Annotated in this window: 61 protein-coding genes (2 of these 61 running past the window's edge); 34 read left to right on the top strand and 27 right to left on the bottom strand. The window is 74.8% G+C overall.

What is annotated here, in order from left to right:
- Together RMN57_RS02240 and RMN57_RS02235 are read left to right on the top strand one after the other, a co-directional pair.
- A protein-coding gene (locus RMN57_RS02240; RefSeq protein WP_313761634.1) for a hypothetical protein crosses the window boundary here: on the top strand, positions 1-39 show its 3' portion. Its footprint begins 390 nt before the window's first position; 39 of the gene's 429 nt are visible here — the last part of the coding sequence; its start codon lies off the left edge, out of view; the stop codon is at positions 37-39.
- A complete protein-coding gene (locus tag RMN57_RS02235; RefSeq protein ID WP_313761633.1) occupies positions 36-242 on the top strand; it encodes a hypothetical protein in 207 nt (68 codons plus the stop codon). The genes RMN57_RS02240 and RMN57_RS02235 overlap by 4 nt, the downstream gene beginning before the upstream one ends.
- 253 nt (positions 243-495) lie before the next feature.
- Here the strand turns inward: RMN57_RS02235 and RMN57_RS02230 are convergent, their stop codons facing one another.
- Positions 496-1,344 carry an SDR family NAD(P)-dependent oxidoreductase gene (locus RMN57_RS02230; RefSeq protein WP_313761632.1) on the bottom strand — a complete coding sequence of 283 codons (849 nt, stop codon included), beginning with the start codon at positions 1,342-1,344 and terminating at the stop codon, positions 496-498.
- 104 nt (positions 1,345-1,448) lie between these two features.
- On the opposite strand from RMN57_RS02230, the gene RMN57_RS02225 reads away from it, so the two are divergent.
- A complete protein-coding gene (locus tag RMN57_RS02225) occupies positions 1,449-2,072 on the top strand; it encodes a CGNR zinc finger domain-containing protein (protein ID WP_313761631.1) in 624 nt (207 codons plus the stop codon).
- Between the two features lie 98 nt (positions 2,073-2,170).
- On the opposite strand, the gene RMN57_RS02220 is transcribed toward RMN57_RS02225, so the two are convergent.
- A complete protein-coding gene (locus RMN57_RS02220) occupies positions 2,171-2,992 on the bottom strand; it encodes a universal stress protein (protein WP_313761630.1) in 822 nt (273 codons plus the stop codon).
- A 226-nt stretch (positions 2,993-3,218) separates the two neighbouring features.
- On the opposite strand from RMN57_RS02220, the gene RMN57_RS02215 reads away from it, so the two are divergent.
- Together RMN57_RS02215 and RMN57_RS02210 are read left to right on the top strand one after the other, a co-directional pair.
- Positions 3,219-3,911, top strand: coding sequence for a response regulator transcription factor (locus RMN57_RS02215; RefSeq protein ID WP_313761629.1), 693 nt, complete (start codon positions 3,219-3,221; stop codon positions 3,909-3,911).
- A 264-nt stretch (positions 3,912-4,175) separates the two neighbouring features.
- On the top strand, positions 4,176-5,168 hold the full coding sequence (locus RMN57_RS02210; RefSeq protein WP_313761628.1) for an Acg family FMN-binding oxidoreductase: 993 nt from the start codon (positions 4,176-4,178) through the stop codon (positions 5,166-5,168).
- Between the two features lie 20 nt (positions 5,169-5,188).
- Here RMN57_RS02210 and RMN57_RS02205 read toward each other — a convergent pair whose 3' ends face one another.
- Positions 5,189-6,874, bottom strand: coding sequence for a GAF domain-containing protein (locus RMN57_RS02205; RefSeq protein ID WP_313761627.1), 1,686 nt, complete (start codon positions 6,872-6,874; stop codon positions 5,189-5,191).
- A 479-nt stretch (positions 6,875-7,353) separates the two neighbouring features.
- Here RMN57_RS02205 and RMN57_RS02200 point away from each other — a divergent pair, with 479 nt between their 5' ends.
- Entirely contained in the window at positions 7,354-8,397 is a 1,044-nt protein-coding gene (locus RMN57_RS02200; RefSeq protein WP_313761626.1) for a zinc-dependent alcohol dehydrogenase family protein, read from the top strand.
- Between the two features lie 195 nt (positions 8,398-8,592).
- Positions 8,593-9,264, top strand: coding sequence for a pyridoxamine 5'-phosphate oxidase family protein (locus RMN57_RS02195; protein ID WP_313761625.1), 672 nt, complete (start codon positions 8,593-8,595; stop codon positions 9,262-9,264).
- Between the two features lie 410 nt (positions 9,265-9,674).
- Here RMN57_RS02195 and RMN57_RS02190 read toward each other — a convergent pair whose 3' ends face one another.
- Complete coding sequence (locus tag RMN57_RS02190) at positions 9,675-10,037, bottom strand: DoxX family protein (protein WP_313761624.1); 363 nt, start codon at positions 10,035-10,037, stop codon at positions 9,675-9,677.
- Positions 10,034-10,543, bottom strand: a complete 510-nt coding sequence (locus RMN57_RS02185; RefSeq protein ID WP_313761623.1) for a cupin domain-containing protein — start codon at positions 10,541-10,543, stop codon at positions 10,034-10,036. Before RMN57_RS02185 ends, RMN57_RS02190 begins: the two co-directional genes overlap by 4 nt.
- A gap of 81 nt (positions 10,544-10,624) precedes the next feature.
- Between RMN57_RS02185 and RMN57_RS02180 the strand changes: the two genes are divergently transcribed.
- Entirely contained in the window at positions 10,625-11,476 is an 852-nt protein-coding gene (locus RMN57_RS02180; protein ID WP_313761622.1) for a LysR substrate-binding domain-containing protein, read from the top strand.
- A 93-nt stretch (positions 11,477-11,569) separates the two neighbouring features.
- Here the strand turns inward: RMN57_RS02180 and RMN57_RS02175 are convergent, their stop codons facing one another.
- Both RMN57_RS02175 and RMN57_RS02170 read right to left on the bottom strand, forming a co-directional pair.
- Complete coding sequence (locus RMN57_RS02175; protein ID WP_313761621.1) at positions 11,570-12,463, bottom strand: NmrA family NAD(P)-binding protein; 894 nt, start codon at positions 12,461-12,463, stop codon at positions 11,570-11,572.
- Positions 12,460-12,888 (bottom strand): nuclear transport factor 2 family protein, encoded by a 429-nt coding sequence (locus RMN57_RS02170; RefSeq protein ID WP_313761620.1) that lies wholly within the window; start codon positions 12,886-12,888, stop codon positions 12,460-12,462. The genes RMN57_RS02175 and RMN57_RS02170 overlap by 4 nt, the downstream gene beginning before the upstream one ends.
- 90 nt (positions 12,889-12,978) lie before the next feature.
- Between RMN57_RS02170 and RMN57_RS02165 the strand changes: the two genes are divergently transcribed.
- Positions 12,979-13,575, top strand: coding sequence for a TetR/AcrR family transcriptional regulator (locus RMN57_RS02165; protein ID WP_313761619.1), 597 nt, complete (start codon positions 12,979-12,981; stop codon positions 13,573-13,575).
- A gap of 62 nt (positions 13,576-13,637) precedes the next feature.
- Here RMN57_RS02165 and RMN57_RS02160 read toward each other — a convergent pair whose 3' ends face one another.
- Positions 13,638-14,264, bottom strand: coding sequence for a TetR/AcrR family transcriptional regulator (locus tag RMN57_RS02160; RefSeq protein ID WP_313761618.1), 627 nt, complete (start codon positions 14,262-14,264; stop codon positions 13,638-13,640).
- A gap of 108 nt (positions 14,265-14,372) precedes the next feature.
- Here RMN57_RS02160 and RMN57_RS02155 point away from each other — a divergent pair, with 108 nt between their 5' ends.
- The gene (locus RMN57_RS02155) at positions 14,373-16,013 is read left to right on the top strand and encodes an MFS transporter (RefSeq protein WP_313761617.1); all 1,641 of its coding nucleotides are present in this window, start codon (positions 14,373-14,375) and stop codon (positions 16,011-16,013) included.
- An 81-nt stretch (positions 16,014-16,094) separates the two neighbouring features.
- Here the strand turns inward: RMN57_RS02155 and RMN57_RS02150 are convergent, their stop codons facing one another.
- The 8 genes from RMN57_RS02150 to RMN57_RS02115 form a co-directional block, all read right to left on the bottom strand.
- The gene (locus RMN57_RS02150; protein WP_313761616.1) at positions 16,095-16,268 is read right to left on the bottom strand and encodes a CsbD family protein; all 174 of its coding nucleotides are present in this window, start codon (positions 16,266-16,268) and stop codon (positions 16,095-16,097) included.
- 81 nt (positions 16,269-16,349) lie between these two features.
- Positions 16,350-16,622, bottom strand: coding sequence for a gas vesicle protein K (locus RMN57_RS02145; RefSeq protein ID WP_313767693.1), 273 nt, complete (start codon positions 16,620-16,622; stop codon positions 16,350-16,352).
- A gap of 65 nt (positions 16,623-16,687) precedes the next feature.
- Positions 16,688-16,909, bottom strand: a complete 222-nt coding sequence (locus tag RMN57_RS02140) for a gas vesicle protein (RefSeq protein WP_313761615.1) — start codon at positions 16,907-16,909, stop codon at positions 16,688-16,690.
- Positions 16,906-17,697, bottom strand: coding sequence for a GvpL/GvpF family gas vesicle protein (locus tag RMN57_RS02135; protein WP_313761614.1), 792 nt, complete (start codon positions 17,695-17,697; stop codon positions 16,906-16,908). The genes RMN57_RS02140 and RMN57_RS02135 overlap by 4 nt, the downstream gene beginning before the upstream one ends.
- The gene (locus tag RMN57_RS02130) at positions 17,694-18,197 is read right to left on the bottom strand and encodes a gas vesicle protein (RefSeq protein ID WP_313761613.1); all 504 of its coding nucleotides are present in this window, start codon (positions 18,195-18,197) and stop codon (positions 17,694-17,696) included. Before RMN57_RS02130 ends, RMN57_RS02135 begins: the two co-directional genes overlap by 4 nt.
- Complete coding sequence (locus tag RMN57_RS02125) at positions 18,194-18,337, bottom strand: hypothetical protein (protein WP_313761612.1); 144 nt, start codon at positions 18,335-18,337, stop codon at positions 18,194-18,196. Before RMN57_RS02125 ends, RMN57_RS02130 begins: the two co-directional genes overlap by 4 nt.
- 5 nt (positions 18,338-18,342) lie before the next feature.
- Entirely contained in the window at positions 18,343-19,515 is a 1,173-nt protein-coding gene (locus RMN57_RS02120; RefSeq protein WP_313761611.1) for an SRPBCC family protein, read from the bottom strand.
- A gap of 5 nt (positions 19,516-19,520) precedes the next feature.
- A complete protein-coding gene (locus tag RMN57_RS02115) occupies positions 19,521-20,396 on the bottom strand; it encodes a histone protein (RefSeq protein ID WP_380237275.1) in 876 nt (291 codons plus the stop codon).
- Between the two features lie 357 nt (positions 20,397-20,753).
- Between RMN57_RS02115 and RMN57_RS02110 the strand changes: the two genes are divergently transcribed.
- Positions 20,754-21,785 (top strand): YihY/virulence factor BrkB family protein, encoded by a 1,032-nt coding sequence (locus tag RMN57_RS02110; protein WP_313761610.1) that lies wholly within the window; start codon positions 20,754-20,756, stop codon positions 21,783-21,785.
- 32 nt (positions 21,786-21,817) lie between these two features.
- On the opposite strand, the gene RMN57_RS02105 is transcribed toward RMN57_RS02110, so the two are convergent.
- The 3 genes from RMN57_RS02105 to RMN57_RS02095 form a co-directional block, all read right to left on the bottom strand.
- On the bottom strand, positions 21,818-22,324 hold the full coding sequence (locus tag RMN57_RS02105) for a flavin reductase family protein (RefSeq protein ID WP_313761609.1): 507 nt from the start codon (positions 22,322-22,324) through the stop codon (positions 21,818-21,820).
- 149 nt (positions 22,325-22,473) lie between these two features.
- Positions 22,474-23,091 (bottom strand): DNA polymerase ligase N-terminal domain-containing protein, encoded by a 618-nt coding sequence (locus RMN57_RS02100; protein ID WP_313761608.1) that lies wholly within the window; start codon positions 23,089-23,091, stop codon positions 22,474-22,476.
- A gap of 55 nt (positions 23,092-23,146) precedes the next feature.
- Positions 23,147-23,707 (bottom strand): DUF6328 family protein, encoded by a 561-nt coding sequence (locus RMN57_RS02095; protein ID WP_380237272.1) that lies wholly within the window; start codon positions 23,705-23,707, stop codon positions 23,147-23,149.
- Between the two features lie 196 nt (positions 23,708-23,903).
- Between RMN57_RS02095 and RMN57_RS02090 the strand changes: the two genes are divergently transcribed.
- The 5 genes from RMN57_RS02090 to RMN57_RS02070 all read left to right on the top strand — a co-directional run bounded on the left by RMN57_RS02090 (position 23,904) and on the right by RMN57_RS02070 (position 31,720).
- Positions 23,904-24,362, top strand: coding sequence for an STAS domain-containing protein (locus tag RMN57_RS02090; protein WP_313761607.1), 459 nt, complete (start codon positions 23,904-23,906; stop codon positions 24,360-24,362).
- 13 nt (positions 24,363-24,375) lie between these two features.
- Positions 24,376-24,846, top strand: a complete 471-nt coding sequence (locus RMN57_RS02085) for an ATP-binding protein (protein ID WP_313761606.1) — start codon at positions 24,376-24,378, stop codon at positions 24,844-24,846.
- Positions 24,847-25,392: 546 nt separating this feature from the next.
- Complete coding sequence (locus tag RMN57_RS02080) at positions 25,393-25,818, top strand: ATP-binding protein (protein ID WP_313761605.1); 426 nt, start codon at positions 25,393-25,395, stop codon at positions 25,816-25,818.
- A 107-nt stretch (positions 25,819-25,925) separates the two neighbouring features.
- Positions 25,926-27,083, top strand: coding sequence for a hypothetical protein (locus RMN57_RS02075; protein WP_313761604.1), 1,158 nt, complete (start codon positions 25,926-25,928; stop codon positions 27,081-27,083).
- 359 nt (positions 27,084-27,442) lie between these two features.
- Positions 27,443-31,720: a molybdopterin-dependent oxidoreductase gene (locus RMN57_RS02070; RefSeq protein WP_313761603.1), complete on the top strand. Its 4,278-nt coding sequence runs from the start codon at positions 27,443-27,445 to the stop codon at positions 31,718-31,720.
- 75 nt (positions 31,721-31,795) lie between these two features.
- Here RMN57_RS02070 and RMN57_RS02065 read toward each other — a convergent pair whose 3' ends face one another.
- Together RMN57_RS02065 and RMN57_RS02060 are read right to left on the bottom strand one after the other, a co-directional pair.
- Positions 31,796-32,920 (bottom strand): glutamate--cysteine ligase, encoded by a 1,125-nt coding sequence (locus tag RMN57_RS02065; RefSeq protein WP_313761602.1) that lies wholly within the window; start codon positions 32,918-32,920, stop codon positions 31,796-31,798.
- 6 nt (positions 32,921-32,926) lie between these two features.
- Entirely contained in the window at positions 32,927-33,103 is a 177-nt protein-coding gene (locus RMN57_RS02060) for a hypothetical protein (protein ID WP_313761601.1), read from the bottom strand.
- Between the two features lie 245 nt (positions 33,104-33,348).
- Here RMN57_RS02060 and RMN57_RS02055 point away from each other — a divergent pair, with 245 nt between their 5' ends.
- The 4 genes from RMN57_RS02055 to RMN57_RS02040 all read left to right on the top strand — a co-directional run bounded on the left by RMN57_RS02055 (position 33,349) and on the right by RMN57_RS02040 (position 36,684).
- Positions 33,349-33,855, top strand: coding sequence for an ATP-binding protein (locus RMN57_RS02055; RefSeq protein WP_313761600.1), 507 nt, complete (start codon positions 33,349-33,351; stop codon positions 33,853-33,855).
- Positions 33,856-34,170: 315 nt separating this feature from the next.
- The gene (locus tag RMN57_RS02050) at positions 34,171-35,133 is read left to right on the top strand and encodes a SigB/SigF/SigG family RNA polymerase sigma factor (protein ID WP_313761599.1); all 963 of its coding nucleotides are present in this window, start codon (positions 34,171-34,173) and stop codon (positions 35,131-35,133) included.
- A 324-nt stretch (positions 35,134-35,457) separates the two neighbouring features.
- Positions 35,458-36,132 (top strand): HAD family hydrolase, encoded by a 675-nt coding sequence (locus RMN57_RS02045; RefSeq protein ID WP_313761598.1) that lies wholly within the window; start codon positions 35,458-35,460, stop codon positions 36,130-36,132.
- A gap of 258 nt (positions 36,133-36,390) precedes the next feature.
- On the top strand, positions 36,391-36,684 hold the full coding sequence (locus tag RMN57_RS02040) for a carbohydrate-binding module family 14 protein (protein ID WP_313761597.1): 294 nt from the start codon (positions 36,391-36,393) through the stop codon (positions 36,682-36,684).
- 549 nt (positions 36,685-37,233) lie between these two features.
- On the opposite strand, the gene RMN57_RS02035 is transcribed toward RMN57_RS02040, so the two are convergent.
- Positions 37,234-38,187: a TIGR03557 family F420-dependent LLM class oxidoreductase gene (locus RMN57_RS02035; protein ID WP_313761596.1), complete on the bottom strand. Its 954-nt coding sequence runs from the start codon at positions 38,185-38,187 to the stop codon at positions 37,234-37,236.
- 189 nt (positions 38,188-38,376) lie between these two features.
- Here RMN57_RS02035 and RMN57_RS02030 point away from each other — a divergent pair, with 189 nt between their 5' ends.
- The 5 genes from RMN57_RS02030 to RMN57_RS02010 all read left to right on the top strand — a co-directional run bounded on the left by RMN57_RS02030 (position 38,377) and on the right by RMN57_RS02010 (position 43,023).
- Positions 38,377-38,535, top strand: coding sequence for a hypothetical protein (locus RMN57_RS02030; RefSeq protein WP_313761595.1), 159 nt, complete (start codon positions 38,377-38,379; stop codon positions 38,533-38,535).
- Positions 38,536-38,703: 168 nt separating this feature from the next.
- Complete coding sequence (locus RMN57_RS02025; RefSeq protein ID WP_313761594.1) at positions 38,704-38,898, top strand: hypothetical protein; 195 nt, start codon at positions 38,704-38,706, stop codon at positions 38,896-38,898.
- 138 nt (positions 38,899-39,036) lie between these two features.
- Positions 39,037-39,360, top strand: a complete 324-nt coding sequence (locus RMN57_RS02020; protein ID WP_313761593.1) for an STAS domain-containing protein — start codon at positions 39,037-39,039, stop codon at positions 39,358-39,360.
- 7 nt (positions 39,361-39,367) lie between these two features.
- A complete protein-coding gene (locus RMN57_RS02015) occupies positions 39,368-41,827 on the top strand; it encodes a SpoIIE family protein phosphatase (protein WP_313761592.1) in 2,460 nt (819 codons plus the stop codon).
- 200 nt (positions 41,828-42,027) lie between these two features.
- Positions 42,028-43,023 carry an iron-containing redox enzyme family protein gene (locus tag RMN57_RS02010; RefSeq protein ID WP_313761591.1) on the top strand — a complete coding sequence of 332 codons (996 nt, stop codon included), beginning with the start codon at positions 42,028-42,030 and terminating at the stop codon, positions 43,021-43,023.
- 57 nt (positions 43,024-43,080) lie between these two features.
- Here the strand turns inward: RMN57_RS02010 and RMN57_RS02005 are convergent, their stop codons facing one another.
- Together RMN57_RS02005 and RMN57_RS02000 are read right to left on the bottom strand one after the other, a co-directional pair.
- On the bottom strand, positions 43,081-43,260 hold the full coding sequence (locus RMN57_RS02005) for a CDGSH iron-sulfur domain-containing protein (RefSeq protein WP_380235417.1): 180 nt from the start codon (positions 43,258-43,260) through the stop codon (positions 43,081-43,083).
- 40 nt (positions 43,261-43,300) lie between these two features.
- Entirely contained in the window at positions 43,301-43,957 is a 657-nt protein-coding gene (locus RMN57_RS02000) for a HemK2/MTQ2 family protein methyltransferase (protein WP_313761589.1), read from the bottom strand.
- A 318-nt stretch (positions 43,958-44,275) separates the two neighbouring features.
- Between RMN57_RS02000 and RMN57_RS01995 the strand changes: the two genes are divergently transcribed.
- From RMN57_RS01995 to RMN57_RS01980, 4 genes are all read left to right on the top strand, one after another.
- Positions 44,276-45,004, top strand: coding sequence for an ANTAR domain-containing protein (locus RMN57_RS01995; RefSeq protein WP_313761588.1), 729 nt, complete (start codon positions 44,276-44,278; stop codon positions 45,002-45,004).
- The gene (locus RMN57_RS01990) at positions 45,001-45,786 is read left to right on the top strand and encodes a GAF and ANTAR domain-containing protein (RefSeq protein WP_313761587.1); all 786 of its coding nucleotides are present in this window, start codon (positions 45,001-45,003) and stop codon (positions 45,784-45,786) included. Before RMN57_RS01995 ends, RMN57_RS01990 begins: the two co-directional genes overlap by 4 nt.
- A 126-nt stretch (positions 45,787-45,912) precedes the next feature.
- Entirely contained in the window at positions 45,913-46,371 is a 459-nt protein-coding gene (locus tag RMN57_RS01985; protein WP_313761586.1) for an SRPBCC family protein, read from the top strand.
- Positions 46,372-46,562: 191 nt separating this feature from the next.
- Positions 46,563-46,775, top strand: coding sequence for a DUF6296 family protein (locus tag RMN57_RS01980; protein WP_313761585.1), 213 nt, complete (start codon positions 46,563-46,565; stop codon positions 46,773-46,775).
- Between the two features lie 101 nt (positions 46,776-46,876).
- Here RMN57_RS01980 and RMN57_RS01975 read toward each other — a convergent pair whose 3' ends face one another.
- From RMN57_RS01975 to RMN57_RS01965, 3 genes are all read right to left on the bottom strand, one after another.
- Positions 46,877-49,063, bottom strand: coding sequence for a catalase (locus RMN57_RS01975; protein WP_313761584.1), 2,187 nt, complete (start codon positions 49,061-49,063; stop codon positions 46,877-46,879).
- Between the two features lie 61 nt (positions 49,064-49,124).
- Positions 49,125-49,676 carry an HAD-IIIA family hydrolase gene (locus tag RMN57_RS01970; protein ID WP_313761583.1) on the bottom strand — a complete coding sequence of 184 codons (552 nt, stop codon included), beginning with the start codon at positions 49,674-49,676 and terminating at the stop codon, positions 49,125-49,127.
- 257 nt (positions 49,677-49,933) lie between these two features.
- Positions 49,934-50,494, bottom strand: a complete 561-nt coding sequence (locus RMN57_RS01965; protein WP_313761582.1) for a hemerythrin domain-containing protein — start codon at positions 50,492-50,494, stop codon at positions 49,934-49,936.
- 410 nt (positions 50,495-50,904) lie between these two features.
- Between RMN57_RS01965 and RMN57_RS01955 the strand changes: the two genes are divergently transcribed.
- The 5 genes from RMN57_RS01955 to RMN57_RS01935 all read left to right on the top strand — a co-directional run.
- On the top strand, positions 50,905-51,453 hold the full coding sequence (locus RMN57_RS01955; RefSeq protein WP_313761581.1) for a hemerythrin domain-containing protein: 549 nt from the start codon (positions 50,905-50,907) through the stop codon (positions 51,451-51,453).
- A gap of 172 nt (positions 51,454-51,625) precedes the next feature.
- Complete coding sequence (locus tag RMN57_RS01950) at positions 51,626-52,186, top strand: hemerythrin domain-containing protein (RefSeq protein WP_313761580.1); 561 nt, start codon at positions 51,626-51,628, stop codon at positions 52,184-52,186.
- A gap of 157 nt (positions 52,187-52,343) precedes the next feature.
- Entirely contained in the window at positions 52,344-52,637 is a 294-nt protein-coding gene (locus tag RMN57_RS01945; RefSeq protein ID WP_313767690.1) for a helix-turn-helix domain-containing protein, read from the top strand.
- A gap of 97 nt (positions 52,638-52,734) precedes the next feature.
- Positions 52,735-53,103, top strand: coding sequence for a hypothetical protein (locus RMN57_RS01940; protein WP_313761579.1), 369 nt, complete (start codon positions 52,735-52,737; stop codon positions 53,101-53,103).
- 167 nt (positions 53,104-53,270) lie between these two features.
- A protein-coding gene (locus RMN57_RS01935) for a Ku protein (RefSeq protein ID WP_313761578.1) crosses the window boundary here: on the top strand, positions 53,271-53,706 show its beginning. 614 nt of this gene lie beyond the right edge of the window; 436 of the gene's 1,050 nt are visible here — the first part of the coding sequence; it begins with the start codon at positions 53,271-53,273; its stop codon lies off the right edge, out of view.

The raw sequence follows: 53,706 nt of genomic DNA, 5'->3' as shown, positions 1-53,706 counted from the left end.
ACCTGGTGCGCCGCCCAGGGCGAAGGGTCCGGCAAGTGAGCCGCCGCCCCGCCGCGGCACTCGCCGCCGTCCTCCTCGCCGGGGCCGCCATGCTCACCGCCTGTGGTCCTGCCGGCGGCGACGGGGACGCCAAGTCCGGCCGGGCCGACAGCTCTCAGGTCGACGACATGCAGCAGAAGCTGGACGCCGCCGAGAGCGCCGCCGCCCAGGCGGACGCCGACGCCGCAGCCGACAACGGCTGACGCCCGGGCGCCTCTCGGCAGGACAGCCCGGCCGAGGGGGCCGGGCTGTCCTGCCGGCGCCCTCGGCCCGGGTGTTCCTGCGTCAGAACGGCCTACGGGCTCGTAGTCGCCGGCGCCGATCAGCCGCGCGGCGAACCCACCCGCCGGGCGTCGGTTGCCGAAGACGAAGGTGATCCCGCGCCTGCCCCGGACTTGGGAACTGGTAACCGGGGGCCCCGGCGGTCGGTGCCGAGGCCCCCTGCGGGAGTGGTGATCACCTGTCGACGGCGTCGGTCACGCGGTTCCAGGTGTCCAGGTCCGCGGTGCGGGCCTGGAGGGCGGCGCGCATGCCGGTGGCGCCGGAGGTGCCGAGGGCCAGGCGCAGCGGGGGGTTGGGGCTGTCGACCGCGGTCCGGATGCCTTCGGCGATCCGGGCCGCGGAGGAGAACGCGGACGCGGGCAGTTCCCCGATGCCCTTCTGGACCTCGCGGACGGTCCGGTCGTAGTCGTCGAGGCCGGCGGCGACGTCGAGGTTGGACAGGAAGGGGGTGGCGGTCATTCCGGGCTGGATGATCGTGACCTTGATGCCGAGTGGTGCGACCTCGGCCACCAGTGCGTCCGACAGTCCCTCGACCGCGTACTTGGTCGCGGCCAGCAGTCCCACGCCGGGGTGGGCGGACTGCCCGTAGACCGATGAACCCTGGAGGACGTGTCCGGACCGCTGGGAGCGGAGTACCGGCAGCGTCGCGCGGAGCACGTTGAGCACGCCGAAGACGTTGGTGTCGAACACGGCGCGGGCCTGCGTGTCGGAGGCTTCCTCGACTGCTCCGAAGAGTCCGTAGCCGGCGTTGTTGGCCACCACGTCGATGCGGCCGAACCGCGAGTGCGTGCGCTCCACCGCTTCCCGGACGGCCTGCTCGTCACGCACGTCGGCGGGGACGAGGAGCAGGCGGTCGCCGTGAATTTCGGTCAGTTCGTGCAGGGGAGCGGTGTCGCGGGCGATCGCCGCGACGGCCTCGCCGTTCTCCAGTGCCTGGCGGGTCAGTTCGCGGCCGATGCCGGAGGTCGCGCCGGTGATGAGCCAGGTGCGGGGGCCGGCCTGCTGGTGGGAAGTTCCATTCATGTTGCGACCGTAAGGCGTTAGCTCGTAACGCGTCAAGCGAGGTGGGGCGACCCGTTGCCTGTTACGCGGCTTAGTGCCTCTTCCGGCTGCTGTAGCATGGGGCGATGAGCAGCGCTGCAGCCGGACCTGCGGAACCCAGCCCGCGCACCGTCGTGCCGATGGTGGAGACCGTGCTCGCGTTCGTGAACACGCGCGCGGACGGAGGCGGCCGGCAGGAGCTGTTCGGGGACGGGCAGGCGTTCGCGGCGTGGCTCGCGGAGCGCGACGAGTTCGGCGGCGAGTTCGGCGGCGAGACGGTGGCGACCGACGCCGATGCCGCGGCCGCCCGCGAACTGCGGGACGCCCTGGTGACCCTGCTGCTGGCGCACTCGGGCGACGAGGGGAGCCTGGGCGAGTCGCTGCGGCACGCCGAGCAACACCTGCGGCGCGCAGGCACGCTCTACCCGCTGGCGACGGTGGTCACGGCCGGTGGTGTCGAGCTGGCGTCGCCGCAGGCAGGGGTGCCGCGTGTGTTCGGGACCGTCCTGGCCGCGGTGACGACCTTCGCGCAGACCGGCGACTGGGGGCGCATCAAGGCGTGCCGCAACCCCCCGTGCCATTTCGGCTTCTTCGACCGCACCCGCAACGGGTCGGGGCTCTACTGCAGTACCGGGTGCGGCTCCCAGGTGTCCATGCGCAACTACCGCCGGCGGCAGCGCCGCGGGAGTGACGCACCGCCGGAGGCGTGAGGCCGCGGGTGGCCGCTTCGTGGTCCTGGCCCCCGCGCCCGCCGGCTTCGGTCCGAGGACGGCAACCCGCCGAGAGTCCTACCTCCGGAGGCGTCGGCTCACGTGGTCGGGACGACGACGACGGGGCACTCGGCGTGCTGGACGACGGTCTGGCTGGTGGAGCCGAGTCGGCCGAAGGGGCCGCGGGGGCTGCCGTGGCGGCCGACGACGAGGAGCGTGCGGCCGGACGAGGCGGACACCAGCTCCTTCGCCGGGCTGGAGCGGGCGAGGGTCGTGGTCACGGAGACGTCCGGGAAGCGCTCGCGCCAGCCCACCAGCACCTCGGCGAGCATCCGCTTGTGCTCGCCCTCGATGTGCGACTCCTCGTACACCACCGGGACTTCGTGGCCGGGGCCCATCAGCATCGGATAGGTCCAGGCATGGACGACGTACAGCGGTAGCGCCAGCCGCCGGGCCGCCAGGAAGGCGTACGCGAGCACCGGCTCCTCGTGCTCCTCGCCCTCGACGCCGACCACCACGGCGGGGTCGGCCGCCGGCTCGGCGGTGCGGACCACCACGACCGGGCAGGGCGCCTGCGCGGCCAGATGGAGGGTGGTCGAGCCGAGGAGGAGTTTGGGGAACCCGCCCGAGCCGCGGGCGCCGACGACCAGCAGCGTCGCCTCCTCCGCCGCCGCGGTCAGGACTTCGCGCGGTTTGCCGTCCACGAGGTCTGCGGTGACCAGGAGCCTCGGGTGCAGGGCGGCGACCCGGGCGCGCTCGACGGCCAGCAGGGCTCCGTCCTCCTCCCGGCCGGAGGGCAGTTCGGGGGCGCGCACCAGGCGCAGCGTGAGTTGTCGGAGCACTGCCTCCTCGGCGGCCCAGTCGAGGGCGGCCTCGCTCGGCTCCGATGCGTCGATCCCCACGGTGACGGGTCCGTTCAAGGCGCATCCTCCAGTTCGCGGCGCAGCGCCGGTCGGCCGGTGGGTCCAGGCTATGCCCGCTCCCGGTGGGCCGCCGGTCGGCGGCCGGCGGGCCGGCCGGGCGCGCAGCCGTGCGGGCGCGCCCGACCCGTACGGCTGCGCGCCCGGCGGCGTCCGCTGGTGCGCCCGACCGGCCCGGCGCGGAGAATCGGTGGGGTGACCGCCCCGGAGACCCAGGGAGCAGGCGATGGACGCGAGCGAGCCGGCGGTGGGGGGTCGACCGGTACGGGTGTTCCTGCTGGACGACCACGAGGTGGTCCGGCGCGGAGTACGGGACCTGCTGGAGGCCGAGCCGGACATCGAGGTCGCCGGCGAGGCGGCCACGTGCGCGCAGGCGCTGGCCCGCATCCCTGCGCTGCGGCCGGACGTCGCGATCCTGGACGTGCGGCTGCCGGACGGTGACGGGGTCACCGTCTGCCGGGAGTTGCGGGACCGCCTGCCCGGGCTGGCCTGCCTGATGCTGACCTCGTTCGACGACGACGACGCGCTGCTCGACGCGATCATGGCCGGTGCGGCCGGGTACGTGCTGAAGCAGGTCAAGGGCGCCGACCTGGTGAGCGCGGTGCGCACGGTGGCGTCTGGCCAGTCCATGCTCGACCCGGCGACCACCCGGAAGCTGATGGAGAGCCTGCGCCACCACGAGGAGAGCGAGACGGAGGCGGCGCTCGCCCAGCTGACCCCGCGCGAGCGGGAGATCCTCGCCCTGGTGGGGGAGGGCAAGACCAACCGGCAGATCGGCCAGGAGCTCTACCTCGCCGAGAAGACGGTGAAGAACCACGTCTCGCGGTTGCTCGCCAAGCTCGGTGTGGAGCGCCGCCTCCAGGCGGCCGTCCTCGCCGCGCACGCCGATCCGGAGCAGCACCGCCACCACCCGCACTGAGCGGCCGTGGCCGCACCGAGTGGCCGTGCCTCCACGGAGCAGTGGGTGCCCGTACGGGGCTTCAGGGGCACGGAGTTCCGGCGTGGAGCCCGTCGGGCCGGCGGATAGAGCCGAACGGCCCATGCGGTGCGCGCGGTGCCGACCGCACGGTGGAAGTGGGGCGGAAGCGCCCGCAAGCCCGGCCGAGGAGCCCGCGACACCGGAGGCCGTGACGCCGGAGCCGCAGGCCCGGGGAACAGGAGATCAGGAGATCAGGAGACGGTCATGTCCACCATCGCCCTCGACGCCGCCGCGTTGGAGAAGCTGGTCTCCGCAGCGGTCGCCGCCCCCTCGATCCACAACAGCCAGCCGTGGCACTTCCGGCTCCGGCCGGAGACGTCGACCCTGGAGGTCCGCGCCGCCCGCGAGCGCGCCGTCCCGGCCGCCGACCCGCAGGGCCGGGCCATGCACGTCTCGGTCGGTGCGGCCGTGCTGAACCTGTGCGTCGCCGCGCGGTTCCTCGGCTGGGCACCGCAGGTACGGCTGCTGCCCGACCCGGCCGAACCGGACCTCTTCGCCGCCGTCCAACTGGACGTCTCCGCCCCGGCCCGGGCCCCCGGCACCGACGACCTGTACGAGGCGATCTGGCACCGCCACACCATCCGCACCCCGTTCACCGGCGACCCCGTCCCGCCGGCCGTCCTGGACGAGCTGGTGGCCGCCGCCCGCACGGAGGAGGCGTTCCTGGGCCTGCCCGATGCGGAGGAGACCGCCCGGCTCCTGGAGATCACCGCCGAGGCCGAACGGCGCAACACCACCGACGCCGCCGCGCAGAACGAGAGCCGCAGCTGGGTCCACAGCGGCGACGACCTGCTGCCCTACGGCATCCCGTCCCGCGCGCTGGGTCCGCAGGACCGCACCGGGAACGTGCCGATGCGCGACTTCGCCGCGATCCGTACCGCCGAGCACCGGACCCCCGCCACCTTCGAGCGCGAGCCCCGGATCGCGGTGCTCACCACCGCGCACGACGGACCCGTGGACTGGCTGCGTGCCGGGATCGCCCTGGAGCACGTCCTGCTCGCCGCCACCGTCCACGGGGTCCGGGCCTCGCTGTTCCACCAGGCGATGGAGTGGCCCTACCTGCGCTGGGCCACCCGTGAGCCGCACCAGCGGCCGGGCCACGTCCAGATGCTGATCCGCCTCGGCTACGGACCGGAGGGCGCGGCCACGCCCCGCCTCGCACCCCGGGACGTGCTGGATCCGGAGGACGGGCCGTAGGCCGCCTGTGCATGATGCCCTCAGCCGGCCGGCAGCGGGACCCGCCACAGGAGTTCGGTGCCGCCCTCGGGGCGGCTGCGGGCGGTGAAGGTGCCGCCGAGGGCGGCGGCCCGGTCGGCCAGGTTCGCCAGGCCACTGCGCCGGCCGCCGGTGGGGAGGCCGACGCCGTCGTCCGCCACGGTCAGCGACAGCTCCGACCCCGCGCCGATCGTCACCTCGACCGAGCGGGCGGCGGCGTGCCGGGCGGCGTTGGAGAGCGCCTCCTCCAGCACGGCGATCGCGGCGTCGGCGGTCTCGGCGGGCACGGTGACGTCGAGCAGGCCGGTCATCCGGACGGACGGGGTGAAACCGAGCGTCCGGGAGGCCCGCTCGACCACCTCGACCACCCGGGTGCGCAGGCCGGTGGCGGCCGGGCCGGTCTCCCGCAGGCGCAGGCCGAAGATGGTGGCGCGGATGGTCTTGGCCGTGTCGTCCAGGTCGTCGATGGCCCGCAGCACGCGGTCGGCGGCCTCCGGGTGCTCGATGAAGCGGGTGGCGCCCTGGAGGGTCATGCCGGTGGCGAAGAGCCGTTGGATCGCCAGGTCGTGCAGGTCGCGGGCGATCCGGTCGCGTTCCTGCAGCAGCGCGACCCGCTCGGAGTCGCGGCGGCGCTCGGCGAGCTCCATGGCCACCGCCGCCTGGCCGGCGAAGCCCAGCAGCGGAGCGGACTCGTCCTCGCCGAACAGCGCGGCGCCGGCCGCCCGGGCCAGCATCAGGACGCCGCGCACCCCGTGTTCGGGGGTGCCGATCGGCACCGCGACGGCCGGGCCGAGGCCCTCCCAGCGAGGCGGGCCGGCGGTGATCCGCGGGTCCTTGCGGACGTCGGTGCTGACCACGAGTCCGCCGGTGCGCACGGCGGCGCCGACGAAGGACCCGTCGACGGGGACGACCAGGCCGCGGTGCTGCTGCTCGCCGAGGCCGGAGGCGATCCGCACCTCCAGCTCCTCGGTCTCCGGGAGCGGGAGCGCGACCACCGCGAGGTCCGCGCCGGCGACCTCGGCCGACCGGGTGACCAGCAGGTCGAGGACGTCCTGCTCCGCCTGCCCCGACAGCAGGCCGTTGGTGACCTCCGCGCTCGCCTGGAGCCACCGCTCGCGCAGCCGCGCCCGCGCGTACAGGCGGGCGTTGTCGATGGCGACGCCGGCGGCGACGGCGAGGGTGGCGAGCACCGATTCGTCCTCGGCGTCGAACTCGCCGCCGCCCCGCTTCTCGGTGAGGTAGAGATTGCCGAACACCTTCCCCCGGACGCGGATCGGCACCCCCAGGAAGGAGCGCATCGGAGGGTGGTGGGCCGGGAAGCCGTAGGAGGCCGGGTGGTCGGAGATCCGCGCCAGGCGTAGCGGCTCCGGGCGGCGGATCAGCTCGCCCAGCACCCCGTGCCCGGACGGCAGCGACCCGATCATGCGGACCTGGTCCTCGGTGACCCCCACCGGGAGGAACTGGGAGAGCCGTCGGTCCTCGCCGATCACGCCCAGCGCGCCGTACTCGGCGTCCACCAGGGTCACCGCCGCCTCGACGATGTGGCGCAGCGCCTGTTCGAGCTCCAGGTCGCGCCCGACCGCCAGCACCGCCTCCAGCAGGCTGTGCACCCGGTCGCGGGTGCCCCGGGCCGCGTCCAGCCGGGCCTGGAGCTCGTCCAGCAGTTCGTCGAGCCGCAGCTTCGGCACGGGGGCGGGGCTCTCCGGTCCTTCCGGACGCTCCGAAGTCTCCGAAGTCTCCGAACGCTTCGAACGCTTCGAACGCTCCGAGCGCTCCGATGCGTTGCCCAAGGAATCCTCCGTGGCTCGTCCGACGCCACTGAACGGCCCGCCACTGACCAGCCTAGGGACCGGCGGCCCGCGGTGCCGGGCGGCCGTCGGTGTCGCGCAGGGCCGATCGGCCCAGGGCCGGGGCCGCGCGACCCCTGGCGGCGCCCGCCGTCCGGCGGAACGCTGGAAGGGCAAGTGGAACCGGGCCCACGGCTTCCGGTGTCGCCGCTCCACCGTCCGGAAGACCCGCCCGGGGGACCCGTCCGAGAGGCGCTCGCCGGGCGTCCGGGAGAGGCTTGCGAGGCGTCTGCGACGCGCCGGAGCGGCATCCGGGGACGCTGCGGCCCCGGAGGCGCCCGGGACGTGCCCGTGAGGTGCTCGGGAGGAGTGAGCAGGGCATGAAGGCACTGACGTACCACGGACCGACCCGCCGCATCTGGGGCGACGTCCCCGACCCCGCGGTCCGCGATCCCGAGGACGCCGTCGTCCGGGTGGACGCGGTGACCATCTGCGGCACCGACCTGCACATCCTCAAGGGCGACGTCCCGGAGGTCACCGAGGGCCGGATCCTGGGCCACGAGGCCGTCGGCACGGTCACCGGGACCGGGCCGGGCGTCCGCACCGTCCGCGTCGGCGACCGGGTGCTGATCTCCTGCATCTCCGCCTGCGGCCGCTGCGCGTACTGCCGCGGCGCGAGCTACGGCCAGTGCACCGGCGGGGGCGGCTGGATCCTCGGCCACCTGATCGACGGCTGCCAGGCCGAGTACGTCCGCACCCCCTTCGCGGACACCTCGCTGCACCGGCTGCCCGACGGCGTCACCGACGAGGACGCGCTGCTGCTGGCGGACATCCTGCCCACCTCCTACGAGGTCGGCGTCCGCAACGGCCGGGTCGGGCCGGGCGACACGGTCGTGATCGTCGGCGCGGGGCCGATCGGCCTGGCCGCGATCCTCACCGCCCGGCTCTACAGCCCGTCCCGCATCGTCGCCGTCGACCTCGCGCAGAGCCGGCTCGACGCCGCGAAGCGGTTCGGCGCCGACACCGTGCTCACCGCCGCCGAGGCCACGGTGGACGCCGTACGGGAGCTGAGCCGGGACGGGCTCGGCGCGGACGTCGCGATCGAGGCGGTCGGCGTCCCCGAGTCCTTCGAGCTCTGCACGCGCCTGGTGCGCCCCGGCGGCCGGGTCGCCAACGTCGGCGTGCACGGCAAGCCGGCGCTGCTGCACCTGGAGGAGCTCTGGATCCGCAACGTCACCGTCACCACCGGCCTGGTCGACACGCACAGCACCCCGCTGCTGCTCGACATGCTGGCAGCCGGGCGGCTGGACGTCGCCGGGCTGGTCACCCACCGCTTCGGCCTCGACGAGATGCAGGAGGCCTACGACGTCTTCGCCGACGCCGGCGCGAACGGCGCCCTCAAGGTCGTGCTCTTCCGGACCTGAGCCGGACGGGCAGGGCGACGCGGCGCGACGACGGAGGACCGGAACGGACGGGTGCCGGAGATGGCGGAACGACGCCGAGCGAGACGGACGAGACCGAACGAGACCGGGCCGGGCCGAACGAGACCGAACGAGACCGGACGATGCCGAGCGAGGCCGGACGGCGCCCGCGGGCACCGGCAATCCGAGGAGCAGAGGATGAACACCCCAGACCGCGAAGCCGTCCAGAAGGCTGAGCCGGCCGACGTCGCCCGCCGCGTCCGCGAGCGCCGCGACCAACTCGGTCTGACCGACGAGATGCTGGCCTACCAGGCAGCCATGGCACCCCGCTACCTCCGGCACCTCCTGGACGTCGGTCCGGCGTTCGATTCGGCGGGGTTCGTCCGGATCGCCGCCGCGCTCCGGATGACCTGGTCGGAACTGCTCGAAGGCCGCCCCGACGCCCCACCGGGGCAGGGCGACCCCGGTCCGCGGCCGCTGCTCCTGCACCTGACCGAGCCCGAGTGCTGGGATCTGATCGGCACCCACGGCATCGGCCGGGTCGGGCTGCCCGTCCAGCCCGCGCCGGCCGTCTTCCCCGTCAACTACGCGGTGGACGCCCGGACGATCGTCTACCGCACGTCCGCCGGCGGCGCCGCCGCACCGCCGGACGGCTCGCCGGTCTCCTTCCAGGTGGACCACATCGACGACCGGATGAGCCAGGGCTGGAGCGTGCTGATCCTCGGCGAGGCCCACCACGTCGAGGACGCCGACGAGCAGGAGCGGCTCTCGCTGCTGCCCGGCACCACCCCGTGGGCGGGCGCCGGCCGCGCCCGGTGGGTGCGTATCCGCCCGGACGAGGTCACCGGCCGCCGCATCGGCAGCGGGTGAAGGCAGCGGGTGAACCGGCCCGCGCCGGCGGGAATCGACGGAGACGTCCTCGGCCTTCAGGCCCGGCTCCGGCGGGCGCGCAGGCTGCGCTTCGCGCGGCTGACGCCGAAGCCGAGCAGCCAGGGCAGGAGCGTGATCGCGCCGACGTAGAAGCCGAGGTAGGCGAGGAAGTCGCCCAGCCAGGTCGGTTCGTCCCAGGTGTCAACTGCCCTTTCGCAGAAGTGCGGTAGACCGTGGGAGTGGCACGCACTGTCCGGACACCTACGTCCTGGCCCAGCGCCCGGCGCCGGCCCGCCCGGGCCTCACGGCCGGCCGGCCGAGATGACCCGGGTCCGCCGGCGGACGGCCGCCGGACCCGTGGAAGAGGTGGTCCAGCGGACCGGAAACCCGTGGGCGAACTCTCCGGGCGATCACAGCCAGGTGGTCGCCAAGGGGACGGCCACGACGGCGGCGAGGAGCAGGGCGGCGTTGAGGCCGATCCGGCGGTCCCCGCGGCGCAGGTGGACGCCGGTCGCGCCGATCTGCAGGAGCACGAAGCCGACGGCCGCGGCCAGGGCGGCCGCCGGGGCGATCCCGGTCAGCGGCGGGAGGACCAGGCCGGCCGCGCCCAGCAGTTCGACCGTCCCGAGGGCCCGGACGGTCGGCATCGGCGTGCTGTCCACCCAGGCCATCATCGGCAGCAGCTGTGCGCGGCTCCGGACCGCCTTCAAGCCACCCGCGTAGAGGTAGAAGAGGGCGAGCGGCGCGGCGACGACCCAGTACGCGGCGGTCACGACGACGACCTCCGGTCCGCGTCGGCGGCGGGCGAGGTGGCGTAACGGTCCATCACCCGGAGGTGCGCCTGCGGCGGCACCGCGCCGCCGTCGGCGTAGAGGTCCCGCAGGTCCCGGAAGTACTGCACGTACAGGTCCGGGGTGAACGTGCTGAGCATGACGGCCGGTTCGTCGCTCACGTTGGCGAAGGTGTGCGGAGCCCCCGGCGGGACCATGACCAGGGTGCCGGCGGTCGCGTCGTGGTCCTCGTCCCCGACGGTGAACCGCACCGTGCCGGAGACGATGTAGAAGCCCTCGTCGTGCCGGGCGTGGCGGTGTTGCGGCGGCCCGGGCGTGTGCGGGGCGAGGACGGACTCGGCGATCCCGAGGCGGTGCCCGGTGGTGCTGCCGTCCTCCAGGATCCGCATCCGGGTGGTGCCCAGGAGGATCGTCTCGCCGTCGTTCGGGCCCACCACCGCAACGGCGGGGGCGGGTGTCGGTGTGCTGGCGTTCGGTTCGTCGGTCATGGATCGATTGCACTGCCGGGGCGCGGGGACTGTCCAAGACCTGTTCCGCGGCGGCCGATACCGTACGGGTATCGTCGCAGCATGGAGCTACGTACGCTGCGGTACTTCGTGGCGGTGGCCGAGGAACTCCACTTCGGCCGCGCCGCCGCCCGGCTGCACATGAGTCAGCCCCCGCTGAGCCGGGCGATCAAGCAGTTGGAGGCCGGGCTCGGCGCCGTCCTGCTGCACCGCTCCGCCACGGGCGTCACGCTGACCCCGGCCGGGGAGGCGCTGCTGGAGGAGGCGCGGGAGCTGCTCGACCGGGCGGAGCGGGTGCGCGCCAGGGTCGCCGCGGCGGCCGGTCCCGCGACCCTCACCATCGGCATCCTGGGTGACAGTTCCGACACCGGGGTGGCCAGGCTGGCCGCCGCGTACCGCCGGCGGCACCCGGGCGTGGAGGTCCGCATCCGCGAGACCGACCTGACCGATCCGACCTGCGGGCTGCGCGCCGGCCTGGTCGACGTCGCGCTCACCCGGGCTCCCTTCGACGGGACCGGCCTGGAGGTGCGCGAGCTGCGGGCCGACCCGGTCGGCGCGGTGCTGCGGGCCGACGATCCGCTGGCCCGCCGTGCGCACCTCGAACTGGCGGACCTCGTCGACCGGCGGTGGTTCCGGTTCCCGGACGGCACCGATCCGCTCTGGCAGGCGTACTGGAGCGGCGGTGAGCCCCGGCAGGGGCCGGTGGTCCGGGGCGTCCAGGAGTGCCTGCAGGCGGTGCTCTGGAACGGCACCGTCGGGATGACCCCGCTCGGGCACCGGCCGCCGGGGGAGCTGGCCGTGGTGCCGGTCGTCGACGTGCCGCCGAGCCGCGTGGTCGTGGCGTGGAACCGGACCGACCCGAACCCGCTGATCGGCTCCTTCGTCCGGATCGCCGCGGCGGCCTACCGGGCCTGACGGCCGGTCACGCCGCCCGTCGCCTTCCGCGGGTCGAGGCGGGCGGCGGGCGGCACCCACGGCCCCGGCGCTGCCGCGGCGGCTGCGCCCGGGTCAGGTGCGGGCGGCCAGTTCCCGTTCGGCGACGGCGCGGAAGCCGGTCGGCGGGCGGCCGGTGAGGCGCAGGACGGTGTCGGTGGTGCGGTCCTCGGCGCCCTCGGCGATGGCGAGGTCCATGCCGGCCAGCATCGCGGCGAACTCCGGTGCCACCTGCGTGGCCAGACGGTCCCGCAACTGCTCGTACGACAGGCGCTGGTGGGTCACGGGGCGGCCGGTGACTTCGGTGAGCACGGCGGCGATCTCGTCGTGGCTGAGTGCCTGCGGCCCGGTCAGCAACACGTCGGCGTCGGGCGCACGGTCGTCGAGCAGCGCCCGGACCGCGACGGTGGCGATGTCCTCGGCGTCGACGAACCCGATGCGGCCGTCCCCGGCGGCGGTCGGGATGGTGCCGTGGGAGCGGACGCTCTCGGCGTGGGCGTGCGTGCCGGTGAAGTTCTGCATGAACCAGGAGGGCCGCAGTACCGCCCAGGCGTCGAACAGGCCGGGCAGGGCCGCGTGGACCAGGCCCACCGCGGGGCCTCCTTCGGGGACGGCCGAGGAGCTGAGCAGCACCGCGCGCTCCACCCCGGCGGCCCGGGCCAGCCGGAGGAACGGCAGCATGACCGCGGCCGGGTCCGGGTCGCCGACCGGCGGGACGAGGTAGACCCGGTCGGCGCCGTCGAGGGCACCGGCGTGGGTGGCGGGGTCGTACCAGTCGAAGCGGACCGGTTCCGTGCCCGGTAGCGGGGTCGCGCTCCGGCCAGCGGCCCGTACGCGGCACCCGGCGGCGACCAACCCGGCGGCGGTGCGGCGGCCGGTGGTCCCGGTGGCGCCGACGACGAGGGCGGTGGTGGTCGGGGGGTTGGTGGTCCGGGGGTTCGTGGTCCGGGGGTTGGTGGTGTCGGTCATCGCGTGCTGCTCCCCGTGAAGTCCAGGCCGGGCTGCTCGGCGGCGAGGGGGTTCCAGTAGTCGCGGTAGGAGGTGAAGCGGCCGTTCTCGACGGTCACCACCGCGATGTACGTCATGTCGAAGGGGGCGTCGATCGCCACCACGCGGCCCACGCCGCGCATTTCGACCACGAGGGTGCCCTGGTCGGTGGTCTCGTGGATCCGCAGGTCGGGGAAGTCGTGCAGATCGATGTGCTCGGGGTAGTCGCGCATGTAGTCGGCCACCGCCGCGCGCCCCTCCAGCCGCCGGGGCCGGCCCGGGGGTGCGAAGGGGAACTCCATGACGCCGTGTTCGGCCCACAGGCCGACCCAGCCGGGGATGTCCTTGGCCAGGAGCAGGCGCAGGCCGTGGCGGTAGAGCTCCGCCGGGGAGGTGTTCTCGGGCATGGGGGTCCTCCGTCCCGTAAGATTCGGACCAGCGGTCCGCTTCTCGAACGATACGGACCGCCGGTCCGTATCGCAACCGGAGGTGCCCCCATGACCGAGCGCAAGCCGCGGAAGGACGCGACCCGCAACCGGGAGGCCGTGTTCGCGGCCGCCGACGCCCTCTTCGCCGACGGCGGGAGCCCCGAGGACGTCACCATGGCCGACATCGCGGCGGCGGCCGGGGTCGGGAAGGGCACGCTCTTCCGCGCGTTCGGTGACCGCACGGGGCTGATCCGCGCGCTGTACGCGGCGCGGCTCGAACCGCTCGCGACGGCGGTCGCGGAGGGCCCGCCGCCGCTGGGGCCCGACACCCCGCCGCCGGTGCGGGTGCCGGCCCTGCTCGACGCGCTGCTCTGCTTCAAGCTGGACAACCGCCACCTCGCCCTGGCCCTGGAGCAGAACGGCGCGGACAGCCCCTACCGAACCGAGCACTACGAGCGCTGGCACGCCCTGCTCCGGGACCTCCTGGAGCAGCTGCCGGGCCGGACCGGTGCCGGCCAGGCGGACTTCGCCGCGCACGCCCTGCTCGCCGCCACCCGGGCCGATCTGGTCGGGTACCTGGCCGGCGAGCAGGGCGTGACCCGGAAGGAACTGCGCGACGCGCTGGCCGGGTTCACGGCCTCCGTGATCGGCGCCGCCTCCGGTTGACCGGCCGGGGCCGACGGTCGGTCAGCCGGGGCCGACCGGCGGGGGCCTCGGCGGACGGACGGTCAGAGTCCGCGGGCGACGCTCGCGAGGACGGTGTCGACGGCGCGCCGGATCTCCGCCGGGGGCAGGTCGTGCAGGGGCCCGTCGGTGAGTAGGTGGGCGAGCCCGTGGACGGCGGACCAGGCGGAGTACTCCGCGCCGGGTCGCCGCTCGGGCGGGAGGGCGCCGGCGTCGACGAGTTCGTCGAGCCGGGCGGAGAGGAGCAGGTACGGGTCGGTGCCGGGATCGGGGCGCGTCGGGGGGTGGCGCTCGGGGTCGGGGGCGGCGCCGCAGAAGGCGGTGCGGAACCAGCCGTGCTCGGTGAGGGCGAAGTCGACGTAGGCGCGCCCGATCGCTTCCAGCCGGGCCCAGGCGCGGGCCTCGGGTCCGGCGTCGGGCTCGGCCGCGGTGGCCTCGGCGGTGCGTGCGAGCATCAGCCGGCCGAGCTGCTCCGTGCAGCGGGCGGCGACGGCGGCCAGCAGGTCCTCGTGGTTGGCGAAGTGCCGGTAGGCGGCGTTGTGGGAGACACCCGCCTCGCGGCTCACCGCGCGCAGGACGACCGCATCCGGCCCGCCCGCGCGGGCGAGGGTGACGCCGGCGGTGACCAGGGCCGCGCGGAGGTTGCCGTGGTGGTATGTCCGATTCTCCAAGGTTTCACCGCATTTCCTGCCGTCGTGTTGACAGTGTCCACTTCGGGTGGAAGCGTGTCAATCACAGCATGTTCCCACTGTCAACATGCCTGGCGGATGGAGCCTCTCATGCCCGCCCTCACCCCTCGCCGACGCCTTCTCGTCCTGGCCACGGTCTGCCTGGCGGCGTTCGCGATCAACCTGGACACGACGATCGTCAACGTCGCACTGCCCGACCTGAGCCGGCAGCTGGACGCCACCACCCGTGACCTGCAGTGGATCGTCGACGGCTACAACCTGGCCTTCGCCGCGCTGGTGCTGACGGCGGGCTCGCTCGGTGACCGGTTCGGCCGCCGGCCCGCCCTGCTGCTGGGGCTGGCCGGCTTCGCCGCGACCAGCGCGCTGGGCGCCGCGGCCGGTTCGCCCGCCGCGCTGGTGGCGGTGCGCTTCGTGATGGGCGCGTGCGCGGCGGCCATCTTCCCGACCACCCTGTCGGTGATCACCAACACCTTCCCCGACCGCCGCTCCCGCGCGAAGGCGGTCGGGGTCTGGGGTGCGGTCACCGGCCTCGGTGTCGCGGTGGGCCCGGTGGCCGGCGGCCTCCTGCTGGCCCACTTCGGCTGGCCCTCGGTCTTCCTGGCCCTGGTGCCGGTGACCCTGGTCGCCCTGGTGGCGGCCTGGGCCTGGGTGCCCGAGTCGAGCAGCCCGGCTTCGGCGCGCCTGGACGTCCCCGGGCTGGTGACGTCCTCCGCAGCCGTCGGCGTCCTGGTCTACACGATCATCGAGGCGCCCAGCCGGGGCTGGGGCGCCCCGGCGACGGTGGCGGGCTTCGCCGCCGCGGTCGCGCTCACCGCCGCGTTCATCGTCATCGAGCGCGGCCGGGCCCACCCGATGATCGACGTGACGCTCTTCCGCACCCCGGCGTTCTCGGCCGCCAGCGGCTCGGTCACCCTCGCCTTCTTCGCCCTCTTCGGCTTCATCTTCCTGGTGACCCAGTACTTCCAGTTCATCCGCGGCTACGGCACCCTCTCCACCGGCGTCCGCGTGCTGCCGGTCGCACTGACGATCGCGGTCGGCTCGCTCGGCGGCGTCGCCCTGGCGACCAGGGTGGGCACCCGCGCCGTGGTCACGGCCGGCCTCGCCCTGCTCGGCACCTCGTTCGCGTGGATCGCCGCCTCGTCGACCTTCGCCCCCTACCCACAGGTCGTCGGCCAGATGGTGCTGCTCGGCCTGGGCCTCGGGCTCACCACCGCCCCGGCCACCGAGTCGATCCTGAGCGTGCTGCCGCCGGCCAAGGCCGGGGTCGGCTCGGCGGTCAACGACGCCACCCGTGAGGCCGGCGGCACGCTCGGCGTCGCGGTGCTCGGGTCGGTCTTCACCTCCCTCTACGCGAGCCGGCTCGCCGACGGCCCCTTCGCCGGCCTGCCGTCCCGGACGGCCGACGCGGCCGAGAGCTCGGTGGCCTCCGCGCTGGGCACCGCGGCTTCCCTCGGTCGCGGGGACCTGCTGGCCGCCGTCCAGACCTCGTTCATGGACGCCTTCCACCTCGCCTGCCTGGTCGGTGCGGGCGTCTGCCTGATCGGTGCGGTCGTCGCCCGCCTGGCCCTGCCCGGCCGGGCCCCGGCCGCCGGCCCGGCGGTCGTTCGGACCCACCCTGTGGTGCCGGATCCGGTTCGGACGGCGCCGACGGCCGCCGCTGCGTCCCGGAGCCTGCCGACCCGCGCCGCACCGGACGCCGAACCCGGTCCGGGCCGCGGGCCCGCGCACTGAAAGCCGCGTGGAACCCCCGAGCCCCCTGGACGCGCGAACCCGCCCGCCGGCCGTGACGGCCGGCGGGCGGGGGCGAGCGGTTCAGTGCTTGGTCGCGTCCTTGACCTTCTCGCCGGCCTGCTTCAGGTCGCTCTTGATCTGCTTGCCTTTGCCGGCCGCGGTCACGACCGGGTCGCCGACGGCCCGGCCGGTGGCCTCCTGGGCCTTGCCCTTGGCCTTCTCGCCCATGTTGCGCATCTTCTTGGCGGTGCTCACTGCAGACTCCTCCCGATCGGATGGGAACTGCCTCTCTCGTCCCGGGCGTGTGCCCCGGGCCGGGGAATTCACACGCCCGCCTCAGCCCGGATCCTCCGGCGCCAGCAGCGGGCCCAGCGGGCCGAGGTCGAGGTTGAGGTCGCCGGGTTCGAGGCCGAAGTGGTCGCGCAGTTCGGCCATCCGCTCCTCCAGCGCCATCAGGGTGAGCCCGATCGCCTCGACCTGTTCCTCGTCGAGCCCGCCCTCCTCCACCCGCCGGATGGCCTGGCGCTCCATCAGCTCGCGCAGCAGCTCGACCACGGTGAGCACCAGGCAGGCCAGGTCCCGGCCGACGCCCTCCGGGTCGACCGCCACACGGCGGGCGACCGAGCGGTCGCCCGGGGTGGTGACCGGTTCGCGGCCCCGGCGGCGCGGCGCGGTCACGACGGCTCCCGGCCCGGCTCCGCGGGGCGGGCGGCCGCCCGGACGGAGGAGACCAGGGCCCGCAGGCTGATCCGCACCAGGTCGACGTCGGCGATCGAGAGGGTGATCTCGCCGGCGATCACCACCCCGCCGGCCAGGACCCGGTCCAGCAGGTCGACCAGGGCCACGTTCTCGTTGCGCACGACGGACCCGCCGGCCGGGGGCGGCGGCGGGATCACGGCCGGCTCCAGGCCCCGGGCGGGCCGGCGAAGGAGTACGGCGGCCACGGACCGCTCAACTCCAGGCGGAGGCCGGGGAACCGCCCGGCGCAGTCGTCGAGCGCAGCCTCGAACGCGGCCTGCCGGTCCCGGTCGACCAGGTAGGCGCCGTTGAGCAACGCCGGTCCGCGTCCGGCGGACGCCTCCGCGGGCTGCGGCGGGTGGGCGACCGCCTCGTCCGCGGACGCGGCCAGCACGCGGTGGACGACCTCGGCGTCCTCGTAGCCGCGCTGCAGCTCCGCCTCCCGCTCGCGGCGCCGGTCGCGGCGTCGCAGGAGGTAGGCGGTACCGGGCCGCTCCTGGTCGGCGCCGCCGGCGGTGGGCTCGTCCGGTGCCTCCGCGGTGCCGAGCCGGGCCTTGACCCCCCACTCGGCGTGCCCGGCGATCCGGCGCAGAGCGTCGAGCAGCTCGTCCCGGTGCTCGCGCAGCACCACGGCGGTCCGCCGGTCGTCCCGGTGGAGGGTGGCGAAGCGCGCGGGAAGCGCCGTCGACGTGCCGCTCAGCACCTCGACGACGCGGTGGTGGCGGAGCACGGCCGGTTCGAGCCAGGACGCGTCGCCCAGCCGGACCCGGAGCGGCTCCTCGTCGAAGTCGGCCCGCGGGACGGCCCCGACGACCGCGGCGAGGCCGGGAACGGTGACCGTGTGCGGCGGCTCACCGGCCACGCCGGTGAGGCCGGCGGGTACGGTGACGCGGCCGGGAGCCACCGCGTACAGCCAGGTGGCGTCGGTGCTGGGGGTCGCGGTCATGACGGGTCGGCCTTACGGGTTCGTTTCGTCGCCGGCCTCGCGGGGGCGCTGCGGCTTCGCCGCGGAGACGCCGAACGCGTCCGCCGGGGCGCCTCCGCGCCGTCCGGGGGTTCCTCCGCCGACCCCTCCTCGGCCGGACCGCGGCCGTCCGGCCCGTCGTCCAGTGCGTCGTCCTGCCCGTCGTCCAGCTCCTGGAGCTCACCGATCCGGCGGCGCAGTCGACGGTTCTCGGCGGCCAGGTCGCGGCCCCCGGAGGAGAGGCTCGGATCGTGCTCCCACCAGTCGATGCCCATCTCGCGGGCCCGGTCCACGGACGCCACCAGCAGGCGGATCCGGATGGTGAGCAGCTCGATGTCGAGGAGGTCCACCCGGATGTCCCCGGCGATCACGATGCCCTTGTCCAGCACGCGCTCCAGGAGATCGGCGAGGTTCGCCGGCTGCGGGGCGGCGGGGGTACGGCGTGCGGGCGGGAACGGTCCGCCCCACGAGGGCTCGGTCATGACGGCTCCTCGTTCACCGGTCCTGCTCCCTCCGCGTGGCGCTGCTCCGCGGCCTGCGCCTCGGCGGCTTCACGGTCGACCGGCCCGTTCGAGGACGGGTGGTCCAGGTACGGGCCGGTGGGGCGAGGTGCGACGGTCATCCCGGTCACCTGCTCCGTGCGAGTTGCCGACGGCGGGCGGGGCGCTCGTCCTCCTCGTCCTCGTCCTGCTCGTCCGCGTAGTCCTCGTCGTCGTACTCCTCGTCACCCTCGTCCCGCTCGTCGTACTCCTCGTCGTCCTCGCCGCCCTCCTCGTCCTCCTCGTAGGACTCCTCGGGGCGGTCCTCCTCGTCGTAGGGCTCGTCGTCGTAGTCCTCCTCCGCCTCGTCGCCGGCTTCGCGATCGCCCTCCTCGCCCTCCCCGTCCTCGTCACCCTCGTAGGGTTCCTCGTCGTCCGCGGACTCGGGCTGCTCCTCGTCCGGCTGCTCCTCCTCTTCCTCCTCCAGGGCGTCCTCGTGCGTCTTCACGACGTCGCCGTCGCGGATCTCGCCGCGCCAGCCCTCCACACCGTCCTGATCGAGGATCGTGCGGGTCATCACGTGCCGCCGGAAGTGCTTGAGTTCCAGCCGGGTCCGGCGGCCCTGGGCCCGCCACAGGTTGCCGGTCCGCTCGAACAGGCCCTGCGGGTGGTACTCCAGGCACAGCAGGATCTTGGTGAGGTTCGGGGCCAGTTCGTGGAAGGTGACCGAGCCGTCGACGTGGCCCTTGGCACCCTTGGAACGCCAGACGATCAGTTCGTCCGGCACCTGCTCGACGATCGTCGACTCCCAGGTGCGGTGGGACAGGAAGATGCCGGCCTTCCAGGCGATCTTCTGGTCGGACTCCTGATCCACCTTCTCCAGCCGCTTCGTGAACTTCGGGAAGTCCTGGAACTGCGTCCACTGGTTGTAGGCGACCCGGACGGGGACGCCGACCTCGATATCCTCCACGATGTTGGTGACCTTGAGCTTGCCGCCCTTGCCGCCGCCCTTGCCGCCGCCTTTGCCGCCGGTCAGGCTGTTGGTGACCAGGTGCCGGGCACCGGCGAGGCCGGCGCCGAGCATCGTCCGCATCGGCGTCCCCCCGCCGTTCCCGCCTCCGAAGAGACCGGGTCCGCCGTTCTCGACATAGTCGAGCAACCGCTCGGTGAGGTCGCCGACCTTGTCGGTGGCGACTGCCATGGCCCGCTCGCCCGCGGCAACGGCGAGTTCGCGGGTCTGCTCCAGCAGTTGTCCGGTGGGGAGCTGCTCAAGAACGTCGACCAGCGGGCTGCTGCCGCGGTCCTCGTCCTGCCTCGCCATCGCCCTCACCTCCGTCCGCGTGCGGTGGCACGCGCTGTCGTCTTCTTCGCCGTGGTGCCGGCGGTCTTCCGCGCGGACGAGGCGGAGGAGGCGGTCTTGCGGGCCGGGGCCTTGCCGGCCGTTGCCGTCTTCCGGGCCGGGGCCTTGCCGGCCGCTGCGGTCTTGCGGGCCGGAGCCTTGCCGGCCGTCGCCGTCTTCCGGGCCGTGGCCGTCTTGCGCGCGGGAGCCTTGGTCGTGCTCTTCGCGGCGCCGGCCTTGGCGGAGGCGGTGGTCTTCGCGGTGGTGGGCTTCGCGGTGGTGGACCTCGCGGCGGAGGTCTTCGCGGAGCCGGCCTTCCTGCCGGCGCTCGCCCGGGTGGACCCGGTGCCCGCCGACTTGGACTTGGCCGCCCCGGTGGAGGACGAGGACGCCCGCGTACGCTTCTTCGGCGCCTCCTGCGGCTCCTCCTCGGGCTCCTCGTCACGTTCCTCGGGTTCCTCCTCGGGTTCCTCCTCGGGTTCCTCGTCACGTTCCTCGGGTTCCTCGTCGAGTTCGTCCTCCGGTTCCTCCTCGGGCTCCTCGCCGAGGCGTTCGGTGCCCGCGCGCAGGTCCTTGGTGCGCTGCTTCAACCGGTCGGTCAGCGCGCCCACCTGATGGCTCGCGGCGGTGACCGCGGCCTTCTTGCCCGCCTCGGCGAGCTCCCCCTGGACGCTCCCGGCCAGCTCGCGGAGCTGGGGGGAGGCCTCGACGAGCTGGCCGAGGAGGACTCCAGGATTGGTACTGAGTCGTTTGCCCGCGGCCATTCCGGCCAGGGCCAGTGCCCACCGGGCCTTGTGCAAGCGCCCGAGGAGGTAGCCCCCGCCGACGGCTACGGCGAGTTTGACGTTGTTCATGGTCGTCACCCGTGGGTCGTACTGGCCCCCATTGCGGCGGGCCCCTGTGTGTGGCCGTGCTGCCTACCCGGCCGCGATCGCAACAAACAACACGAGGTGACCGAAGAGGGGAACGGCCCGATCCCGTCGTGGGACGGCCACGGAGAGCGAGGCCCGTCGGAGCCGGCGGGAGGTTTGGACGGGGGCCGTCCGGTCACACGCCCGGGGAGCCCGTCCCCGCGGCGAGGCCCCGACAAGGAAGAAGAGGAAGGTGGGGCCCGGATTCGCCCGACCAGCGCCCGGGCTCCGCGGCGCGAGGGTCGGGGCCTGACGCGCGGTCGGCTCCGGCCCCACGCCGGTCCCGTCCGTCCGTCCCCGGAGGCCCGGATGAACCCCGTCGAACGCGTCCTGCGGTCCCTGGACCGCGCACAGCAGCGCCGCGCCGCCCCGGCCCTGGTGGTCGGCGTGGTCAAGAAGTACGGGGACGACCGGGGAGGCCTGCTGGCCGCCCTGATCACGTACTACGCCTTCCTCGCCCTGATCCCGTTGCTGCTCCTGCTCAGCACCGTCCTCGGCTTCGTCCTGCACGGTAACCCGAGTGCCCAACAGGCGGTCGTGGACTCCGCGCTCTCCGACTTCCCGATCATCGGCAGCCAGCTCCGGCAGAACGTCCACTCCGTCGAGGGCAGCGGGATCGCCCTGATCGTCGCCCTGTTCGGGCTGCTCTACGGCGTCCTCGGCGTCGCCCAGGTCCTCCAGCACACGATGGCCGAGGTGTGGAACGTGCCGGGGACCCGGCGCCCCGGCTACTGGGGCCGCCTGGCCCGCGCCCTGCTCCTGTTCGCGACGCTCGGCACCGGGCTGGTGCTCGCCACCGGCGCGGCGACCCTCACCGGCACGACGCTCGGCGGGACGGCCGCCCGCGTCGGGTCCCTGCTGCTCTCGGTGCTGATCAACACGGCGCTCTGCTTCGCCTGCTTCCGCATCCTCACGCCGGCCGAGGTACCGAGCCGTGGACTGTGGCCCGGCTGCCTCGCCGCGGGGCCGGTCTTCACCCTGCTCCAGGCCTTCGGCGCCCTCCTGGTCAGCCACCAGCTGCGCCACGCCTCGCAGATCTACGGGTTCTTCGCGACGGTGATCGGCCTGCTGTTCTGGCTCTACCTCACCGCGCAGGTGACGGTCTACGCGGCCGAGACCAATGTGGTCGTCGCCCGCCGGCTGTGGCCCCGGAGCCTGCTCCAGCCTCCGCTCACCGGCCCGGACGAGGAGGTCCTGGAGGCGATCGCCCAGCAGGAGCAGCGGCGCCCCGAGCAGCGGGTCGAGGTCGATTTCGTGGACGAGGCGGACGAGGAAGAGCGCGCGGGCGATTCCTCCGGCACCGGCCACAGCGGTAGGGCCGGCGGCAAGGGCGGTCGCTGACCGGCCCGGTCGCCGACCCGGTCGCCGGCCCGTCAGGCCGGGTGGCCGGGCTCGACGCCGCGGACGTCGCGGTAGGAGAGGGCCGCCGGGTGGGCCGGGTCGTTGCGGGCGCTGACCGGGTCGAGCAGGAACCCGGTGTGGTCGCCCCAGTCGGCGCGGTCGAGGACCTGGCCGACGAACCACGCCGGCACGCCGGACAGCAGCGGGACGCCGCCGGGCCCAGGCACCCACGGGACGGTGGCGAACTTGTCCACGTCGTCACCGGTGACGGAGCCGAAGTGCTCGGCGAGCCCGCGCCCGGGCGGCACCAGGTGGACCGCGAGGAAGCGGGCCCGGGCGGCCACCCGGTGGGTGTGGTTGGCCTTGGAGATCCAGACGACGAACCGGGCGGGGTCGATCGAGCACTGGCCCGCGAACCCGACCAGGCAGCCGGCCCGCTCGCCGTCCACGGCGGTGGTGACGATGTGCACCGGATAGTTCAGCGACTGGACGAAGGCCTGGAAGCCTCCGGGGTCCGCACTGCTTGTGGCGGTGCTCATGGCTCTCGCTCCTTCTGCTCGATGTCGGTCGGGGGTCCGCGGCGAGCAGCGCCCGGACGTCGGTACCGGGCCGGGCCGTCACCGGGCCGAGCCCGCCCGGCCCGGCGGTGCGCCGGGCCGGGCGGGCTGCCGCGCGGTGAACGGCGGGGTCACTCCGGGCGCGCGCCGGCGGAGACCTGGCGCAGGGTGTGGCCGGTCAGGGCCGAGCGGGCCCGGTACGGGTCGGGCGTGCCGCCGGCCGAGGCGCGGGTGTCGGCGTGCTTGGCCAGCAGCCAGGCCTCCCGGTCGCCGCCGTCGGCGCCGGTGCGGATCCGGGTGAGCGAGTAGCCGCCGTGCAGCTTGTGGCCGTCGAGGTCGAAGGAGGCGTGCCCGTTGGCGAGCGCCTCGGTGAACGGCACGGGTCGGCCGGCACGGTCGGTGGTCAGGTTGCGGTAGCCGCCCTCGTCCCAGACGATCACCGTGCCGGCGCCGTACTCGCCGTGCGGGATGACCCCCTCGAAGGTGCGGTACTCCAGCGGGTGGTCCTCGGTCGGCGTGGCCAGGCGCTTGTCGTGCGGATCGGTGGAGGGTCCCTTGGGGACGGCCCAGGACTTGAGGACGCCGTCGGCCTCCAGCCGGAAGTCGAAGTGCATCGTGCGCGCGTCGTGGATCTGCACCACGAACCTGGGCCCCTCCCGGGACGGGGCTCCCCGCTCGCCGCGCGGCTCGCCGGTCCGGGAGAAGTCGCGTCGGCGGTGGTAGTGCTCCAGGGCGTCCTTGGCGGCCATCGTTCCCTCCCCGGGGTCGGGCCGGGCTGCTTCCACGCCGGGCGCCTACCCCGGCTCAGGCGTTCTCACCCGTCTCGCGGGGAGAACGCGTGCAGTGGCCGTTGTGCCGCCGCAGCGTCTGGACCGGCAGGATCAGCCAGCAGGCCACGAACCAGAGCACGACGCCTCCGGCGATCCAGCCCGCGACCGCCGACCCGGTCGCCACCCGCAACAGGAGCAGCACCGCGGAGCCGATGGTCAGGGCTAGCAGGACCAGGCCGATGGCAACCAACCTGGCAGCGGAGTCGACGAGTTGGGGCTTGAGCAGGCGCCCGGCGAAGATCCGGTGGTAGGCCACCGGCGCGGTCAGCGCACCCGTGGCGAGCGCCCCGAGGACGACGGTGCTCACGTACAGTCCGCGGTCGAAGGCGCTCAGCTGGGTGAAGCGGGGCATGAAGACGACGCTCAGCAGGAACCCGAAGAGGACCTGGGAGCCGGTCTGGGCCACCCGGACCTCCTGGAGCAGATCGCCCCAGCGCCGGTCCGCCCGTTCGTCCGCCGACTCCCGGCGGCCGGTCCGGGGCCGGTGGCCGTGGGCGATCCGGCCGGTGTCGGGTTCGGGTGTGGTCGTCATCATGACTGCCTCCGCGCTCCTCTCCCCGGTGCGTGTAGCCGCGGCGGAGCCGGGCAAACGCCGTGGCATGGACGGCGAGCAGGCGGTGGGGCAGGACACTTCTGCCCCGACGTGGCCGGGCGTTCGCGCAGCCGGGCCCACCGCGCGGCATCATGGTCGGGACGGCACGTCGCCGTTCCGACCGGACCGGGAGCCCGCCATGCCACGGCCAGCTGAGCAGCCCCGCGGGGGCGAGGAGATCGGGGGCGAGGAGGCCGACCACGGCCTGCGGGTCGCGGTGGGCCGGGAAGGGCCCGTGCGGATCGTCACCGTCGCCGGTGAGCTGGACCACGAGAGCGCGGACGGGCTGCGATCGGCTCTCGCCCGGTCCGTGGACGAAGGCATCGAGCGGATCCTGGTCGACTTCGGTGACCTGCGGTTCTGTGATTCCACCGGCCTGAACCTCCTCCTGCGGGCACGACTCGACGCGGAGGCGGCCGGGGTGAGTCTGGAGATCGCGGGCCTGCAGCCGGTCGTGTCCAGGCTGTTCGCGGTCACGGGGGTCGACACGGTGCTGCGGATCCACTCCGATCTCGCGTCGGCGCTGAAGGCGTCGGATGCCGGGCCCGGGCCGGACGACGGCGACGCGCCTCCTTCCGCGTCCACCGGAGCGGTGTGAGGAGGCCCGAGCCGTGGTGAGAGGTCCCGAGACGGACGCCTGGACGGCGGCGGGCGCGGAGCGGACCCGGCGGCTCGTTCTCGCGGGCAGCGAGGGCGCGGTGCAGCGGTCCCGTGACTTCAGCCGCAGCGCGCTGCTCTCCTGGCGCTGGCTGCCCGCCGTGGACGAGGAGCAGCTAGCCGTGGCCGAGGACGTCCTGCTCATGGTCTCCGAGCTGATCACCAACGCCTGTCTGCACGCCCCGGGCGGCCCCCGGGAGCTGCGCCTCCACTGGGACGGCACCCGGCTGCGGGTGGAGGTCTCGGACGCCAGCCCGGTACCGCCGCGACTGCTCCTGCACGGCGACCCCGCGCGGCCCGGCGGGCACGGCCTGCGGGTGGTGGAGCGGCTCGCCCGGGCCTGGGGCTCGGTGCCCGAGGGCGAGGGGAAGCTGGTCTGGCTGGAGGTCCCGTCCCCGCTGGACCACCGGGTCCGCCCGAACTGAGACGGGCCGGGCTTCAGCGGCCGGTCACCGCTGCCCCGGGTGCGGCTCCGGCGGCGGAGCCGGATCGGGATCGGGGAACGGCGGGATCGGCGGTGGGATCGGGTCCGGTCCTTCGCCGGGCCGCGGCGCGGGATAGGGGTGGGGGATCGGTTGCGTGTCCGGATCGGGGGGCGTCGGGATGGTCATGATGTGCTCCCTCCGGATCGCCGGCGCTGTTGCTCGCACGTCTGCCCCCCGGCCCCGGCCACAAACCCGTCGGGAGCTCGCCCACCGGCTGCTCGTGTCGGCACAGCCGCTGGTGTCCGCACGATGTTAGGAGCGGGGTCTTCCGGGTAGGCGCGATCGGGCGAAGGCGTGGCCGGTACGGGACGGGAGCGACGACCTTCGGGAGTCGAAGGACCGGACGGTGCCCCCGAGGAACGAAGGACGCCCCGGGCCACGGTCGCCTTGACACCGGACGGCGCCGACACGGTGTGGAGCGCAGCGACGGCGCGAAGCGTCGACACGGCGTGAAGCGTCGGGACGGCGCGAAGGAGGTGCGGTCACATGCCCCGGGCCCGGTTGCCCGCTGAGCCGCGCCCCCTCGCGGGGCCACGGGCCCGCTGGCTGCCGCTGGCGGCCGACACGGGCGCGGTGGCGGAGGCCCGCGCCGTCACCGTCGACTTCCTGGACGACGTGGCCGATCCGTCCGCGGTCGCCGATGCCACCCTCCTGGTGTCCGAACTCGTCGGCAACGCCATCCGCCACGCCGGGGAACCCGGTTGGCTCCTGCTCGTCCGTCGTCCCGGCCTGCTGTGGATCGAGGTGAGCGACTCCAGTCCCCGACCGCCGCTGCCCCGTCCGCCGCGCGGCGCCGATGCGCCGGGCGGCCTGGGGCTCTTCCTGCTGAACCTGCTCTCGCTGCAGTGGGGCTGGCGCCCGATGGGGCCCGGCAAGGCCGTCTGGTGCGAGCTGCGGCTGCCTCCGAGTTGACGCTCGGCCCCGAACCGAGTTGACGAACGGCCGGGTCGGTTGTCCGGGTGTCCCCGGTCGTGGGCCGGGTAGGCGCCTGTGAAGAGCCACCGATTCGGGAGGCCGCCATGGACCTCAGCTTCCTCACTCCGCTGCTCGACCGGACCGGCCCCTGGGCCTCGGTCTACCTCGACACCTCGCGTGCCACGGAGGACGCCGCCCAGCGCCGGGCCCTGATCGACCGCGCCGCCGTGAACCGGCTGGGCGGCGCCGGCGCCGACGAGCGCACCTGCGTGGCCGTCCGCGACCGACTGGCCGCCGAACCGGCCGCCGACTCGCCGCCCGGACGGGCGCTGTTCGCCGCGGACGGCGACGTGGCACTCGACGTCCCGCTCGCGGTGTCGCCGCCCGACGTGGCCGCCACCTGGGCGCCGCTCCCGCACACGGCGCCCCTGCTCGGCCTGCTGGACGACGCTATGCCGCGCTGCCTGGTCGCGGCCGTCGACCGGACCGGCGCGGAGCTGGAGCGGTGCGACCTCGGCCGGATGCAGCCGGCCGGCGCCGTCGAGGCGCCGCAGTGGCAGGGCCGGGGCCACCGCGCCCCGCCCGCGGACCGCTACGAGTGGCACTACCGGCACCGCGTCGAGGACGCCTGGGACCGGACGGCCTCGATCATCGCCGACCACCTGGCCCGGGTCTGGCCGGAGAGCGGCGCGGACCTGCTGGTCCTGGCCGGCGGCGCCCGCGAGCGCCGGGCCGTCCACGACCGCCTGCCGCAGCAGCTCCGGGCGGTCACCGTCGAGGTGGACGGCGGCGGCCGGGCCGCGGGCATCGACCGCGACGCCTTCGACCGGCAGATCCGGGAGGCCTGGGCCGACCACCGGGCCGGCCACCTCGACACCGTGCTGGGAGCCTTCCAAGCGGGCCTGGGGCGCCCCGGCGAGCACGGCACCGACGGTGCCGGCACCGAGACCGCACCCGGCGCCGCGGCCCAGGGCGTCCCCGCCGTGGTGAGCGCCGCACGGCAGCACCAGCTCGCGGCCCTGCTCGTCCAGGAGGGCGGCGGCGACCCGGAACGCCCGGTGTGGATCGGCCCGAGCCCCGAGCACATCGGCGTCCAGCGCGCCGACGTGCGCGCGATGGGCGTCGACCACCCCGAGCTGGCCCCCGCCGCGGACGCCCTGCTGCGCGCCGCCACGGCGGCGGGCGCGGAGGCCCTGCTCGTGCCCGAGGCCTCGCCCGGCCCGCCCGGCGGTGTGGGCGCCGTCCTGCGCTGGGCCGCCTGAACCCTCCCGCGCCGCAACGACCGGGCCCGCCCCGGCCGGGCCCGCTCCGATCGGGGCCGCCCCGGCCGGGCCGGGTGGGGGCGGGCCCTGGCCTGCGTCGGCGGGCGGAAACCGCGTTCACCCGGATCCGTGCGGCCCCGGTCCTCCCCGCGGGCCCGTCCCGGTAGCGTGAGGACCGGCGTCACTCACGCCCGGAAGGTCGGGCCGTGCGGCGGGGTTTACGTTCGGGGCGGGCCTTCGTGATCTTCCGGTAACGCCGTCTTCCTACGGTGCAGACGGTGGGACTCCCCACCGTCGGGCAGCGCCGGCCTGCATGGACCGGGCCGGCGACGAGGATCGCTACCTGGGAGGGAGCATTGGTGACGGCACCGGGTACGGACCCCGTCGAGAGCGTGCGGACCGTCTGCTCGTACTGCGGCGTCGGCTGCGGGATGCTGCTCGACGTGGCGGTGGACCCGGTGACGGGCCGTCGCACCGTCCTCAAGGCGTCCGGTGACCGGAGCCACCCCGCCAACGCCGGACGGCTCTGCACCAAGGGCGCGACCACCGCGGACATGCTGGCGGCCGCCGGCCGGCTGAAGGCCGCGCTGATCCGGACCGAGCGCGGGGCGGAGGCGGTGGCCGCGGAGGTCGACGAGGCGATATCCGCGACCGCGCGGCGCCTGCGGGCCGTCCTCGACGAGCACGGGCCGGACGCGCTGGCGTTCTACGTCTCGGGCCAGATGACGCTGGAGGCCCAGTACTTGGCGAACAAGCTAGCCAAGGGCTTCGTCGGCACCCACCAGATCGAGTCCAACTCCCGTCTCTGCATGGCGAGTGCGGGCAGCGGCTACAAGCTCTCGCTGGGGGCGGACGGCCCGCCCGGCTCGTACCGGGACTTCGACCACGCGGACGTCTTCCTCGTGATCGGCTCCAACATGGCCGACTGCCACCCGATCCTGTTCCTGCGGATGATGGAGCGGGTCAAGGCCGGCGCCAAGCTCGTCGTGGTGGACCCGCGCCGGACCGCGACCGCCGACAAGGCCGACCTCTTCCTGCAGATCCGGCCCGGCACGGACCTCGCCCTGCTCAACGGGCTGCTGCACCTGCTGGTGGAGAACGGGCACACCGACCCCGGGTTCATCGCGGAGTTCACCGACGGCTGGGAGCAGATGCCCGGCTTCCTAGCGGACTACCCGCCCGCCGAGGTCGCGGCGACCACCGGGATCCCCGAGGCGGACATCCGGCAGGCAGCCCGGCTGATCGGCGAGGCGGGGGAGTGGACGAGCTGCTGGACGATGGGGCTCAACCAGTCCACGCACGGGACCTGGAACACCAACGCCCTGGTCAACCTGCACCTGGCCACCGGCGCCATCTGCCGCCCCGGCAGCGGCCCGTTCTCGCTCACCGGGCAGCCGAACGCGATGGGCGGCCGGGAGATGGGCTACATGGGGCCGGGACTGCCCGGCCAGCGCTCGGTGCTGGTCCCGGAGGAACGGGCCTTCGTGGAGGAGCTCTGGGGCCTGCCCGCCGGCACGCTGCGCGCCGAGGCGGGCCGGGGCACCGTGGACATGTTCGAGCGGATGGCCGACGGCGAGATCAAGGCCTGCTGGATCATCTGCACCAACCCGGTCGCCTCGGTCGCCAACCGGAAGACCGTCATCGCCGGCCTGGAGGCCGCCGAACTCGTCATCACCCAGGACGTGTTCGCCGACACCGAGACCAACGCCTACGCCGACGTGGTGCTGCCCGCCGTCCTGTGGACCGAGGCCGAGGGGGTGCTGGTCAACTCCGAGCGCAACCTCACCCTGGCCCGGCCGGTCACCCGACCGGTCGGCCAGGCACTGCCGGACTGGCAGATCATCGCCCGCATCGCCTGCGAGATGGGCTTCGCGGCCGGCTTCACCTACGCGAGCGCCGAGGAGGTCTTCGAGGAGATCAAGCGGGCGTGGAACCCCAAGACCGGCTGGGACCTGCGCGGGGTGACGTACGAGCGGCTCCGCGAGACCCCCGTGCAGTGGCCCGCGGCCCGGACCGACGGCCCGGACCGCAATCCGGTCCGCTACCTCAACGACGGCGTCAGCCAGGCCCTGCTGGAGCGGCCGGACGGCAGCCGGCCGCGGCTGGCCTTTCCGACGCCCACCGGCCGCGCCGCCTTCTTCGCCCGGCCGCACCTGCCGGCCGCCGAACTCCCGGACGACGACTACCCGTTCGTCCTGAACACCGGCCGCCTGCAGCACCAGTGGCACACCCTCACCAAGACCGGAAAGGTCGCCAAGCTCAACCGGCTCGACCCCGGCCCCTTCGTGGAGGTCCACCCGCAGGACGCCGAGGTCCTGGGCGTCACCGACGGCGACCACCTGGAGGTCGCCTCCCGGCGCGGCCGCGCGGTGCTGCCGGCCGTCGTCACCGACCGCGTCCGGCCGGGCGACTGCTTCGCGCCGTTCCACTGGAACGACCTGTTCGGCGAGTACCTCAGCATCAACGCCGTCACCAACGACGCGGTGGACCCGATCTCCTTCCAGCCGGAGCTCAAGGTCTGCGCCGTCGCCCTCCGCGCGGTGGCGGCACCCGAAGCGGTGGAGTCCGCCGCCCCGGTGGAGTCCACCGTCCCGGCGGCGCGGCGGCCGCTGGAGGGGAGCGTCCCGGAAACGGCCGCCGGGGAGCCGGCCGCGGCGATGGCCAGGCTGCTCGGCGTCGCCGACCTCGCACCGCCCGCGCTGACCGGCGTCGAGCGGACCTACGTCGCCGGCTTCCTCGCCGGACTGCAGTCCGCGCCCCCGCCAGCGGGTGCCGTGCCCGTGCTCCCGGCCCGGGGGCCGCTCGACCCGGAGCACGCCGGCTGGATCAACGGCGCCCTGGCCGGGGCGTACTCCCGCACCGAGACGGGCGGGCCGCCCCGGTCCGTTCTCGTCCACGACGCGCCGACGGCGGTCGAGGAGCAGGCCCCACCCGCCCGCACGGTGCTCGTGCTGTGGGCCTCCCAGACCGGCAACGCCGAGGAGTTCGCCGCCGGGGCCGCGGACCGGCTGGCGGCCGCGGGCTGGCAGCCGCTGGTCCTCGGCATGGACGAGGCCGGGCCCGACACGCTCGCCGACGGCGCGCCGGTCCTCCTGATCACCAGCACCTTCGGCGACGGCGAGGCCCCCGACAACGGGTCGGCGTTCTGGGACCGTCTCACCGGCGACGGCCTCCCCGACGCCGGCGGACTGCGCTACGCCGTGCTCGCCCTCGGCGACTCCAGCTACGACGACTTCTGCGGCCACGGCCGCCGGCTCGACCAGCGCCTCGGCGAACTCGGCGCGGTACGGCTCGCCCCCCGTACCGACTGCGAGCCCGACTACCAGGAGGCGGCCGACCGCTGGCTCGACGAGGTGCTCTCGGCCCTGGCCGGGCACGCGGCCGGCCCCGCCGCGGAGCCTCCCGCAGCGGCCCCCGCCGCGGAGCCGGCCACTTCCACTGCGACGGCCGCTGCCACGCCCGCGGCCCGCCCGTCGGCCGGCCCGTCGGCCCCCACGACCGGCACCGGGTACTCGAAGGCCTCGCCGTTCGGCACCCTGCTGGTCGGCAACCGGCTGCTCAGTCGCCCGGGTTCCGCGAAGGAGGTGCGGCAACTCGCCTTCGCCACCCGCGGGGGCGACCACGGCGACCTGGTCTACGAAGCGGGTGACGCGCTCGGTGTCCGGCCGGTCAACTGCCCCGAGCTCGTGGCGGAATGGCTCGCCGTCACCGGGCTCGACCCGGACGATGCCGTGTCACTCGGGGACGGGGGAGCGGTCCCGTTCGCCGAGGCGCTGCGGAGCCGCTTGGAGATCGCCAGGATCACCCCGGACCTCCTGCGGTTCGTGGCCGAGCGCTCCGGCGACCGCGAACTCAAGCGGCTGCTGCGCCCCGACAACACGGGCGAGCTGGCGAAGTGGAGCTACGGCCGGCAGGCCGTGGACGTGGTCGGCTCGCTGCCCGTGCGGGCCCGCGCCGAGGAGTGGGCAGGCGTCCTGAAGCGCCTCCAGCCCCGGCTCTACTCGATATCGTCCAGCCCGCTCGCCCACCCGGACGAGGTCCGGCTGACCGTCTCGGTGGTGCGCTACCCCAACGGTTCCGGGCGGACCCGGACGGGCGTCTGCTCCGCCTACCTCGCGGACCGCGCGGACGACGGTCCGGTGCCCGTCTTCGTCCGGCGCTCCCCGCACTTCCGGCCGCCGGCCGACCCCGCAGCGCCGATGATCATGGTCGGCCCGGGCACCGGCGTCGCGCCCTTCATCGGCTTCCTGGAGGAGCGCCGGGCCTCCGGACACGCCGGGGCGAACTGGCTGTTCTTCGGGGAGCAGCGGCAGGCCACCGACTTCTACTACCGCGAGGAGCTCGCCGCCTTCCAGGCGTCGGGACACCTGGACCACCTCGACCTCGCGTTCTCCCGCGACCAGCGGAACAAGGTCTACGTCCAGGACCGGATGCGCGAGCACGGCCTCCGGCTCTGGGACTGGCTGCAGAACGGCGCGCACTTCTACGTCTGCGGGGACGCCTCCCGGATGGCCAAGGACGTCGACCGGACCCTGCACGAGATCGCCCGTACCCACGGCGGCCTCACCGAGGAGGCGGCGGCCGCCTACGTCGCCGAGCTGGCGGCCGACAAGCGCTACGTCCGCGACGTCTACTGAGGCCTTGCACGTGAAGCCTTGCGCGTGAGGCCTGCCACGGCGGCCGGCCCGGCGTCGGTCAGTGTCCGGCGCCGGTCAGGGCGCGGCGACGGTGAGTGCGGCGAGGTGGTCGACCACGTCGGACAGGCGACCGTGGCGCTGGAGGGCCCGCCGCTGGCGGGCGGCGCCGGTGCCGAGGGCGCGCAGGCGGGCGAGGGCGGACTCCACGGTGGCCAGGTCTCCGGCCGCGGCCAGCCCGGGGGCGGCGCGCTCCAGGAGCCGGTCGGCCAGGACGGCCATCGGTGTGTGCCGGCCGGTGCACGGATCGACCCCGTCCCCGGAGAGACCGGTCCGCGCGGCCTGCCAGTGGGCGGCGCCGACCAGGCCGTGGGGGAGGGCGGGCGCCGGCCGGCCGGCCCGGATCTCGTCGAGCAGGACCGCGGCGAGGCCGCGCAGCAGCCCGGCGAGCAGCAGGACGGTGTCCAGGTCGGCGTTGACGTCGGCGATCCGCACCTCCAGGGTCGGGACGTGCTCGGAGGGCCGCGCGTACCAGTAGATCATCCGGCGGTCGAGCAGCACCCCGCACTCCACCAGGGCGTCCGCCAGCGCCTCGTACTGCGCCTCGTCCAGGACCGGGGGCGGTCCGACGGTGGGCCAGCGCGACCACTGGACGGTGCGCCAGCTGGCGAAGCCGCTGTCGCGGCCCCCGGAGAAGGGGGAGTTGACCGCGAGCGCCTGGACCACCGGCAGCCAGGGCCGCAGGTGGTTGCAGAGCGCCAGCGCCTGTCCGCGCCCCTCGGTGCCGAGGTGTACGTGGCAGCCGCAGAGCGCGCCGTCGTAGCCGTCGAGCACGCCGGCGTACCGCGTCGCCATCCGCCGGTAGCGCGGGCTGTCGGTGACCGGGCCGGGGCCCGGCCCGGAGAGCACCGGCGTGCCGGAGGCCACCAGCAGGCAGCCGGCGTCCGCGGCGGCCTCGGCGACGACCGAGCGCAGGTCGGCGAGGTCGGCGCGCAGGTCGGCGAGCCGTGCGGCCGGGCGGCTGCACACCTCGACCTGGACGGGGAAGAACTCGTTCTGGACCCGGTCGCCCAGCACACCGGCGGCGGCTGCGATCACCTGGGGAGCGCGCTCGACGGGCAGTCGGGTGTGCCGGTCGACCAGCAGGAACTCCTCCTCCACACCCACCGTCGGCACGACCGGCGGGGCGTCCGTCGTGACCACCGCAGCTCACCGCCCTCGGGCCGGCGCCCCGGCGGTGGCGCCGAGCAGGGCGGCGGCCCCGCGGGCGACCAAAACCAGGCGGTCGCCCCCGGTGGCGCAGGCGCGGACGCAGGCCCGACCCGCTCCTGTGGTGGCGCCGGTGATGACCACGGTGCGGGGTTGCGAACGGGCGGGGATCGTCATGGCCCGCGTCTAGCCCGGTGGGAGCCGTCGAAACCTCCGCCCGGCCCGCCTGGACCGGCGCCCGTCCGCACGTGTGGCGGTGGGACGGGTGGGTAGGCGTGATCGCGGGAGACGGACACACCCGGTGACCGGCCGGACCCGTGGGGCGAATGCACCGCCGGAGCCGCGTTCTCCGTCGGCCCTGTGGCCAGGCTCGACCCGACCGCCTGACCGCACGCCGTGCGACCACGTGTGAGGAGGCCCGGATGGACCGCCCCGGGACAGGCCCGCTGCCGGGCCCCGCCCGGCCGGGCGCCGAGCAGACCGCCGAGCAGACCGCACGGCTCGCCCTCGGCAGCCGAACGGCGGTGGTGCAGTGCAGCCGCGACTTCTGCCGCCAGGCGCTGCGGCAGTGGCATTGGCTGCCCGCCGCGGACGAGGAGCAGCTGGCCGTCGCGACGGACGTCGTGCTTATGGTCTCCGAACTGGTCACCAACGCCTGTCTGTTCGCTCCCGGCGGCCCGCGCGAGCTGCGGTTGCGGTGGAACGGCCTGAGGTTGCGGGTGGAGGTCGCCGATGCCAGCCCGGTCCCGCCGAGGCTCCTCCGGCGCGCCGACAGGCGGTGCCCGAGCGGCTACGGCCTATGGGTGGTGGACCGGCTCGCGGGCGCCTGGGGCCATGTGCCCGAGGGGCACGGCAAGGTGGTCTGGCTGGAGGTGCCGTCCCCGATCGACCACCACGTCCGGACGGCCCGTGCCGGGCGGCGGCGCTGAACGCGGGCTCCCGCTCGCGGTCGCATCCCCGGGGCATGGCGCCCCCTCTCTTCCTGTCGGAGGTCACTGCGGTCGCGCGCCTATCCGGACAAATCGAAACAAAACATCTAAACCGTGAATTGAATGTCGTGCATGGGGGTAGAAGACCTCTGCAGCGGCCGCGGGCGACCCGCCGCCGCTCCCGCACCCAACGGGTGCCACCGGGACCTTCGCTTGAAGAAGCCGGGCACAGGTCCTGGGGGAAGAAGCCTGCGAAGCACGAGCGCGAGCCGCGCCGTCTCGCGGGGCGTTCACCCCGATGCCCAGGAGAAGCAAGTGTCCACCTCACTGGAAGCCCGCGCTCGGGTGGAATCCCATGAGCGTGTCCGCCCGCCGGAAGCCCCGTCGTCCGAGCTCCCGCCGAGAGCCGGGCCGGGCCTGCCGTCCGACCTGCCCCCGCGCCCGACCGAGGCCGAGCTGCGCACGATGGGCAAGTCCGAGGCGCGTGAACTCAGCGACGCGCTGTTCGAGCGTCTTGCCGGGCTCGCCCGGGAGACACACGCCTACAGCTACGTGCGCGGCACGATCATCGAACTCAACATGCCGCTGGTGCGGTTCATCGCCGCCCGCTTCCGGCACCGGGCCGAGGACATGGAGGACATCCTCCAGGTCGGCACGATCGGCCTGATCAAGGCCGTGGACGGCTACGACCCCGCGCGCGGCGTCGAGTTCGTGACCTACGCCATCCCCACCATCGCCGGCGAGATCAAGCGCTTCTTCCGCGACACCTCCTGGCCGGTACGGGTTCCGCGGAGCATGCAGGAGCTCTACCTCACCGTCGCCCGGGGCTCGGACCGGCTGGAGCAGCAGCTCGGCCGCCTCCCGCACCCCGAGGAGATCGCCGAGGACCTGCACATCACCGCGGAGGAGGCCGTCGAGGGGCTGGTCGCCGGGCGGGTCTACCGTCCCAACTCCCTGGACGCGCTGCGCGACCACGACACCGACGAGGCGGGCAGCGCGCTGCTCGACCGCCTGGGCTCCTGCGACCCCGGCATCGAACTGGCCGTGTTCCGCACGGCCGTGCAGCCGCTGATCGCCCGGCTGCCGAAGCGCGAGCAGACGGTACTGAAGCTCCGCTTCTGGGAGGGCCGGACCCAGTCCGAGATCGCCGACCGGATCGGCGTCTCGCAGATGCACGTCTCCCGGCTGCTGGCCGCCACCCTCGCCCGGCTGCGCGAGGAGCTGGACGACTGCGACGCTTCCGGATGGGCGGACGACGACCCGGAGCCGCCCGCCTGAGCCCGCCCCGCCGGTCACCGCGCCGATTTCCCTCCCGACGGGCGTTTCCGGCCCCCCGTAGCGGACAGCCGCGCTGCGGGGGGCCGCCCGTCGACGGGGTCCAGTCCGCACGTCCAGCTGCACGCCCCCGCCGCTGCGCCTGTCCCCCGACTGCCGCCACCTGGAGGTTCCACGACCACGTCCGGGTCAACGGCTGCTCTTCGACGGCAGCCTCGAACCCCCTGGCGGCACCGTCACCCCCGGTGCCCACGGCACCCCCGGCCACGGACTCCGCCTGGCCCCCGCCCGGGCCGCCGAGTACCGCGTCGCTTGGAAGGACGACCCATGACGACCACCGCAGCAGCCCTGTTCGACGTCGACGGCACCCTGCTCGACACCACCTACCTGCACACCCTGGCCTGGTGGGAGGCCCTGCGGCAGTACGACCGGACGGTGCCGGCCGCCCGCGTCCACCGGGCCGTCGGCATGGGCGCCGACCAGCTGCTCGACCACCTGCTCGGCGAGCACCGCGACCACGACGACGACGCGGCGATCACCGCCGCCCACGACGCCCTCTACGCCCGCCACTGGCCGGTGGTCAGGCCGCTGCCGGGCGCCCCCGAACTGCTCCGCGCCTGCGCCGGGCGCGGCTGGCGGATCGTCCTGGCCAGCTCGGCCTCCGAGCGGGAGCTGACCGTGCTGCGGCACGCGCTCGGCGCCGACGACGTGATCGCGGGCGTCACCACCGCCGAAGACGTGACCGCCACCAAACCGGCCCCGGACCTCGTCCGGGCCGCCCTGGACCGGGCGGAGGCCGGGCCCGGGCACGCCGTCTTCGTCGGTGACACCGTCTGGGACATCGCGGCCGCGGGCCGGGCCGAGGTCCCGTGCATCGCCGTGGAGACCGGCGGTTTCGCCGCGGCGGAACTCCTCGGCTCCGGCGCCGCCGAGGTCCACCGCGACACCGCCGAGCTGCTGGCCGAGCTCGACAGAAGCCTGCTCGGCAGGCCCGGCTGCTGAAGGACGCCCCGCTTCCGACGGAGAAGCTGCCTGCCGCCGCGTTCCTGCCGCTGAGGCCGGCCGAGCCCAGCGTGCCGATCTCGGCATCGAGCGACAAGCGACTGGAGCTCGGAGACCGCGTTCGCGTTCAGGACCTCGGCGACCAGGAGTGGGACCGCATCCGGTTCGGCCTGCGTCTCGGTTGACCATGGGGTGAGCCGGGCGCCGACGCCGGCGGCGGCCGTGCTCCGTGGTGGGCCCGCCGAGCAGCCGCAGTACGTGACCAAGCCGTGCCCGGGTGATCAGCAGTACTACCCGGCCGACGTCCCGGAGAAGTTCTGGGAGTGCAGCAACGGCACCGCCTACCTCTTCGACTGCCCCGCCGGCCTGCACTGGGACACTGAGCTGCTCACCTGCAACTACCCCGAGGCGGCGGGCTGGGAGCCTCCTGCGGGCCGGACCAGCGGCGGGCGACGGTCTGCCTCGCTGGGCTCGGAGGGAATGCAGCGGCTGGAGACCAAGCACATCCAGGGGCAGGTCATCACGCACACCATCGTCAAGCCCCTGCTGTAGTGATGCCGGCTCCCGGCGGGTAGGACGAGGCCGGGTGGACGTCCAGGTCGGTCAGGCTTCGTGGCAAAGGGTCAAGATCGCCGGTCAGAGGACAACCGCTCCCGGGCCTTCGCGCCCGCCCGGGCAGCCGGGCAGGTCGACGGCGTGCTGGTCGGGCACCGGGCCGCCGGTCACCGTGCAGGCGGGTGCGAGCCGCGGGCGGTCCTCGTGGAGCCGGGCGGCCGTGAACCGCACCGCGTCGTCGAAGAGTCCGGGCGCACGCAGGCGGCGTCGGCCTGGCCGGCCACGCACCGGTCGCGGAACCGGACGTAGCGGTAGTCGTAGTTGCGGCCGGCCTCGGCCCTTTCCGGAAGGCCGGTGGTCGCCGCGGCGACCCAGCCGGTGCGGATCGGCCGGAAGGGCCAGCGCGTCGCGGCACGCCACCCCACGGGCCCACCAGAGCACCGCGTTCGCCGTCGGCGGGAGCGCGTACTCGCGCAGGCTCCACGGGGGGTAGTACTACACGGGGCCTCCGATCGTCGCACCGGTCGCCACGCCGACCGCGGGCCGTCACGACAGCCGGGGGAGGACCTGCTCGCGGTAGAAGTCGAAGAACCCCTCCTGCTCCGGGCCGATCTGGCCCACGTACACCTCGTCGAATCCGGCGTCGACGTAGCCGCGCAGCCGGCCGGCGTGCTCCCGGGGGTCGTCGCCGCAGGTGACCGCCCGGGCCACCTGCTCCTCGGTGACCAGTTCGGTGGCCTGCTCGAAGTGCTGCGGCGTGGGCAGGACCTGGGCGAGCTCCCCGGGCAGCAGCTCGCTCGGCCAGAGCCGGTGGACGGTCTTGACCGCCCGCTCGCGCTCCTCCGACCAGCACACCTTCACCCCGCCGAGCACCGGCCCGGTGCCGCCGGCCGCGCGGTAGCGGGCGATCAGCCAGGTATCGGGTGTCATGGTGACCAGACCGTCCGCGAACTCCGCCGCCAGCTCGGCCGCCTTCGTCCCGAACGCCGACACGTACACCGGCAGCCGGCCGGCCTCCGGCGGGGTGTACAGGCGGGCGTTCTCGACGGTGTAGTGCACGCCGTGGTGGGAGACGACGCCGCCGGTGAACAGCTCGCGCATCACCGCGACGGCCTCCTCCAGCATCTGCGCGCGCAGCTCGAACGGCGGCCACCGGTCGCCCAGGACGTGCTCGTTGAGGGCTTCGCCGGTGCCCACCCCGAGCCGCAGGCCGCCCGTCAGCTGCACGTCCGCGGTCGCGGCGGCCTGCGCCGTCACGGCGGGGTGGAGCCGGACGGTCGGACAGGTGACCAGCGTGGTCACCGGCAGCCGGGTGACCTCGGACAGTGCCCCGATCACACCCCAGACGAAGGGGCTGTTGCCCTGGGCGTCGTTCCACGGGTGGAAGTGGTCGGAGATCGCCAGCCGGGTGAAACCGGCCCGCTCCGCCAGCCGGGCCTGCCCGACCAACTCGGCGGGGGTGAACTCCTCGCAGGACAGGAAGTAGCCGAACGCGGTCATGGTGGCCTCGGTTCGTCGGTGGATCGTCGGTTCCTCCGCCGGGCGGCTAACCGGCTGGGTCGTGGTGAAACCTCCGTACCGCGCCTTCCCCGTCACGCCCGCCGTCGTTTCCCCGGCCCGCCAGCGGGTAGCCGGGTGGGTCCCGGGCGCCCCGGCCGGGCGCCCCCGAACCCCCGGAGGTGGCCCACCATGGACGCGCGCGACGGCGCCGGTCCGAGCCGGTGCGTCCGCACCCACGAGCCGTCGGAGGCCGGCGAACCCGCCCGCCCCCGCCCGGCGGACGCACCGGACGACGAGAGCAGGGAGCAGGGCGATGCGGAGACCTACGCCGTCCTCGGCGAGGACTGAACCGGCGGGCTCCGCCTGCCCCGACCCGTCCCCCCGGCCCACGCGCGCCGTCTGGCGTCCGGTCCACCACCGGCCCGGCCGCCGCTGGCCCGGCGTGGGCCACGGCGCCCGCGCCGCCCGCTACCCGGCCCAGGACCGGGCCGGGACCGGTTTCTGAGGAGGCACCCGATGGACGACACGCCCCAGGGCGGCGCCGGCGGCGTCCCGCACCGCCCCGACGACGAGCCCGAGCACCACGGCGAACACGAGACCAGGCCGGGCGGGACCGTGAAGACGGTGCGGGCCGGGACACCGGTCGCCGAGCAGCGGGCCGAGCCCGCCCACGACGAACCCGCCGACCGAGAGGAGCCCGACGGGGACTGACCCGCACTGGCGAACCCGTCCGCACGCCCCGACGGCACGGGCCCTCTCCTCCGGATCCCGTCGCGCGCCCGGCAGGATCCGAACGGGAGGGCCTAGCCTGGAGGTGGGCCGGACGACGGGCTCGGCGGGAGCGACCGGATGAAGGACTTTCCCGAGGTCAACGGCTGGACGGTGGTGCCGCTCAGCGGTGACCTCGACGACTTCGCGGCGCGCGAGGTCACGCGGCTGCTGGACGTGCTGGTGGCCGGTGGCACGGTGCGCGTGGTCGTCGACCTCGCGGCCGTCGGCTTCGTCGACTCCACCGGCCTCAACACGCTGCTCGCCGCCGCCCGCAGGGCGCGCGACGGGCAGGGGGAGCTGCGGCTGGCCGGCGCCGTGCCGCGGGTCCGGGACGTCCTGGACCTCAGCGGCGTGTCGGCGGTGCTGCCGCTCTACCCGGATGCGGCGGCGGCCTGTGCCTGAGGACCGGATGACCGGCGAGCCCGTACGCGGCGACGGGACGGCCGAGCCCGCACGCGGCGATGAGACGGCCCTGCTGCGGGAGGCCGTGGACCGGCTGCGCGACGAGGCGGAGGGGCTGCGCCGGGCGATGCGCAGCCGGGGCGTCATCGAGCAGGCGAAGGGCATGCTCGCCGAGCGGCTGGGCTGCACGCCGGACGAGGCCTTCGGCCACCTGGTGCAGCTGTCCCAGGACTCCAACCGCCGGCTCGCCGACATCGCGGCCGGCCTGGTCGGCCTCGCGGCCCCGATCACGGGCGCCGTGGACGACGACGAGGCCCCGTTCCGGGAGGCCCCCGCGGACCCGGTCCTGCCCGGGGCCGAGCCGCCCGTTCCGGCTCCGCCCGGCGCGGCCCGCCTCACCCCGGTGCCGGGCCTGGCCGCGCGCTACCACCTGGCCGCCTCCGCGCTGGCCGCCGCGGACACCCCGGAGGAGCTGGCCCGGCTGCTGCACGAGGTCGCCCTGGCTCCGCTCGGCGTCGTCGCGGTGGTGCTGGGCGTGCTGGAGCCGGACGGCGCCGTGGCGCTGGTCGGCAGCCACGGAGTGGAGCAGCGCAGGGTCAGCCAATGGCAGCGCGTCCCGCCGGAGACGGGGGTTCCACTGGTCCAGGCCGTGCACGGCGGCGGCGTGGTGTGGGAGACCGTGCCCGAGTGGCCCGGGGCCGAGGAGCGGCGGGCCCGTGGGCCGGACGGCCCTCCCACGGCCGCCCGGCCGATCGTCCCGGGCCGGATCGCCTGTGCCGTGCCGCTGCGCCGCGGCGACCGGATCGCCGGCGCGATGAGCCTCGGCTGGGATGTCCCGGTCGACCGGGCCCGCGCGGCCACCCGGTACGTCGAGGCGCTGGCCGGCCTGGTGGCGGGGCACCTGCTGCGGGTCACGGCCTCCGACGGCGGTGAGCCGGAGCTCGCGGTGCCGGGCGGCGAGCACTGGTTCCGCGACGTGCTGGACGCCGTGTTCGAGCCGGTCCTGGTGCTCTCCGCGGTCCGTGAGGGGGGCGGCGACGCCGCGATCACCGATCTGCGCGTGGTGTACGCCAACGCCGCGGCGGGGACGGTGTCGACGGTCGGTCGACGCCTCACCGAAGTCCTCCCCGGCCTGGTCACGACCGGCACCTTCGGCCGGATCCTGGACGTCGCCGCGACCGGCGTCCGCTTCGAGGGCCGGGCCGAGAACTTCACGGGGACGGGAGCCACCGAGGTCCTGACCGTTCGGGCGGTGCCCTTCCTCGACGGCGTCCTGGTCACCTGGCGCCCCCGGAACGGCCTCGCGGAGCGCGCGGCCCGGCTGGGCGAGGCGCAGCGGATGGCAGGCCTCGGCAGCTTCTCCTGGACGCCCGGCTCGGCCGGGCTGGACCTGTCGGAGGAGGCCCTGCGGCTGCTCGGCCTCGACCCCGGCCGGACGGCCCCGATCACCCCGGCCGAGGCACTGGACTGCGTGAGCGCCGCCGACCGCCAGGCCGTCCGCCTGGTCGCCGGCCGCCTCCTGGCGGGGCAGCGGACGGCGGCGCTGGACTTCGACGCCGGGCCCGGGGACGGGGCCCCGCGCGCGCTGCGGGCCACCGCGGAGGTGGTCGCCGATCCCGCCGGGGGAGACCTGCGCGCCGTGCACGGCGTGCTCCAGGACGTCACCCGGTGGCGGCGGACCGAGGAAGTCCTCTCCGGGGTCCGGGCCAGGCTGGCCGAGCAGCGGCGCCGGGGCGCCGCCGAGCACCGGACGACGCGGGCGTTGCAGGACGCGCTGATGGCCGCACCCCGCCAGCCCGACCTGCCCACCGCCGGCCTCGACCACGCCGCGCGGTACCTGCCGGCCGGGGAGCACGCCCGGGTCGGCGGCGACTGGTACGACATCGTTCGACTGCCCGACGGACGGGTCCTGCTCGCCGTCGGCGACGTCAGCGGTCACGGCCTTGCCGCCGCCGTGGGCATGGCCGAACTCCGGCACGCCCTGCGCGGCCTCTCCTACACGGAGGAGGACCCGGCCGCACTGCTCGGCCTGCTCAACACGATGCTCTGGCACCAGGGCAGCCGCCGGATCGCCAGTGTGCTGTGCGGCCTGCTCGACCTGGAGGCCCGGACGCTCACCTGGAGTGCGGCCGGCCATCCGCAGCCCGCCGTCCTCCGCGACGCCACCGCGGCCCTGGCCGAGGGGCCGACCGGCATCGTCCTCGGCGCGGTGGCCGAGCCCGACTACCGCGACACCGTGCTACCGCTGCGGTCCGGCGACACGGTGCTGCTGTGGACGGACGGCCTGTTCAACCGGCGTGACGGAGCCGGGGCGCGTCCCGACCGCCTGCTGCGCGCGGCCGAGGCGTGCGGCGAGGACGCCCTGGAGGACTGCCTCGATCACATCGCCGACAGCTTCGGCGGCCCCAACCCGGCCGACGACAGCTGTCTGCTCGCCGTCCGGCTGGCCCTCCAACCGGCGCGTTAGCCCGCACCCCCGGCGGGGCACCCGCTACCGCGGACCCCCACGTGCGAGGAGGCGGACACCATGAACCGGGAGCTGCAGGCCCGGCCCGGGATCGGACGGCGGCAGCGCCGTGGCACCGCGATCGCTCCGGCGCTGCCACGTGCCGGGACCGCCGCTCCGGCGCTGCGACGCGCCGGGGCCGAGGACCGGCGGAGCGGGCGGTGAGCGGCCCGTTCGGCCCGCGCGGGCCGTTGTCGGAGGCGGTACTGGGCCTGGTGACGGCCGGGCCGCCCGGCGCCGGACGGTTGCTCGCACCGCCCGGTCCGGTCACCGACCCCTGGGGCGAGGACCACCAACTGGCGCTGCACCTCTGCTACGAACTCCACGACCGGGGCCTGCCGGGCGTCCACCCCGGCTGGGAGTGGGAGCCCGAACTCCTGATGCTGCGCCGGGCACTGGAGCGCTCCTTCCTCGCCGCGGTGCGAGCGGCGGCGGAGCCCGTCCGGCCGTTGCCGGAGGCGCTGGAGCGGGTGCTGGTGGAGCCGGCCGAGGGCACCGGGCCCTCGCACTTCCTGCTGGCCGAGGGCGAACGCCGGCACGTCCGCGAGTACCTGGTGCACCGGTCGGTCTACCACCTGAAGGAGGCGGACCCGCAGCTGTGGGTGCTCCCGAGGATCCACGGGCCCGCCCAGGCGGCGCTGATGGCCATCGCCTACGACGAGTACGGCGCCGGCCGCCCGGAACGGGCCCACTCCCTGCTGTTCGCGCGGATGATGGCCGCCTTCGGCCTCGACCCCGGCTACGGGCACTACCTGGACCTCGTGCCCGCGCCGTCCCTGGCGGTGGTCAACCTGATGACGCTCTTCGGCCTGAACCGGGCGCTGCGCGGCGCGGCCGTCGGGCAGTTCGCCGCCATCGAGATCACCTCCTCGCCCGGCTCCGCCCGGCTGGCCGCCGCGCTGGAGCGGTTGGGCGGCGGCCCCGACGGCACCCTCTTCTACCGGGAGCACATCGAGGCGGACGCGGTGCACGAGCAGTTGGTACGGCGGGGTGTGATCGAGGAGCTGGTCGCGACCGAGCCGGAGCTGGAACGGGACATCGCCTTCGGCCTCGCGGCCGCCGAGGTGCTGGACGACCGCTTCGGGGACCACCTGCTGGGCCGCTGGCGGTCCGGCCTGACGTCCCTGCGGGCACCCCTGCCCGGGCCCTGGGACTGAGCCCGGGTTCCGCCGGAGGAGCCTCACTCCAGCCTGCGCCTCACCCCCGCCTGCGCCTCAGTCCCGCCGTGGGCGGCCGCGCCGCCGGTGGCTGGTGTCGCAGAAGGGGTAGCGGCGGCTCCGCCGGCAGGTGCACAGCGCCACCACCGGCCGCTCGGAGGTCCGGACCGTGCCGTCCGGCAGCACCACCTCCACCGGCCCCTCGACGAGCAGCGGGCCCCCGGGGACGACGACCACCCTGGTAGCGGCCCGATCAGGGCTCCCGGACACCGCCCGTTCAGTGCTCCCGGACACCGCGCACCACCACCAGCTCCTCCTCGCGCTCGCCCGGGGCGATCAGCCCCAGCCGCTCGAACAGCCCGGCCCGTGCCGTCATCACCGGCCCGAACGGCTGCCGGCTCCGTGCCGCCACGGCCGTGCGCAGCCCGGCCCGGCGCAGGGCCGCCAGCGTGGCCGGGACGTCCGCCAGCGAGGACTGCACCACCAGCAGTACGCCGCCGCGCGCCAGCCGGCCCGGGGCCGCGCCGCAGAGCCGGTCCAGGACCAGCCGCCCGTCCGGCCCGGCGTCCCAGGCCAGGGCGGCGCCCCGCCCAGGCGAGCCCGTGTCGGGCCGGACCGGGACGTACGGCGGGTTGGCGGTGATCAGGTCGAAGCGCTGCCCGGCGACAGGCGTCAGCAGGTCCCCCCGGCGGAGCCTGACCCGGCGCCGGCGCAGCCGGGTGTTGAGCCAGGCGGCGAGGACGGCGCGGACGGACAGGTCCACCGCCGTGACGCTGGCTCCGTCCCGGGCCGCGGCGAGGGCGACGGCCCCCGTCCCGGTGCAGAGGTCGAGTACCCGGCTGGAGCCGTCCAGGCGCTCGCGGCGCACGCAGGAGGCCAGCAGTTCCGTGTCGCCCTGGGGCGGATAGACGCCCGGCGGTCTGATCAGCAGCATGCCGGGCGGCTGCCCGGCCCGGCGCCGCACAATCCCCGCCGGGCCCGTTTCGGGCGCGGGCTTCAGGTACGGCTTCGGGCACGGGCCGGCAGGGCCCGTTGGACGCCGCGATGGCACGGGGTGTGTAGGGCACCGCGCGCCGGGTAGGCGCGCACCGGTGGACGGGGCACGGCGGCGACCGCGCCGCCGGGTCGCTGCCCTCCGGACTCCGCCACCTGTACTCCGGTGGTCACGCCGCGGCGCGAGGCGGCATGACCACCAGGACGGTCCCCGCCGCCCGCGGGCGGCGGGGAGACGAACGAAGAACGAGGCACGGAGATGGCCGATCTGACGCGGATCGCGCAGATCATGGCCGAGGCCGTCAACGGCCCAGGCCAGGGGGCTCTCGCCGAACGGCTCTGTGCCGCCTGCGTCGAGGCCCTGGCAGTCGAGGCGGCCGCGATCACGCTGATGGCCGACACCGGCCACCGTGCCGGCGTGTGGGCCAGCGACGCGCGTGCCCGCCGGCTGGAGGAGCGGCAGTTCAGCCTCGGCGAGGGCCCGGGCGTGACCGCCTTCCGCGGGCGCCGCCCGGTGACGGTGATCGACCTTCTCTCCGCCGACGAGGTGCGCTGGCCGGTGCTGGTGGCCGACCTCGCCGCGGCCGCGCCGCCCGACGGGGGACTGCGCAGTGTCTACGCCTCCCCGCTCCACCTCGGTTCCGCCGGCATCGGCGTGCTGACCCTCTATCGCGTCCGGCCCGGTCTCCCCGCCCCCGAGGAGATCGCCGACATCCAGGTGGCCGCGACCAGCGTGACCCTCGCGATCGTGGGCTCCTTCCTGGGGCCGTCCGGCGAGGTCCCCGTCCAACCGTGGCTGGACGACCCGCCGCTGAACGGCGTGGAGATCGACCAGGCGGTCGGCATGATCATGGTGCAGCTGCGAGTCCCCGCCGCCGAGGCCCTGGACCGGCTGCGTGCCCACGCCTTCACCCACGACCGGGGGGTCGACGCCGTCGCGCACGGTGTGGTGCACCGATGGCTGCGGTTCACCGAGGAGGACCGATGACGGATGACCAGCGGCGGCGCGAATGCGCAGCCTCGCCGGGGGAGGGGGAGGCGGTCACGACGCGCGAGGCCCGCGTGAACGAGGCGTTCGCCGGGCTCACCGGGACGCTCGTCGCCCGCGGCTACGACACCGTCGAGTTCCTGCACCGGCTCACCGAGGTCTGCACGGCACTCAGCGGTACGGCCGGTACCGGCCTCGTCGTCGTGGATCGCCACGGCGCGCTGCGTGACATCGCCTACTCCGGCGACCGGGTCCGCCGCCTGGAGACCCTGCAGATCGCGGAGGGCGAGGGCCCCTGCCTGGACTGCCACCGCACCGGCGAGCCGGTCGTCGAACCGGACCTCTCCCGGGCCCGGGCGCGGTGGCCCCGGTTCGTGCCGCAGGCGCTGGAGCTCGGCTTCCGCTCGGTGCACGCGGTCCCCCTGCGGCTGGACGGCCGGTCGATGGGAGCGCTCAACGTCTTCGACGTCCGGCCCGGGGTCGAGCCGGGCCACGACGGCCCGGACATCGTCCAGTCGCTCGCCGACCTCGCCGTGATCGCCCTGCTCCAGCGCCGGCACGGACGGGAGCAGACCGTGGCCGAGGAGATCGGCAGCGCGCTGGTGGATCGCAGCGCCGTCGAGCGGGCCAAGGGCGTGCTCGCGGAGGCGGCAGGGCTGGACATGGACACCGCCTTCGAGGTGCTCCGCTCCCACGCCCGCCGCAGCGGCACCGGCGTCGCCGAAGTGGCCCGCGCGCTGGTCGACGGGCGCCTGGACACGACCACCGTGCTGGCGGGCTGACCGACCGGCAGGGGCCGGCTTCCACGGGCCCGTGCCACCCCCGCGGGGTTACACCGGCTTCGAGCGGGCAGACGCGCGGGCGGGCGGCCGGGAACAGGCCCGGCCGCAATCCGCGAGGAGGCCCAGATGAGCATGGTCAAGGAGTCGGTCGACGTCGACGTGCCGCTGCACACGGCCTACAACCAGTGGACGCAGTTCGAGGAATTCCCCCGCTTCATGGAGGGAGTCGAATCGGTGACCCAGCTGGACGAGCGCCACAACCACTGGCGGACCAGCATCGGCGGCGTCACCCGTGAGTTCGACACCGAGATCGTCGACCAGCTGCCCGACGAGCGGATCGCCTGGCGGACCATGGACGGCGGCGTTCACCAGCAGGGCGTCGTGACCTTCCAGCGCCTCGACGACCGGCACACCCGCATCAACATGGCCATCGACTTCCGCCCCGAGGGGATGGCCGAGAAGGCCGGCGACATGCTGGGCATGGTCGACCGGAGGGTGAAGGGCGACCTGCGGCGCTTCAAGAGCTTCATCGAGGAGCGCGGCCAGGAGGGGGGTGGCTGGCGCGGCCGGATCACCCCCGGCTGACCCGGCGCCGACAACGACGCGGACCCGGTCCCCCGACCGGGGCCGCGTCGTGCCGCTCAGCAGTCGTGCCGCTCAGCAGTCGTGCCGCTCAGCAGTCGTGCCGCCCCGCAGTCGCGCTGCTCATGACCCGAGCAGAATGGGAGTGACGGGGGGACCGAGCGGGTCACGGGGACCGACCGGAAGGACCAGTGATGAAGAGAGCCAAGCACTACCGCCTGGTCGTGGACGACCCGTACGGCGAGGTGGTGCTCACCGCGTCCGGAGCCATGGGCAACGACGGCACCGAGGTCTACGTGGACGACACCGGCGAGGTGCGCGTCGACATCGATCACGACGGCATCGTCCGGGCGATGACCACCACGCTGCCCCTCGGACACCCGCTACGGGCCGAGCCGCTGGACTGACCACACGTCTGGGCCGTCCGCACGTCTGGGCCGGGCCCTGGACACTCCTGCGCCCGACCGGTGAACCGGCCGGGCGGGGGCCGCTGCCGTACCGCGGTGGCTCAGCGGGAGGGGAAGCGGTGGTGGCCGATCAGCCGGGCGAACTCCGCCCAGAACGCCGTGTCGTCCCGCCCGCCGGACCCGTGGACCGCCACGCCCGCCAGCCCGGCCGGCGTGCCGAACCCGGCCGCCCGGGACAGCTCGACGCCCGAGCCCAGCAGCGCGACCGGCTTGCCGTGCCGCATCGCCTCGGCGAGGAACCGGACGGCGTCCGGATCGGCCGGCAGCGTGTGCTCGCCGCCGTCCGGCACGACCACGGCGTCGTGGAGCACCGAGGCGGTCGTGGGCAGCGGGAGGTCCACCGGCACGCCGCCGCCGTCCCGGGCGGGCACCTCGCCGCCGTGCGCGGCCAGCGTCTCCACCGTGGCGCCCTCCTCGCCCAGCCGCTCGTGCGCGGCCCGCACCTGGTCGCCGTCGACCCCCGGCGCGGCCAGCACGGCGACCTTGCGGGTTCGGATGCCGGAGCCGCGCAGGTTCTCCAGGCTCAGCGCGGGGGAGAACGCCACCCCGGCCGCGTCGCCGGCGCCCGAAGCCACCGCCCGGTCCTCGGGCGGGGCGCCGGGCTCGGGCTCCCCGATGCGCAGCGCGACGTCCGCCGCCAGCCCCGGGTCGACGTGCGCCAGGTTGCCGACCATCCGCCGCCGCACCTCGCGGTCGCCCACCTTGCCCAGCTCGAACGCGAAGGCCTCGGTGATGTGCTGCTGCTCCCAGCCCGCCATGCTGCGCCAGAACAGCGCGGCCTGGCTGTAGTGGTCGGCGAAGCTGGGGCTGCGCCGGCGGACCGCCGCGCCGTCGACCCGCTCCTGGTGGTGCTCGAAGACGCCCTCGGCGAGCCGCCCGCCGCCCATCGTCGCCGGGCACCCGCCGCCGACGGAGTTCGGCGCGTAGCTGGTGCCCGGGTGGACCACCTGCTGGCCGTAGCCGTCGCGGTGGTTGGTGCGGACGTCCGCCAGCGGCCGGTTGACCGGCAGCTGGGCGAAGTTGGGGCCGCCGAGCCGGATCAGCTGGGTGTCCAGGTAGGAGAAGTTGCGGCCCTGGAGCAGCGGGTCGTTGGTGAAGTCGATGCCGGGGACGACGTTGGCGGTGTGGAAGGCCACCTGCTCGGTCTCGGCGAAGAAGTTCTGCGGATTGCGGTCGAGCACCATCCGGCCGACCGGGTGGACCGGCACCAGCTCCTCGGGGATCAGCTTGGTCGGGTCCAGCAGATCGAAGGGGAACGCGAACTCGTCCTGCTCCGGCACCAGTTGGACGCCGAGCTCGTACTCCGGGAAGTCCCCGGCGGCGATCGCGTCCCAGAGGTCCCGGCGGTGGAAGTCGGGATCGCGCCCGGCGGTGAGCTGCGCCTCGTCCCAGACCTGGGAGCAGACGCCGAGCAGCGGCCGCCAGTGGAACTTCACGAAGGTGCCGCGCCCGTCCCGGTCCACCAGGCGGAAGGTGTGTACGCCGAAGCCCTGCATCATCCGGAGGCTGCGCGGGATCGCCCGGTCGGACATCACCCACATCAGCATGTGGGTGGACTCGGGCTGGAGCGAACAGAAGTCCCAGAAGGTGTCGTGGGCGGAGGCGCCGGTGGGGATCTCGTTCGGCGGCTCGGGCTTCACCGCGTGGACGAAGTCCGGGAACTTCGCGGCGTCCTGGATGAAGAAGACCGGCATGTTGTTGCCGACCAGGTCGTAGTTGCCGTGCCGGGTGTAGAACTTGGTGGCGAACCCACGCACGTCGCGCACGGTGTCGGCGGAGCCGCGCGGACCCTGCACGGTCGAGAAGCGGACGAAGACGGGCGTGCGGGTGCCCGCCTCCTGGAGGAAGTCGGCACAGGTGAACTCGGCCAGCGACGCGTACGGTTCGAAGTAGCCGTACGCGCCGGCGCCACGGGCGTGCACCACCCGTTCGGGGATGCGCTCGTGGTCGAAGTGGGTGAGCTTCTCGCGGACGTGGAAGTCCTCCAGCAGGGTGGGGCCGCGGTCGCCGACGGTGAGCGAGTTGTCGGTGTCGTCGACGCGCACCCCCTGGTCGGTGGTGAGCGGGCCGTCCGGGTCGGGGGCGCGGAAGGCGTCGAGCGCGGCGTCCTTCGCGTCCTTCGCGTCCTCGGTGTCGCGGGTCCGTGCCGTCGGCGGGCCGGGGTTGGGCGTCTCCGTCACCAGCGGGGCGTGCGGGCGCTGGTCGGGGGGGCCGGGGTTGATGCTCATCTTGCGTTCTCCGTCCTGGAGGTCGGGCGTGCGGGCAGGAGGCGGCGGAGCGGCGGCCGGGTCAGCGCCGCAGGAGGAGATCGGCGGCCTGCTCCGGACCGTCCGCGGCCCGGCAGGTCAGCGTGCAGGGCGGCGGACACGGGCCGACCGCCGGCCGGTCAGCCTCGGGGACGCGGATCGCGTGCGCACCCGCCGCCAGGGCGGCGGCGATCACGGAGTCGGTGCAGCCGATCACCGTGACCCGGGCGGGCGGCAGGCCGAGCGCCGCGCAGGCGGCCGTCACCAGGGCGGGCGCCGGCAGGTGGCAGACACAGTGGTCGTGCGACCCGTGCGGGCACACCGCCCAGACGTCGAAGGGACCCAGCAGTGCCTCGGTGCGGGCCTGGACGGCCTCGACCTGCTCACGCCCGATCAGGCCGCGCGCCACGCCGGGCTGGTTGCTCAGCACGCCGATCGCGAGGCCGGCGGCGCGCAGGCCAGCGAGGGCGGCGCGGACGCCCGTCATCGGGTGCACCATGGCCGGGTCGCCGTTGCAGGCGACGTCCTGGAGCAGCGTGCCGTCGCGGCCGAACAGCACGGCGCCGATCGCGGTGCCGCCGGTCCGGGCGGACACCCACGGTCCGGACCGCTCCGTGCGGCCGCCGGAGGGGCGGGGCTGCGGGATGGTCGGTGGGGGTGTTCCGAGGTAAGCCATACTCCTGCGGGTTGCCACCGGAGGAGGTGTCAAACGGCGGCCGGCCGGGCGGATCCGGCGCGGTCCGTGGGCCGGCGCCGGGGTGGTGGGGCTCGGCGCGGCCGGCGCTCCGGTCGCGTGCCGGGTCGGGGCGGGTGCCGGGTCCAGTGGAGTGGCGGGTCGGGGCGGGTGCCGGGTCAGGGCGAGTGCCGGCTCCGGGCCGTGTCGTGACCGGTGAGGCCGTCCCGGACGGCGGCGATCGCCCCGGTGCCGGGCGGCAGCCCCCAGACCGGTGCGTCCGGCCCGGTCGGCCGGGCCTCGCGCAGCCGGCGGGCGCAGCGCCGCAGTTCCTCGGGCGCGACCCGGGCGCGCAGCGCGGGGAAGAGCCGTTCCTCCTCGCCGCGCAGATGGGCGCGGAGCACCACCGTCAGCGCGGCCGTGGCGCGGCCGCGCTCGGGGGCGGAAAGCCGCTCGTCCACCGCGCGGTCCAGCAGCCCCCGGATAGTCGCGTGGGTGTGGGCGGCGGCGTCCGCGAGTGCCCCGCCGGCCGGGAGCCGGCGCCGGACCAGGGGGTACAGATACACCTCCTCGGCCGTGAGGTGGGGCGCGAGGAGCAGGCGCAGGGCGTGCAGCAGCCGCAGGTCCTCCTCCGCGGCGGGCCTGCCCCGGGCGCGTTCGCCGTCGAGCCGCCGCAGCAGGGCCTCGACGGCCCGGTGCTCGGCACACAGTTCGCTCGGGAACCCTTCCGCGCCGTGCATGGCGGTCTCCGTCCGGCCGGGATGTGAGGGAGGGGGGCGGCAGGGCGCCTGCCCGGTTCACGCCGTCCCAACCACGCGGCCCGTGCACCGTCCGCGAGGCTCAGGCGACGACGCGCAGGGTGTCGAGCGTCCCGTCCGCGGCGTCCGGGACGACCATCCCGGCCGCGACGCCCGTGCGCAGGTAGTCGACCACCTCGCGGCTCAGCTGTTCGCCGGGCAGTGCGGCCGGGACGCACTGGGCGGATGCCCCGCTGCGGCGGTGGCGGGGCCTCGGCCTGCGTCCGGTTGCGGCTTGCGTCCGGCAGGGGCTCGGCGTTTGGCCGGGGACCGCTCGGGGAGACGCCCGGTCGGGCGGGGAGGCCGTCGGCGGGGAACCGCCCGTGGGGGAGCCGTCGAAGAGGAGACGAGCGATGTCGAACGATGCCATCGTCCTGCTGCGGGAGGACCACAAGGAAGTGCGCCGGTTGTTCCGCGAGTACCGGGGGCTCGCCGACGGTGACGGCCGGGGCGACGACCAGGGCCACGAGTACGGCCACGACCAGGGCCACGACCAGGCGCGGCGCGAGGCGGTCGAGCGGATCGTCGAGGCCCTGACCATCCACACCTACCTGGAGGAGGAGCTGGTCTACCCCCGGATCCGCCGGGAGGTGCCCGACCTCGCCGAGGAGATGGACCGCGCGAAGGAGGAGCACCACGTCGCGGACGTGCTCTGCGAGGAGCTCAGCCGGATGACGCCGGAGGACGAGGGCTACGACGCCAAGACCGCCGTCCTGATCGAGGCGGTCGAGCGGCACATCGACGAGGAGGAGGACGCCTGGTTCCCCAGGATCCGGGCAGCACTCGGCCGCAAGGAGCTCCAGGAGATCGGCGAGCGGATGAAGGCCGTGCGCGAGACCGCGCCGCGCCACCCGACCGGCAGCGGCATGCTGCACCGCATAGCCAACGCGCTGGAGGGCTGACCGCAGGAGGGCTGACCGCTGGAGGGCTGACCGCTGGAGGGCCGACCACTGGAGGGCCGACCACTGGACGGGCGACCGCGGCACGGAGCCGCGACCCGTCCCCGGACCCGCCGCCCCGTCTCCGGCCCCGTCCCCGGACCCGCCGCCCGCGAACCGGAGAGGAAGACCGACCGTGTACCCCGACGAAGACCTGCTCGACCAGCTCACCGCCGACCACCAGGCCGTACTCGTCCACTTCAGCAAACTCAGCGGTATGCCCAGCGGCGACCCGCAGCGCAAGGAGCTGGCCGACCTGCTGACCGACCGGCTGGTCCGCCACACCCGCGCCGAGGAGGAGCTGCTCTACCCGCTCGCCCGCGAGCGGCTCGCCGACGGACCCGAGGTGGTGGACGGCGAACTCGCCGACCACCACGCGGTCGAGACCCTGCTCGAAGAGCTCCGCCTCACCGGGCCCGGATCGTCCCAGTTCGACCGCCTGGTGGCCCGCCTGGACGAGGAGGTCACCCGGCATGCCGGTGACGAGGAGGCGCGGCTCTTCCCAGCCGTCCGCGCCGTCACCACCGAGACCGAGCGGCGCGTCCTGGCCGCCCGTGCGCGTGAGACCAAGGAGCTCTCCTCCGGCCGCCCCCGCCACCATCCCCCCGCCGCACGTCCCGCCGATCACCTGCCGCCGCCGGAGCGCCCGCTCACCGCGCGGCTGCGGGACTTCCTGACCCCGGGCGGGCCGCACTGACCCGGGCCGGCCGCGGAGCCACGGCACCGGGGCCGGCCCACACCGACCGAGAGGAACGAGCGCCGTGCGTGACGAAGCCGCCGCCCCGACAGGGGTGCCGGACGGGGCACCTGCTCTCGTCGCGGGATACCAGCGGCCGTAGCCTGGAGGCGTGGAAATGGGAGCACCGATCACCACGGCGCGGCAATGGACCTTCCTGACCAGCCACGCCCGTGTGCTCGTCCAGATCGCGCGCGACCCCGGCATCCGCGTGCGCGAGATCGCCGCCCGCTGCCTGCTCACCGAACGCGCGGTGCAGCGGATCATCGTCGACCTGGAGGAGGCCGGCTACCTCAGCCATGAACGGCACGGCCGCACCAACCACTACCGCGTGATCGCCGGCAAGCAGCTGCGCCATCCGGCCGACAGCGGGCCCACCATCGCCGAGCTGCTCGCCGTCCTGCTGCGCTGAGCCGTGCCGCTCGGCGGGCGCCGGCCGTCGTGTGTTCGACCGTCCCGGGTTTGACCGCGGCGAACGCTGCCGAGACGCCGGAACAGGTGGTGATGCCATGAAACCCGCCCACCCGGCCGACAGCGGCGGCGACCGGCGCAGCCGGTTCGCCAGCCTCGCCGAAGCCGGATCCAACTTCACCGGCTCCCTGCTGTTCTCCGTCCTGTGCGTGCTGCTGGTCGTGGCGTTCGTGCTGCTGTACGCCGTGGACGCCCCGCTCGGCGTGCAGATCTTCGTCGGCGATCTGATGTCGGCGGTCACCCTGTTGCTGCTGGCCCTGCTGAAGAACTCCGAGCGCCGGGCCGAGCGGGCCATCCAGCGCAAGCTCGACGCGATCGCCGCCGCGATCCTGGCGGAGCAGGAGGGACGCCCCGGCGAAGCCCAGGACGACCTCCGCAACGCGATCCGGATGGAGGACGAGATCTGACCGGCGGCGGATCACGGCGACCACGGCAACAGCGACCGGGAACAGCGACCATGGCAACAGCGGCCGGGGAACAGGGACCATGGGAACAGCGACCATGGCAACAGCGGCCGGGGAACAGGGACCATGGGTACAGCGACGAGGGGGACGACGGGGACGAGGAGGCGGAGATGGCCAGACCCGTGTGGAGCGGCGTGCTCACCTTCGGCCTGGTGACCGTGCCGGTGGCCCTGTACACGGCGACCGAGGACCGCTCGGTCCGCTTCCACCAGCTCCAGCGCGGCACCTCCGACCGGGTCCGCAACAAGCGGGTGAACGAGCGCACCGGCAAGGAGGTCCCCTTCGCGGACATCGTGAAGGGCTACGAGCTCACCGAGGGCGAGTACGTCGTCGTGGAGCCGGAGGAGCTGGAGCAGATCTCCCCGGGCCGCTCGAAGACGATCGACATCTCCGGCTTCGTCGACCTGGACGAGATCGACCCGATCTACTTCGACCGCACCTACTACCTCGGGCCCCGCTCGAAGGAGTACGCCAAGATCTACGCCCTGCTGACGAAGTCCCTCGAACGGTCGAACCGCGCCGGGCTGGCCATGTTCGCCATGCGTG

The sequence above is a fragment of the Kitasatospora sp. CM 4170 genome, from assembly GCF_032110285.1.
Lineage (GTDB): Bacteria > Actinomycetota > Actinomycetes > Streptomycetales > Streptomycetaceae > Kitasatospora > Kitasatospora aburaviensis.
Note: the sequence above shows the minus strand (reverse complement) of the source record. Positions and strands in the feature narration are given on the sequence as shown.

Excerpts from the sequence above, each read along its gene's own strand:
- RMN57_RS02230 (WP_313761632.1), bottom strand. The coding sequence starts at position 1,344 with ATGAATGGAACTTCCCACCAGCAGGCCGGCCCCCGCACCTGGCTCATC.
- RMN57_RS02225 (WP_313761631.1), top strand. The coding sequence starts at position 1,449 with ATGAGCAGCGCTGCAGCCGGACCTGCGGAACCCAGCCCGCGCACCGTC.
- RMN57_RS02215 (WP_313761629.1), top strand. The coding sequence starts at position 3,219 with ATGGACGCGAGCGAGCCGGCGGTGGGGGGTCGACCGGTACGGGTGTTC.
- RMN57_RS02210 (WP_313761628.1), top strand. The coding sequence starts at position 4,176 with ATGTCCACCATCGCCCTCGACGCCGCCGCGTTGGAGAAGCTGGTCTCC.
- RMN57_RS02200 (WP_313761626.1), top strand. The coding sequence starts at position 7,354 with ATGAAGGCACTGACGTACCACGGACCGACCCGCCGCATCTGGGGCGAC.
- RMN57_RS02195 (WP_313761625.1), top strand. The coding sequence starts at position 8,593 with ATGAACACCCCAGACCGCGAAGCCGTCCAGAAGGCTGAGCCGGCCGAC.
- RMN57_RS02185 (WP_313761623.1), bottom strand. The coding sequence starts at position 10,543 with ATGACCGACGAACCGAACGCCAGCACACCGACACCCGCCCCCGCCGTT.
- RMN57_RS02180 (WP_313761622.1), top strand. The coding sequence starts at position 10,625 with ATGGAGCTACGTACGCTGCGGTACTTCGTGGCGGTGGCCGAGGAACTC.
- RMN57_RS02175 (WP_313761621.1), bottom strand. The coding sequence starts at position 12,463 with ATGACCGACACCACCAACCCCCGGACCACGAACCCCCGGACCACCAAC.
- RMN57_RS02170 (WP_313761620.1), bottom strand. The coding sequence starts at position 12,888 with ATGCCCGAGAACACCTCCCCGGCGGAGCTCTACCGCCACGGCCTGCGC.
- RMN57_RS02165 (WP_313761619.1), top strand. The coding sequence starts at position 12,979 with ATGACCGAGCGCAAGCCGCGGAAGGACGCGACCCGCAACCGGGAGGCC.
- RMN57_RS02155 (WP_313761617.1), top strand. The coding sequence starts at position 14,373 with ATGCCCGCCCTCACCCCTCGCCGACGCCTTCTCGTCCTGGCCACGGTC.
- RMN57_RS02135 (WP_313761614.1), bottom strand. The coding sequence starts at position 17,697 with ATGACCGCGACCCCCAGCACCGACGCCACCTGGCTGTACGCGGTGGCT.
- RMN57_RS02130 (WP_313761613.1), bottom strand. The coding sequence starts at position 18,197 with ATGACCGAGCCCTCGTGGGGCGGACCGTTCCCGCCCGCACGCCGTACC.
- RMN57_RS02125 (WP_313761612.1), bottom strand. The coding sequence starts at position 18,337 with ATGACCGTCGCACCTCGCCCCACCGGCCCGTACCTGGACCACCCGTCC.
- RMN57_RS02120 (WP_313761611.1), bottom strand. The coding sequence starts at position 19,515 with ATGGCGAGGCAGGACGAGGACCGCGGCAGCAGCCCGCTGGTCGACGTT.
- RMN57_RS02110 (WP_313761610.1), top strand. The coding sequence starts at position 20,754 with ATGAACCCCGTCGAACGCGTCCTGCGGTCCCTGGACCGCGCACAGCAG.
- RMN57_RS02105 (WP_313761609.1), bottom strand. The coding sequence starts at position 22,324 with ATGAGCACCGCCACAAGCAGTGCGGACCCCGGAGGCTTCCAGGCCTTC.
- RMN57_RS02100 (WP_313761608.1), bottom strand. The coding sequence starts at position 23,091 with ATGGCCGCCAAGGACGCCCTGGAGCACTACCACCGCCGACGCGACTTC.
- RMN57_RS02095 (WP_380237272.1), bottom strand. The coding sequence starts at position 23,707 with ATGATGACGACCACACCCGAACCCGACACCGGCCGGATCGCCCACGGC.
- RMN57_RS02090 (WP_313761607.1), top strand. The coding sequence starts at position 23,904 with ATGCCACGGCCAGCTGAGCAGCCCCGCGGGGGCGAGGAGATCGGGGGC.
- RMN57_RS02080 (WP_313761605.1), top strand. The coding sequence starts at position 25,393 with ATGCCCCGGGCCCGGTTGCCCGCTGAGCCGCGCCCCCTCGCGGGGCCA.
- RMN57_RS02075 (WP_313761604.1), top strand. The coding sequence starts at position 25,926 with ATGGACCTCAGCTTCCTCACTCCGCTGCTCGACCGGACCGGCCCCTGG.
- RMN57_RS02060 (WP_313761601.1), bottom strand. The coding sequence starts at position 33,103 with ATGACGATCCCCGCCCGTTCGCAACCCCGCACCGTGGTCATCACCGGC.
- RMN57_RS02055 (WP_313761600.1), top strand. The coding sequence starts at position 33,349 with ATGGACCGCCCCGGGACAGGCCCGCTGCCGGGCCCCGCCCGGCCGGGC.
- RMN57_RS02045 (WP_313761598.1), top strand. The coding sequence starts at position 35,458 with ATGACGACCACCGCAGCAGCCCTGTTCGACGTCGACGGCACCCTGCTC.
- RMN57_RS02035 (WP_313761596.1), bottom strand. The coding sequence starts at position 38,187 with ATGACCGCGTTCGGCTACTTCCTGTCCTGCGAGGAGTTCACCCCCGCC.
- RMN57_RS02030 (WP_313761595.1), top strand. The coding sequence starts at position 38,377 with ATGGACGCGCGCGACGGCGCCGGTCCGAGCCGGTGCGTCCGCACCCAC.
- RMN57_RS02025 (WP_313761594.1), top strand. The coding sequence starts at position 38,704 with ATGGACGACACGCCCCAGGGCGGCGCCGGCGGCGTCCCGCACCGCCCC.
- RMN57_RS02020 (WP_313761593.1), top strand. The coding sequence starts at position 39,037 with ATGAAGGACTTTCCCGAGGTCAACGGCTGGACGGTGGTGCCGCTCAGC.
- RMN57_RS02015 (WP_313761592.1), top strand. The coding sequence starts at position 39,368 with ATGACCGGCGAGCCCGTACGCGGCGACGGGACGGCCGAGCCCGCACGC.
- RMN57_RS02000 (WP_313761589.1), bottom strand. The coding sequence starts at position 43,957 with ATGCTGCTGATCAGACCGCCGGGCGTCTATCCGCCCCAGGGCGACACG.
- RMN57_RS01995 (WP_313761588.1), top strand. The coding sequence starts at position 44,276 with ATGGCCGATCTGACGCGGATCGCGCAGATCATGGCCGAGGCCGTCAAC.
- RMN57_RS01990 (WP_313761587.1), top strand. The coding sequence starts at position 45,001 with ATGACGGATGACCAGCGGCGGCGCGAATGCGCAGCCTCGCCGGGGGAG.
- RMN57_RS01985 (WP_313761586.1), top strand. The coding sequence starts at position 45,913 with ATGAGCATGGTCAAGGAGTCGGTCGACGTCGACGTGCCGCTGCACACG.
- RMN57_RS01980 (WP_313761585.1), top strand. The coding sequence starts at position 46,563 with ATGAAGAGAGCCAAGCACTACCGCCTGGTCGTGGACGACCCGTACGGC.
- RMN57_RS01975 (WP_313761584.1), bottom strand. The coding sequence starts at position 49,063 with ATGAGCATCAACCCCGGCCCCCCCGACCAGCGCCCGCACGCCCCGCTG.
- RMN57_RS01965 (WP_313761582.1), bottom strand. The coding sequence starts at position 50,494 with ATGCACGGCGCGGAAGGGTTCCCGAGCGAACTGTGTGCCGAGCACCGG.
- RMN57_RS01955 (WP_313761581.1), top strand. The coding sequence starts at position 50,905 with ATGTCGAACGATGCCATCGTCCTGCTGCGGGAGGACCACAAGGAAGTG.
- RMN57_RS01945 (WP_313767690.1), top strand. The coding sequence starts at position 52,344 with ATGGGAGCACCGATCACCACGGCGCGGCAATGGACCTTCCTGACCAGC.
- RMN57_RS01940 (WP_313761579.1), top strand. The coding sequence starts at position 52,735 with ATGAAACCCGCCCACCCGGCCGACAGCGGCGGCGACCGGCGCAGCCGG.